This window comes from Azospirillum oleiclasticum (genome assembly GCF_013423485.1).
GTDB lineage: Bacteria > Pseudomonadota > Alphaproteobacteria > Azospirillales > Azospirillaceae > Azospirillum > Azospirillum oleiclasticum.
In genome coordinates, this window is the sequence record NZ_JABFFR010000025.1 from 57,672 (window position 1) to 113,649 (window position 55,978).

Annotated in this window: 52 protein-coding genes (2 of these 52 only partly in view); 22 read left to right on the top strand and 30 right to left on the bottom strand. The window is 70.6% G+C overall.

All coding sequences use genetic code 11. The annotated features are described in order from the left end of the window. Positions 1 to 95: the 3' end of a flagellar biosynthesis repressor FlbT gene (locus tag HL658_RS23105; protein ID WP_180284241.1), read on the top strand. The gene continues 319 nt to the left of window position 1, outside the view; 95 of the gene's 414 nt are visible here — the last part of the coding sequence; its start codon lies beyond the left edge, outside the window; its stop codon occupies positions 93 to 95. Then, positions 92 to 5,152, top strand: a complete 5,061-nt coding sequence (locus tag HL658_RS23110) for a tetratricopeptide repeat protein (protein ID WP_180284242.1) — start codon at positions 92 to 94, stop codon at positions 5,150 to 5,152. The genes HL658_RS23105 and HL658_RS23110 overlap by 4 nt, the downstream gene beginning before the upstream one ends. A gap of 9 nt (positions 5,153 to 5,161) precedes the next feature. On the opposite strand, the gene HL658_RS23115 is transcribed toward HL658_RS23110, so the two are convergent. Further along, positions 5,162 to 8,740, bottom strand: a complete 3,579-nt coding sequence (locus tag HL658_RS23115; RefSeq protein WP_180284243.1) for a tetratricopeptide repeat protein — start codon at positions 8,738 to 8,740, stop codon at positions 5,162 to 5,164. Positions 8,741 to 8,847: 107 nt separating this feature from the next. On the opposite strand from HL658_RS23115, the gene HL658_RS23120 reads away from it, so the two are divergent. Then, on the top strand, positions 8,848 to 10,083 hold the full coding sequence (locus HL658_RS23120; RefSeq protein ID WP_180284244.1) for a tetratricopeptide repeat protein: 1,236 nt from the start codon (positions 8,848 to 8,850) through the stop codon (positions 10,081 to 10,083). On the opposite strand, the gene HL658_RS23125 is transcribed toward HL658_RS23120, so the two are convergent. Beyond that, the gene (locus HL658_RS23125; RefSeq protein WP_246337809.1) at positions 10,073 to 11,233 is read right to left on the bottom strand and encodes an exo-alpha-sialidase; all 1,161 of its coding nucleotides are present in this window, start codon (positions 11,231 to 11,233) and stop codon (positions 10,073 to 10,075) included. The two genes, HL658_RS23120 and HL658_RS23125, sit on opposite strands and share 11 nt — an antisense overlap. Before the next feature lie 241 nt (positions 11,234 to 11,474). Here HL658_RS23125 and HL658_RS23130 point away from each other — a divergent pair, with 241 nt between their 5' ends. The 5 genes from HL658_RS23130 (at position 11,475) to HL658_RS23150 (ending at position 15,459) form a co-directional block, all read left to right on the top strand. Further along, positions 11,475 to 11,969 carry a FlaG family protein gene (locus HL658_RS23130; protein ID WP_180284245.1) on the top strand — a complete coding sequence of 165 codons (495 nt, stop codon included), beginning with the start codon at positions 11,475 to 11,477 and terminating at the stop codon, positions 11,967 to 11,969. A gap of 22 nt (positions 11,970 to 11,991) precedes the next feature. Continuing rightward, positions 11,992 to 12,189, top strand: a complete 198-nt coding sequence (locus HL658_RS23135) for a hypothetical protein (protein WP_180284246.1) — start codon at positions 11,992 to 11,994, stop codon at positions 12,187 to 12,189. Then, entirely contained in the window at positions 12,186 to 13,367 is a 1,182-nt protein-coding gene (locus tag HL658_RS23140; protein ID WP_180284247.1) for an FkbM family methyltransferase, read from the top strand. The genes HL658_RS23135 and HL658_RS23140 overlap by 4 nt, the downstream gene beginning before the upstream one ends. A gap of 110 nt (positions 13,368 to 13,477) precedes the next feature. Then, complete coding sequence (locus HL658_RS23145; RefSeq protein WP_180284248.1) at positions 13,478 to 14,299, top strand: PP2C family protein-serine/threonine phosphatase; 822 nt, start codon at positions 13,478 to 13,480, stop codon at positions 14,297 to 14,299. Between the two features lie 80 nt (positions 14,300 to 14,379). Next, the gene (locus tag HL658_RS23150) at positions 14,380 to 15,459 is read left to right on the top strand and encodes a ParA family protein (protein WP_180284249.1); all 1,080 of its coding nucleotides are present in this window, start codon (positions 14,380 to 14,382) and stop codon (positions 15,457 to 15,459) included. Positions 15,460 to 15,506: 47 nt separating this feature from the next. Here HL658_RS23150 and HL658_RS23155 read toward each other — a convergent pair whose 3' ends face one another. Next, on the bottom strand, positions 15,507 to 15,713 hold the full coding sequence (locus HL658_RS23155; protein WP_180284250.1) for a hypothetical protein: 207 nt from the start codon (positions 15,711 to 15,713) through the stop codon (positions 15,507 to 15,509). 33 nt (positions 15,714 to 15,746) lie between these two features. Next, positions 15,747 to 16,130: a hypothetical protein gene (locus HL658_RS23160; protein WP_180284251.1), complete on the bottom strand. Its 384-nt coding sequence runs from the start codon at positions 16,128 to 16,130 to the stop codon at positions 15,747 to 15,749. An 88-nt stretch (positions 16,131 to 16,218) separates the two neighbouring features. On the opposite strand from HL658_RS23160, the gene HL658_RS23165 reads away from it, so the two are divergent. Then, positions 16,219 to 16,521: a DUF6166 domain-containing protein gene (locus tag HL658_RS23165; RefSeq protein ID WP_180284252.1), complete on the top strand. Its 303-nt coding sequence runs from the start codon at positions 16,219 to 16,221 to the stop codon at positions 16,519 to 16,521. 125 nt (positions 16,522 to 16,646) lie between these two features. Further along, the gene (locus tag HL658_RS23170; RefSeq protein WP_180284253.1) at positions 16,647 to 17,444 is read left to right on the top strand and encodes a sterol desaturase family protein; all 798 of its coding nucleotides are present in this window, start codon (positions 16,647 to 16,649) and stop codon (positions 17,442 to 17,444) included. Positions 17,445 to 17,517: 73 nt separating this feature from the next. On the opposite strand, the gene HL658_RS23175 is transcribed toward HL658_RS23170, so the two are convergent. After that, positions 17,518 to 18,270 (bottom strand): alpha/beta fold hydrolase, encoded by a 753-nt coding sequence (locus HL658_RS23175; RefSeq protein ID WP_180284254.1) that lies wholly within the window; start codon positions 18,268 to 18,270, stop codon positions 17,518 to 17,520. Between the two features lie 175 nt (positions 18,271 to 18,445). Here HL658_RS23175 and HL658_RS23180 point away from each other — a divergent pair, with 175 nt between their 5' ends. The 8 genes from HL658_RS23180 to HL658_RS23215 all read left to right on the top strand — a co-directional run bounded on the left by HL658_RS23180 (position 18,446) and on the right by HL658_RS23215 (position 25,764). Then, on the top strand, positions 18,446 to 18,736 hold the full coding sequence (locus HL658_RS23180; protein WP_180284255.1) for a DUF6455 family protein: 291 nt from the start codon (positions 18,446 to 18,448) through the stop codon (positions 18,734 to 18,736). A 16-nt stretch (positions 18,737 to 18,752) separates the two neighbouring features. Then, positions 18,753 to 19,577 carry an isocitrate lyase/PEP mutase family protein gene (locus HL658_RS23185; protein ID WP_180284256.1) on the top strand — a complete coding sequence of 275 codons (825 nt, stop codon included), beginning with the start codon at positions 18,753 to 18,755 and terminating at the stop codon, positions 19,575 to 19,577. A gap of 114 nt (positions 19,578 to 19,691) precedes the next feature. Next, positions 19,692 to 20,939: an iron-containing alcohol dehydrogenase gene (locus HL658_RS23190; RefSeq protein ID WP_180284257.1), complete on the top strand. Its 1,248-nt coding sequence runs from the start codon at positions 19,692 to 19,694 to the stop codon at positions 20,937 to 20,939. Between the two features lie 77 nt (positions 20,940 to 21,016). Continuing rightward, a complete protein-coding gene (dctP, locus tag HL658_RS23195; protein WP_211109820.1) occupies positions 21,017 to 22,084 on the top strand; it encodes a TRAP transporter substrate-binding protein DctP in 1,068 nt (355 codons plus the stop codon). A gap of 96 nt (positions 22,085 to 22,180) precedes the next feature. Then, positions 22,181 to 22,738, top strand: coding sequence for a TRAP transporter small permease subunit (locus HL658_RS23200; RefSeq protein WP_180284258.1), 558 nt, complete (start codon positions 22,181 to 22,183; stop codon positions 22,736 to 22,738). Positions 22,739 to 22,741: 3 nt separating this feature from the next. Beyond that, the gene (locus HL658_RS23205; RefSeq protein WP_180284259.1) at positions 22,742 to 24,058 is read left to right on the top strand and encodes a TRAP transporter large permease; all 1,317 of its coding nucleotides are present in this window, start codon (positions 22,742 to 22,744) and stop codon (positions 24,056 to 24,058) included. Positions 24,059 to 24,083: 25 nt separating this feature from the next. Then, positions 24,084 to 24,998 carry a phytanoyl-CoA dioxygenase family protein gene (locus HL658_RS23210; protein ID WP_180284260.1) on the top strand — a complete coding sequence of 305 codons (915 nt, stop codon included), beginning with the start codon at positions 24,084 to 24,086 and terminating at the stop codon, positions 24,996 to 24,998. Positions 24,999 to 25,059: 61 nt separating this feature from the next. Then, entirely contained in the window at positions 25,060 to 25,764 is a 705-nt protein-coding gene (locus HL658_RS23215; protein WP_211109821.1) for a GntR family transcriptional regulator, read from the top strand. Positions 25,765 to 25,784: 20 nt separating this feature from the next. On the opposite strand, the gene HL658_RS23220 is transcribed toward HL658_RS23215, so the two are convergent. The 6 genes from HL658_RS23220 to HL658_RS23245 form a co-directional block, all read right to left on the bottom strand. Further along, entirely contained in the window at positions 25,785 to 27,164 is a 1,380-nt protein-coding gene (locus HL658_RS23220; RefSeq protein WP_180284261.1) for an alginate export family protein, read from the bottom strand. After that, entirely contained in the window at positions 27,161 to 28,777 is a 1,617-nt protein-coding gene (locus HL658_RS23225; RefSeq protein ID WP_180284262.1) for an MFS transporter, read from the bottom strand. Before HL658_RS23225 ends, HL658_RS23220 begins: the two co-directional genes overlap by 4 nt. Beyond that, positions 28,774 to 29,208, bottom strand: coding sequence for a DoxX family protein (locus HL658_RS23230; protein WP_180284263.1), 435 nt, complete (start codon positions 29,206 to 29,208; stop codon positions 28,774 to 28,776). Before HL658_RS23230 ends, HL658_RS23225 begins: the two co-directional genes overlap by 4 nt. A gap of 39 nt (positions 29,209 to 29,247) precedes the next feature. Beyond that, positions 29,248 to 31,203, bottom strand: a complete 1,956-nt coding sequence (locus HL658_RS23235; protein ID WP_180284264.1) for an amidohydrolase — start codon at positions 31,201 to 31,203, stop codon at positions 29,248 to 29,250. After that, positions 31,200 to 31,460, bottom strand: coding sequence for a DUF1427 family protein (locus HL658_RS23240; RefSeq protein ID WP_180284265.1), 261 nt, complete (start codon positions 31,458 to 31,460; stop codon positions 31,200 to 31,202). The genes HL658_RS23235 and HL658_RS23240 overlap by 4 nt, the downstream gene beginning before the upstream one ends. A 64-nt stretch (positions 31,461 to 31,524) precedes the next feature. Beyond that, positions 31,525 to 32,184 carry a hydrolase gene (locus HL658_RS23245; protein ID WP_180284266.1) on the bottom strand — a complete coding sequence of 220 codons (660 nt, stop codon included), beginning with the start codon at positions 32,182 to 32,184 and terminating at the stop codon, positions 31,525 to 31,527. Positions 32,185 to 32,358: 174 nt separating this feature from the next. Here HL658_RS23245 and HL658_RS23250 point away from each other — a divergent pair, with 174 nt between their 5' ends. Beyond that, entirely contained in the window at positions 32,359 to 33,915 is a 1,557-nt protein-coding gene (locus HL658_RS23250) for a sensor histidine kinase (protein WP_180284267.1), read from the top strand. A 122-nt stretch (positions 33,916 to 34,037) separates the two neighbouring features. Next, positions 34,038 to 34,679, top strand: coding sequence for a response regulator transcription factor (locus HL658_RS23255; RefSeq protein WP_180284268.1), 642 nt, complete (start codon positions 34,038 to 34,040; stop codon positions 34,677 to 34,679). A gap of 7 nt (positions 34,680 to 34,686) precedes the next feature. On the opposite strand, the gene HL658_RS23260 is transcribed toward HL658_RS23255, so the two are convergent. From HL658_RS23260 to HL658_RS23310, 11 genes are all read right to left on the bottom strand, one after another. Continuing rightward, entirely contained in the window at positions 34,687 to 35,703 is a 1,017-nt protein-coding gene (locus tag HL658_RS23260; RefSeq protein ID WP_180284269.1) for an MBL fold metallo-hydrolase, read from the bottom strand. Between the two features lie 38 nt (positions 35,704 to 35,741). Then, positions 35,742 to 36,824 carry a YeeE/YedE family protein gene (locus tag HL658_RS23265; RefSeq protein ID WP_180284270.1) on the bottom strand — a complete coding sequence of 361 codons (1,083 nt, stop codon included), beginning with the start codon at positions 36,822 to 36,824 and terminating at the stop codon, positions 35,742 to 35,744. Positions 36,825 to 36,876: 52 nt separating this feature from the next. Then, positions 36,877 to 37,296: a DsrE family protein gene (locus HL658_RS23270; RefSeq protein ID WP_180284271.1), complete on the bottom strand. Its 420-nt coding sequence runs from the start codon at positions 37,294 to 37,296 to the stop codon at positions 36,877 to 36,879. A gap of 51 nt (positions 37,297 to 37,347) precedes the next feature. Then, positions 37,348 to 39,069, bottom strand: coding sequence for a thiosulfohydrolase SoxB (soxB, locus tag HL658_RS23275; protein WP_180284272.1), 1,722 nt, complete (start codon positions 39,067 to 39,069; stop codon positions 37,348 to 37,350). 29 nt (positions 39,070 to 39,098) lie between these two features. Then, positions 39,099 to 39,743, bottom strand: coding sequence for a sulfur oxidation c-type cytochrome SoxX (gene soxX / locus HL658_RS23280; RefSeq protein WP_180284273.1), 645 nt, complete (start codon positions 39,741 to 39,743; stop codon positions 39,099 to 39,101). Between the two features lie 10 nt (positions 39,744 to 39,753). Then, entirely contained in the window at positions 39,754 to 40,566 is an 813-nt protein-coding gene (gene soxA / locus HL658_RS23285; protein ID WP_180284274.1) for a sulfur oxidation c-type cytochrome SoxA, read from the bottom strand. 69 nt (positions 40,567 to 40,635) lie between these two features. Next, positions 40,636 to 40,947 (bottom strand): thiosulfate oxidation carrier complex protein SoxZ, encoded by a 312-nt coding sequence (soxZ, locus tag HL658_RS23290; protein WP_180284275.1) that lies wholly within the window; start codon positions 40,945 to 40,947, stop codon positions 40,636 to 40,638. 42 nt (positions 40,948 to 40,989) lie between these two features. Continuing rightward, positions 40,990 to 41,466, bottom strand: coding sequence for a thiosulfate oxidation carrier protein SoxY (soxY, locus tag HL658_RS23295; RefSeq protein WP_180284276.1), 477 nt, complete (start codon positions 41,464 to 41,466; stop codon positions 40,990 to 40,992). A gap of 60 nt (positions 41,467 to 41,526) precedes the next feature. Continuing rightward, a complete protein-coding gene (locus HL658_RS23300; protein ID WP_180284277.1) occupies positions 41,527 to 42,564 on the bottom strand; it encodes a c-type cytochrome in 1,038 nt (345 codons plus the stop codon). Further along, positions 42,548 to 43,939: a sulfite dehydrogenase gene (gene soxC, locus HL658_RS23305; protein ID WP_343055295.1), complete on the bottom strand. Its 1,392-nt coding sequence runs from the start codon at positions 43,937 to 43,939 to the stop codon at positions 42,548 to 42,550. The genes HL658_RS23300 and soxC overlap by 17 nt, the downstream gene beginning before the upstream one ends. A 190-nt stretch (positions 43,940 to 44,129) precedes the next feature. Beyond that, positions 44,130 to 45,029, bottom strand: coding sequence for a LysR substrate-binding domain-containing protein (locus tag HL658_RS23310; RefSeq protein WP_180284278.1), 900 nt, complete (start codon positions 45,027 to 45,029; stop codon positions 44,130 to 44,132). A gap of 138 nt (positions 45,030 to 45,167) precedes the next feature. Here HL658_RS23310 and HL658_RS23315 point away from each other — a divergent pair, with 138 nt between their 5' ends. After that, the gene (locus HL658_RS23315; RefSeq protein WP_180284279.1) at positions 45,168 to 46,367 is read left to right on the top strand and encodes an MFS transporter; all 1,200 of its coding nucleotides are present in this window, start codon (positions 45,168 to 45,170) and stop codon (positions 46,365 to 46,367) included. Here the strand turns inward: HL658_RS23315 and HL658_RS23320 are convergent. Genes HL658_RS23320 through HL658_RS23330 form a run of 3 tightly spaced genes read right to left on the bottom strand, consistent with a single transcriptional unit; the run spans position 46,364 to position 50,643 of the window. Further along, positions 46,364 to 47,023, bottom strand: coding sequence for a response regulator (locus HL658_RS23320; RefSeq protein ID WP_180284280.1), 660 nt, complete (start codon positions 47,021 to 47,023; stop codon positions 46,364 to 46,366). The two genes, HL658_RS23315 and HL658_RS23320, sit on opposite strands and share 4 nt — an antisense overlap. Then, positions 47,020 to 48,783, bottom strand: a complete 1,764-nt coding sequence (locus HL658_RS23325) for a sensor histidine kinase (RefSeq protein WP_246337810.1) — start codon at positions 48,781 to 48,783, stop codon at positions 47,020 to 47,022. The genes HL658_RS23320 and HL658_RS23325 overlap by 4 nt, the downstream gene beginning before the upstream one ends. Positions 48,784 to 48,843: 60 nt before the next feature. Beyond that, the gene (locus HL658_RS23330) at positions 48,844 to 50,643 is read right to left on the bottom strand and encodes a thiamine pyrophosphate-requiring protein (RefSeq protein ID WP_180284281.1); all 1,800 of its coding nucleotides are present in this window, start codon (positions 50,641 to 50,643) and stop codon (positions 48,844 to 48,846) included. 194 nt (positions 50,644 to 50,837) lie between these two features. On the opposite strand from HL658_RS23330, the gene HL658_RS23335 reads away from it, so the two are divergent. Beyond that, positions 50,838 to 51,215, top strand: coding sequence for a sensory rhodopsin transducer (locus HL658_RS23335; protein WP_246337811.1), 378 nt, complete (start codon positions 50,838 to 50,840; stop codon positions 51,213 to 51,215). Positions 51,216 to 51,227: 12 nt separating this feature from the next. On the opposite strand, the gene HL658_RS23340 is transcribed toward HL658_RS23335, so the two are convergent. The 5 genes in view from HL658_RS23340 to HL658_RS23360 are tightly spaced (at most 24 nt apart) and all read right to left on the bottom strand, a layout consistent with a single transcriptional unit that may run on beyond the window. Beyond that, a complete protein-coding gene (locus HL658_RS23340) occupies positions 51,228 to 51,962 on the bottom strand; it encodes a maleate cis-trans isomerase family protein (protein ID WP_180284282.1) in 735 nt (244 codons plus the stop codon). Beyond that, positions 51,959 to 52,675 carry a GntR family transcriptional regulator gene (locus HL658_RS23345; protein WP_180284283.1) on the bottom strand — a complete coding sequence of 239 codons (717 nt, stop codon included), beginning with the start codon at positions 52,673 to 52,675 and terminating at the stop codon, positions 51,959 to 51,961. The genes HL658_RS23340 and HL658_RS23345 overlap by 4 nt, the downstream gene beginning before the upstream one ends. After that, positions 52,672 to 54,045 (bottom strand): amidase, encoded by a 1,374-nt coding sequence (locus HL658_RS23350; RefSeq protein WP_180284284.1) that lies wholly within the window; start codon positions 54,043 to 54,045, stop codon positions 52,672 to 52,674. The genes HL658_RS23345 and HL658_RS23350 overlap by 4 nt, the downstream gene beginning before the upstream one ends. After that, on the bottom strand, positions 54,042 to 55,229 hold the full coding sequence (locus HL658_RS23355; RefSeq protein WP_246337812.1) for an MFS transporter: 1,188 nt from the start codon (positions 55,227 to 55,229) through the stop codon (positions 54,042 to 54,044). The genes HL658_RS23350 and HL658_RS23355 overlap by 4 nt, the downstream gene beginning before the upstream one ends. 24 nt (positions 55,230 to 55,253) lie before the next feature. Continuing rightward, positions 55,254 to 55,978, bottom strand: the 3' portion of a protein-coding gene (locus tag HL658_RS23360) for an ABC transporter permease (protein WP_180284286.1). The gene runs 85 nt beyond the window's last position; 725 of the gene's 810 nt are visible here — the last part of the coding sequence; its start codon lies beyond the right edge, outside the window — the gene reads right to left on this strand; its stop codon occupies positions 55,254 to 55,256.

Sequence of the window (55,978 nt, forward strand, 5' to 3'; positions counted from 1 at the left end):
ACTACCGGGCGCTGAAGGTGTGTCGGAAGCTGTTCCGGGCCGGGGCCGCCGATTACCACCCCGGCGACCCGGCCGGCGCCGACGACACACCGTGACGGCAGCGCCGGCCGGCGACGCCGGCGCATCGCGGTCGGCCGGGGAAGGGTTGGTCGACGACGCCGTTCGCCTGCACCGCGATGGTCGGGTGGCGGACGCGCTCGACCATCTGGTGGCGCTGCTGCGGCGGCGGCCTGACCAGCTTGCGGCATGGCGCCTGCTCGCCCGAATCCTGTGCGCCATGCGCCATCACCAGGCGGAAGCGTGCCTTCACCGCACCCTCGCGCTTGCACCGGCGGACGCGGAGGCGCTGGGCGACCTCGGACTCGTTCATGACCGCCGTGACCAGCTCGACGCCGCCGCCGCCCTCTACTGCCGGACGCTGCGGCTGGATGCCGCGGATGCACAGGCCTGGAGCAATCTCGGCGGTCTCTGGCTGGCCTGGAAGCGGCCGGCGGAGGCGATCACCCACCAGCGCCGCGCCGTTGCGCTGGCACCCGCCCATCCCAACGCCCACGGCAATATCGGCAGCGCGTTCGCCGAGATCGACCGCATTCCGGAAGCCATCGCCGCCCATCGCCGGGCGCTCCACGCCGCGCCCGGTATGGCGGTCTTGCGGGCGTCGCTGTCCAACGAGCTGCTGATCCTGGGTGATGTCGGTTCGGCGACCGTGCAGGCCCGACGGGCGTTGGCGACGGACCCGGCCTGTGCCGAAGCGCTGGTCAGCCTTGCGCACGCGCTCCAACGTTCCGGTCACCCTGCGGCGGCGGAGGCCGGCCACCGCCGGGCGCTCACTCTCTCTCCCGGCTTGGCCGAGGCGCACCTCAATCTTGGCCGACTCCTGCTGATGCGGGGGTGCCTCGCCGCCGGGTGGGAGGAGAACGGGTGGCGCTTTGCCGCCAAGGGGTATGTGCGGCGCGCGCTCCCCGCGCCGGCCTGGGAGGGCGGAGACCCTGCGGGGCGGGCGCTGCTGGTGTGGCGCGAGCAGGGCATCGGAGACGAGCTCCTGTACGCCTCCTGCCTTCCGGATCTTTTGGGCCGTGCCGGGCGGGTCATCCTGGAATGCGACCGCCGGTTGGTGCCGCTCTTCGCCCGCTCCTTCCCGAACGCCGAGGTGCGCGCCGAATCGGTGGACGAGGGTGGACGGGAAACCATGCGCCCCGGCACGGTCGACGCGCACGCCGCGTTGGGAGACCTGCCGTGCCGCTTCCGCCCGTCCCTGTCCCGTTTTCCGCCCCGGTCACGCTGGCTGCGGCCCGATCCGGAGACGGTGGCTGTGTGGGAGGCACGGCTGCGGGCGCTCGGGCCGGGGCTGCGCGTTGGACTGTGCTGGCGCAGCCAGCTCATGACCACGGAGCGGCGGGACGCGTACACGACCATGGCCGACTGGGAACCGCTGTTCGCGCTACCGGGCATACACCTTGTCGTCCTGCAATACGACGACTGCGCCGCGGAAGTCGCGGAAGCGGGTCGCCGTTTCGGCGTGACCCTGCACCGCTGGCCCGACCTGGATCTTCACGACGATTTCGAGGGCACCGCGGCGCTGATGTCCGGGCTCGATCTCGTCATCACGCCGGCGACGTCGATCGGAGAGCTGGCCGGTGCGCTCGGCGTGCCGGTCTGGCGGCTGGGCGCGATGGACTGGACGTGGCTCGGCACCGGCGTACGCCCGTGGTACCCGACCATGCGGCTCTTCGCGCCTCGGGCTGGGGAGGCGCTGGCCGATCTGCCACGCCGAATCGCCATGGAGCTGCGCCACCTGCTGGCGGAGGCCCGCCATGGCGCCGCACCAGCCCCCAACGCGTCGCAGACCGTGGAGCTGGCGGTTGCCAGGTACCGCGCCGGCGACCGGGAGGAGGCGGAGCGTCTCTGCCGCACCGCGTTGGACCTCGATCCCGCCGATGCGCGCGGCCTGCATCTGCTCGGCATCCTGCTCCGCCGCCGGGGCGAGGAGGGGGAGGCCGCCCGCCAATTGGCCCGTGCGGTGGCCGCCGACCCCGCCAACTCTGCGGCCTGGGCGGCGCTCGGCGCGGCGCGAACGGCGTTGAGCCGGCCGGCAGCGGATACGATCGCACGAGCTCTTCGCCTTGATCCCGCGTCCGCCGCGCTTCACGCGCAGCGGGCGGCGCTGCTGGCCGCCCGCGGCCGCGTGGCGGAGTCCGTGCCGCACCGCCGCGCGGCCGTACTTCTCGATCCGGCGGCGGCGGACGCGCTCGGCAATTTGGGCAACGCGCTTCTGGAACTCGAGCGCTTTGCTGAGGCCGCCGCCACCATCCGCCGGGCCCTCGCGTGCGACGATCGGCTCGCGGCCCTGTGGACAGCGCTCGGCAATGCGGAGGAGGGCGCCGGGCGCCTCGCGGAAGCGGAGGATTGCCACCGCCGGGCGCTGGCGCTCGACCGGCGGCTCGTCCAGGCATGGTCGAACCTCGCCCAGACCCTCGACCGTCTTGGGCATCCGCAAGAGGCGGCGCAGGCGTACGACGAGGCTGTCGCCATCGATCCGCGCTTCGCGCAGGCCCGTTACAACCTCTCCCTGCTCCTGCTGCGCCATGGCGACCTGCGGCGTGGTTGGACGGAGCATGACTGGCGCTTCGGCACGCCCCAGTTCCAGGGGCAGGCACGCCGCCCGGCCGCCCGGCCCTGGCGCGGCGAGAACATCGCGGGCGCCCGCCTGCTGGTCTGGCGCGAGCAGGGGGTGGGCGACGAGATCCTGCTGGCTTCCTGCTACCCCGACCTGATCGGCCGCGCGCGGCAGGTGATCATCGAGTGCGATCGGCGGCTCACCTCCCTGTTCCAGCGCTCCTTTCCCGCCGCTACCGTACGCGCGGAAACCGCCGACCCGCGCGACGCCGACCTGCATGTCCCCGCCGGCTCGCTGCCGCGTTACCTGCGCGCCGACCTCGCGCGCTTTCCCGACCGCTCGTCCTGGCTGGTGCCGCACCCCCTGCGCGTCCAGGCCTGGCGGGAGCGCTTGGCGGCAATGGGCGCCGGGCTGCGGGTGGGCATCGCGTGGCGCAGCCAGGTGATGACGGCGCGGCGGCGCGACTCCTACGTTCCGCTCGACCACTGGGGCCCCGTCTTCGCGGTGCCGGGCATCGTCGTCGTGAACTTGCAATACGGCCCCGTCGACGATGAACTGCGCGATGCGGAGGCGCGCTTCGGGGTCGCCGTCCATCGATGGCCGGATCTCGACCTGAAGAACGATTTCGAGGGTGTGGCCGCGCTTATCGCCAACCTCGACCTGGTCATTTCCCCGGCCTTGTCGGTTTCCGAACTGGCGGGTGCGCTGGGGGTGCCGGTATGGCGCGTCGGCGGCCGGGACTGGACGTGGCTCGGCACCACGGTGCGGCCCTGGTTTCCCGGCATGCGGCAGTTCGCGCCAGGGTCAGGGGAATCGCTCGCCGACCTTCCCCGCCGCATCGCGGACGAGCTTCGGCGGCTCCGACCGCCGGCCGTGTCGGAAACACCGGCCACGCTGCTGGAGGAGGCCGTGCGACACCACCGCAGCGGGCGAGCGACGGAGGCCGCGAGCTTCTATGCACGGGTTCTGGAGCAGGACCCCGGCAATCCGGTGGCCCTGCACCTGTCCGGGCTGCTCGCCCATGAAAACGGCGACGACGCGGCGGCGCTCCCCCGCGTCACGGATGCGTTGCGGCGCAGCCCCGGCTACGCTGCGGCGCAGGTCACCCATGGCAGTGTGCTCGCGGCACTCGACCGCCCCGGTGACGCGGCGGCCTCCTTCCGGCGCGCGCTTGCCTTGCAGCCGGCGAACGCTGCGGCGCTCACCAATCTCGGCAACGCGCTGGATGCCCTCGGCCGCAGCGCCGACGCGGAACGGGCGCACCGCCGGTCGCTGCTGATCGACGTCGCCGCCGCCGCCGTCCACGACAACCTCGGTGTGGTCCTGCTCCGCCTCGGCCGCGCTGCGGAGGCGGAGGCCAGCCACCGGCAGGCTCTGGTCATCGCGCCATGGCTCGCCACGGCCCGCCTCAACCTTGGCATGGCGCTGCGCCGCCAGGGACGGCGCGAGGAGGCGCGGGCCGCACTGCGCACGACCCTGGCGCTCGCGCCGGCGATGGCGGACGCCACCGCCAATTTCGGCCTGGTCCTGCGGGAGACCGGCGACATCGGGGGTGCCGCGCGCTGGACGGCGCGCGCGCTGGCGCTGGATTCCGGGCTCGCCGCGGCTCGCTTCAACGGCGGTGTCCTCGACCTTGCGGCCGGGCGGTTGCGTTCGGGTTGGGATGGCTACGATCATCGCTTCCGCGCCCGCGCCCTGAGCGGTGCCGCGCGGCGGATCGACCGCCCGGCGTGGACCGGGGACGATCCGGCCGGACGCCGGATCCTGGTGTGGGGGGAGCAGGGGGTCGGGGACGAGATCCTGTTCTCCTCCTGCCTGCCGGACTTGATCGCACGGGCCGGCCGGGTCATCCTGGACTTCGACCCACGGTTGGCGCCGCTCCTCCGCCGTTCCTTCCCCACCGCCATCGTCGGCGTGGGGCAGGACTGCGACGCCCACATCGCCGCGGGTTCCCTGCCGGGCCGGTTCCGGCCCTTTCTGGCGGCCTTTCCGCGGGAAGGGGGCTGGCTGGTCCCCGATCCCGTTGCCGTACGTCTCTGGCGGGAGAGACTCGATGCGCTCGGCGCCGGACTCAAGGTCGGCATCTGCTGGCGCAGCGGTCTGCTGACCGGAGACCGCCTGCACGAATACACCAGCTTGCGCGACTGGGCGCCCGTCTTCGCCGTACCCGGTCTGGTGCTGGTGAACGCGCAGTACGACGACGCACGCGCCGAGATCGCCGAGGTGGAACGGGCATATGGCGCGTCCATTCATCAATGGCCCGGCCTGGACCAGAGGAACGATCTGGACGGTACGGCGGCGTTTCTGCGTGCGTTGGATCTGGTGATCGCGCCGGCGGTGTCGGTTGGGGAACTGGCGGCGGCCGTCGGCACACCCACCTGGCGTTTCGGCGTAACCGGCGACTGGACGGCGCTGGGCACGGCCGTGCGACCATGGTACCCCGCGATGCGACTCTTCCACCCCGGTCCGGGCGAGACGCTGGCCGCCGTACTCGCGCGCATCGCGGTCACGCTGCGGAGCCTCGCGAGGGGCTGACGGGCCAGCCTACCCGGCCGCGCGATCAAGCTGATGCCGCAGTTCCCTGGCGGTCCTGCCGACGACATCCATCATCGTCTCACCGGGTGACGGCGCCCACAGCCGCATGGACGGGTACCATGGCCGGACCCTCGCTCCCAGCCAAGTCCAGTCCGAACCGCCAAGGCGCCAGACCGGCACGCCAAGCGCGCCGGCCAGTTCTCCGGCGGCGGTCGCCGGCACGATCGCGAGGTCGAGGGCGGCGGTCAGCGCCGCCACCGATTCGAAATCATCCTTCAGGTCGAGGTCCGGCCAGCGATGGATGCGGGCTCCCAGCGCCCGTTCGGCCGCCGCCATATCCGCTTCCGAGGCGCCGTATTGCAGGTTGACCGCCACCACACCGGGCGTACGCCCGACGGGTGCGAAGGCTTCCAAGGTCGTGTACGCGGCCGCACGGTGTGCGTCCACCACCTGGCTCTTCCAGGCGATGCCGACCTTCAGCCCCGGCCCGAGTGCCGCCACCCGCTCCCGCCACAAGACGGCCAGCGACGGCTCTGGTGTCAAAAAGCCCGAACGGTGCGGGAATCCGCTCAGCCGTGGCCGGACCAGCGGCGGCAGCGAGCCGGCGGCGATCTGAAGCGCACAGTCCGCGCACTCCGGCGCCTCGGCCCGCACCTCGGCCCGCACCTCGGCCCAGGGGAAGGCGCGTGCGAAGAGCGGCACCAGACGCCGGTCGCACTCTACGACCACCGTGCCGTCCAGGGACCGCAGATCGCCGATGCAGGAGGCGAACAGGATCTCGTCGCCCACCCCCTGCTCGTTCCAGACCAGCAGCCGCCGTCCCGCCAGCGGCTCGCCGCGCCAGACCGGGATCGGCAGCGTACGCCCGCGTTGCAGCTGCGGGGCGGAGAAGCGGCGCTCGTAGCCGGCCCAACCCTCCACCATGTCGCCGTCCGCCAGCCGCAGCAGGCCCAGGTTCCAGGCAGCCAGAGCGAAGGCCGGATCGAGGCGGAGCGCCCGACGCAGCCAGCGTTTGGCGTCGTCGAACCGCCCGAGCGCGCGCGCCATGGTGCCCAGATTGTTCACGCCGTCGGGCAGGTCGGGCAGCAGCACCGCGGAGCGGCGGTAGGCGGTCTCGGCCTCCGCGAAGCGGCCCGACATCTCGATGGCCGCACCAAGGTTGGTGCGGAACCGGCCGTTGGCCGGCTGGAGACGTACGGCACGGCGGTGCCACCGCTCCGCCATGTCGAAACGGCGTGCCTTCTGTTCCGTCAGGCCGAGGTGACTGAGCGCTTCGGGGAAGTCCGGCCGCAACGTGATCGCCGCCGCGAACTGTCGCCCGGCCTCCGCGTGCCGGCCAAGCGCATCGAGCACCAGCCCCAGATTGTTGCGCGCCTGCGGGAAATCGGGGTCCTGCGCCAGCGACCGCCGGATCAGCCCCAGCGCGTCGCTGTGTTGCCCGGTCTGGTGCGCCGTCAAGCCCAGCAGATGCAGGGCATCGGGATGGTCGGGAACGGCGTCGAGCGCGGCGCGGTAGGCGGTCTCGGCCTCCGCGATCCGGCCGGCGCGGTGGGCCTGGACGCCGCGGTTGATCCAGGCATCGGCGGCCTTGGGATCGGTCACCTTGGGATCGGTCACCTTGGGATCGGCGGGACGTGGTGCCGGCGGGCGGGCCGCTGCCGGAAGCGCCGGGGTGATGCGGCGCAACGCCACCGCGATCCGGCCGAGCACGCCATCCAGATCCTCCCCGGCAGCGGCATGGAACAGACGCATCGACGGGTACCAGGGCCGGCAGCCGGTGCCGAGCACCGACCAGTCGCCGGTGCCGCCGAACCGCCACACCGGCACACCAAGCGCCCCGGCCAGCTCGCCGACCGAGGTTGCGACGGTCACCACGAGGTCCAGATTGCCGACGAGGGCGGCCACATTCTCGAAATCGTCCTTGAGGTCGAGGTCGCCCCAGCGATGCAGCGCGACACCCGTCCGCTCCTCCACCGCGCGGATCTCGGCCTCGACATCACCGTACTGCAGGGTGACGAACCGGATGCCGGGAACCGACAGGACCGGCAGCCATTGGTCGAGCGTGGTGTAGGATGCCCGGCGCTCCTCGGTGATCAGCTGGCTCCGCCAGCAGATGCCCACCGTCAGGCCGGGGCCGAGCGCCGCCACCCGTGCCTTCCACACCGCCAGACGCTCCGGATCGGGCACCAGCCAGGGCGCTGCCGGCGGGAAGGACGCCAGGGCCGGGCGCACCATGCCGGGCAGGGAGCCGGCGGGAACATGCAGGGCCGCATCCGGTGGCTCCACGGTCTCGCGGCCCGTCTCGTCCAGCGTTTCCGCCCGAACCGTGGCGGCAGGGAAGGAGCGGGCGAACAGTGACACCAGCCGGCGGTCCGTCTCGATCGTCACCGGCCCGTCGGCGACCCTCAGCAGTTCGCCGTAGCTGGAGGCGAACATCATCTCGTCGCCCACGCCTTGCTCCCGCCACACCAGCAGGCGCCGCCCGGCCAGCGGCTCCCCCTGCCAGCGCGGCAGGGGCGGCTGCCGGTCGGGGATGGCCTCGCCCGCCGCGAAGCGTCTCTCGTACCCGTACCAGCCCCGCGCCAGATCGCCGTGCAACAGCGACAGCAGCGCCAGATTGTGGCTGGCGGTGGCGAGGTCGGGCTTGCGCTCCAGCACCTGCTCGTAACAGGCCATGGCTTCATCGAACCGGCCCTGGCGGTGCAGCGCGTTGCCGAGATTGTACAGCGCCTCCACGAAATCGGGGCGCAGGCGCAGCGCCTCGCGGTGGCAGAGCTCCGCCTGGGCGGGAAGCCCCAGCCGCTTGAGGACGCTGCCCAGATTGTTCAGCGCCCCGACATGGCCGGGCGATCGCCGCACCGCCTCCCGGTAGGCGATCTCCGCCTCCTCGAAGGCGCCGCGTTGCTGAAGGACGGCCCCCAGATTGTAGAACGCGTTGGCGTCGTCGGGGCGCAGGCGGATGACGGTGCGGTGCTCGGCGACCGCGTCGTCGAGCCGCCCCAGGGCGGCCAGCGCGTCGCCGAGGTTGTTGTGGGCCTCCGCCAGGTCGGGCAGCAGCGCGGTCGCGTGCCGGTAGGCGGCGACGGCCGCCTCCGTCCGTCCCAGGGCGCGCAGGGCGTTGCCGTGATTGTACCACGCCTTGCCGTAATCCGGGCGCAGCGCCAGCGCGCCGGCCAGCGCGGCGGCGGCCCGCCCCGACGATCCCATGGCCTGTAGGGCGTTGCCCAGGTTGAAGCGGGCCTGCGCGAAATCCGGTTGGAGGCGGAGCGCCTGCGCGTGGGCGTTGGCGGCGTCCTTGTGATTGCCGCCCGCGGCCAGCGCGCTGCCGAGATTGTCGTGGTAGGCCGCCGCCCGCCCATTGCGCGCGATCGCCTTGCGGATCAGGTCGACGGCGACGGCCGGCTTTCCGGACTGGATGGCCAGCACGCCCAGCAGGTGCAGGGCGTCGGGATGGTTGGGCTGTGTCCTCAGCACGGCGCGGTAGCCGGCCTCGGCCTCCGCCAGACGGCCGGTCTGATGGTGGGCCACCGCGGTGGTGAGGGCCTGTCCACCCCCGGGCGGAGCCGGTCCGCGTCTGGTCTTCTGCATCGTCACTGCTCCGCCATGCTCGGCCGTTGCGCCCGCCGAGTTGGGAGTGTCATGATCTTACCCACGCCGTAAAGATCCAATAACCTCCCCCACGGAATCCAGCCGACATGTCGCTTCCCCGCATTCGCATTGCGCCAAGCGCGGGCCACCCCGACCACATCTACGACCGCGCGAACCGGGCGGCCGCCGACGGCGACCTGGAACGGGCGGAGGCGCTGTACCGCCAACTCCTCGGCATCCGGCCCGGCCATGCGGAGGGGCACAACAATCTGGGCAACGTGCTGCTGGCGCAGGGCCGGTGCGACGACGCGCTGGCGGCGTTCGAGATGGCGCTCGGCATCGGCCTCGACCATCCGAGCGTCCATTACAACCGCGCGAGCGCCCTGAAGGAGGCCGGGCGGTACGACGAGGCGGTGCGGGCGTTCCACCGCTGTCTGGTCCGGGCGCCGGATTATGTCATGGCCTACAACAACCTCGCCAACCTCCATAGCGGCTTCGGGCGTTGGGATTCGGCCGTGGCGGGCTACCGTCGGTCGATCACCCTGGCGCCCGGGTGGACCCGGGCGCAGGACAACCTGCGCGCCACCCTGCAGGCGATGCGCGCGGTGGGCGAGGGTGAGGCGGCGCTGCGCCACGCGCTGCTCTGGCGCCGCGACCACCCCGACCAGCCGCTCGCCCGTCACACCGCCGCCGCGCTTGCGGGGGAGGCGGGCGATCCACGCGCCTCCGACACCTACGTCAAGCAGCTCTTCGACGCCTTCGCCGGGGAGTTCGACACGAAGCTGGCCGCCATCGGCTACCGCGCCCCCGCACTTCTGGCGGAGGCGGTGGCGGCTGTCGTGGCGCCGTCGGCGGGTCTGGACGTGCTGGACGCCGGCTGCGGCACCGGCCTGTGCGGCCCGCACCTGCGCCCCTACGCCCGCAGCCTCACCGGTGTCGACCTGTCCGCCGGCATGCTGGACAAGGCCGCGGCCCGCGGACTCTACGACCGGCTGGAGGAGGCGGAGCTGGAGGCGTTCGCCAGGGCCCATCCCGGCGGCTTCGACCTGATCGTCTCCGCCGACGTGCTCTGCTATTTCGGTGCGCTCGACGCGATCCTGCCGGCCTTCGCCGCCGCCCTGCGTCCCGGCGGGCGGCTCGCCTTCACGGTGGAGCGGCTGGCCGGCGGTTCCGCCGGTGGCTGGGCGCTGATGCCGCACGGCCGCTACGCGCACGAGGAACCCTACGTGCGCGCCACCCTGGAGGCGTCCGGCTTCACCGCGGTCACCGTCGGCCATGGCGCGCTCCGCCGGGAATGCGGGGAGGATGTGACGGGGCTGGTGGTCATGGCGGTCAGGGCGTGAGGGCCAGCAGACTGGCCTCCACATGCCGGATGCCGCGCCCGTCGGCGATGTAATAGACGACGAGGATGCGGCCGTCCGGGGTGACCGACGCCCAGGGATAGCCGACGTCGGGCGAGGGCGCGTCGTCGCGGATGATGAACTCCTCCGTCTCGTCGATGGACTGGCGCTCGGGGTTCCACAGCCGCGCGCGCACGCCGTAGGGGGCGTGGCGGTAGCCGTAGACGAGGAGAACACGGCCATCGGGCAGCGCGCAGGCGTCGGTGGGATGACCGACCACGCCGTGCACGGTCCAACGCTCCCAGCTCCGCCCGCCGTCGTGGGAGATGGAGGTCGCCAGCCGGTCCTCCAGTCCGAACGTGCGGTGGAAGGCGACGAGTCGGCCGTCCGCCAGGCACTGGAGCGCGGGCTCGCAGAAGCCCGCGGCGCCGTCCTTGTCCTCCGCGATGACGCCGCGGTACGTCCAGCTGTCTCCGCCGTCGGTCGAGGCGTGGTGCAGCGCCACGTGACGCCCGCCCTCCGGTCGCACCGCGTAACTGGCGAGGTGGATGGTGCCGTCGGACGCTTCCACCATCCGCCCGCGCACCGGCCCGCCCAGATAGGGGCGGAGCTCGGGCACGAGGTCGGGCAGGTCCGGCACCACCGGAAGGAAGCGGTGCGGTGACCAGCTCCGCCCGCCGTCCGCCGACACGCGGGTGTAGCCGCCCCAGAAGATGAACTGGCAGCCGGTCCGCTCCGGGCTGCCGGCCAGACCGACCCCCATGGCCCGCAGCGTGCCGACATGGGCGGCCGACACCGGGTACCAGCAGAAACCTGCGACGATCAGCCGCCCGTCGCGCAGCACCAGCAGGCTGGCGTCCTGGTCGGCGGCCTCCGGATCCGGGGGCAGCATCGACGGCTCGCCCAGCGGCTCCATATCGTCGGAAAGGCGCTGCAGGGCGAGGTGGGACCGGACGTCGAGATGATCGACGCTGCCGAAATCCTCGTGTCCGGCTGGCGGGCGATGGCCGTGCAGCCAGCGATGATCCCGCGCCCGGCGGAACGCCACGACGACCGAGCCATCCGCCAGCGTCGCCACCGAAGGAAAGGCCGCGTAGAAACGCGGGTCGCGATAGATGATCCGGTCCCAGAGCTTATGCAGCATAGTGGTCATTCACGATCATTTCCGTGGTCGGCAGGGCTTTTATATGTGGAAGGACTGACTGGAAAACGGGCAGTGACCGATTCCGGTCCGGACCTTGTAATCCCTGCAATCAATGGGGGTACAGCTATTGGCGTGTCGCTGAGGCATTCTTCCTCCGAAAGTGGGTGCTTAAGAAGTGAAGAATCTCTTTACGATGCTGTGATTTTGATGTATCTTCTAAGGTGATTGGAACCAGCAGACGTGTCCTGTCATGAACGTGGCATCCGCCATCTCGGCGGCGCCGTCGGCGCCTGCCTTCATGACGGCCCGCAACGGTCAAACCGTTGACGAGGGGGCCGGCTCTGGGACTCCGTCCGCGGCGGAGCAGGACCGCTCGGTCTTCCAACGTTTTCCGGTCATCGCCTTCTCCTACGAAGCCGACGCGTCGCGGCTCGTCATGCTGTACCGTGATCCGGAGACCGGCAAGACGATCGAGCAGATCCCCTCCGAGGCCGCGCTGAAGCAGTACAAGGAGCAACAGGCGTCGGACCGACGCAAGGAACTCTCCGAACTGCGACTGCTCGTGGGTGGTTCCGGTGCGGACAGTGGCGACCAGTTCGCACCGAAAGTGGCGAAAGCGGCTGGCGGGTCCACCGTCACGGGTGCGACTGGTGGGAACGACGGGTTCCCGGTGTCTCCGGTGGTTGCCGCCGGTCGGACGGGGGCTGGCGGAACGTCCCAATCCGGTGTAAACCTTCTGGTGTAACCGAAGGTAAGGAAGTCCTCCGATGATCGACAGCGTGACGTCGTCGATGGCCGGCGCGGCTCTCGGCATCCGCCAGGGTCAGACGCAGGCAGACTTCGGGATCAAGGCGCTCAACCAGACGGCCCGGCAGGAGCAGCAGACGGTCACGACCCTGCTGCAGGGTGCGGGCGGTGGCAACACGACCGAAACCCGCGGCCAGAATCTCAACATCGTCGTTTGACCGAATTGTCCACCGCGGTCGCACCCGATCCGGAGCGTGAACTGCACCGGCGCGCCGACGCGTATCGGCGCACCGGTGATTTCGGCTGCATCGAGGAGTCCGAGTCGCGCGGTGTCGACCCGCAAGGGCGGCCGCTGGTGCTGCTGGGCTTCCGGTCGCTGATCGCCGACCGTTTCGTCCGCCACGCGCTCCAGCGGCTCACCGTGGTCGGGCTCATCGACAACGGGGCGGCCGGGCGGGTGGTCGATGGTCACCGCGTCGGCGGCGACGCGGATCTGCCGGATCTCGCCCGCCGGCACCCCGGCCTCCTGGCCGTCGTCTGCGCCTTCGGCGACGTCGGGTTCCGGCATTTCCGCGGGCTGGCGACCGGTCTCGGGCTGCCGGTGTTGTCGCTGCCCCAGGCGATGCTGCGCGCCGGCCTGCTCGCGCCCGACGAACCGTCCGACTGGCTGCGGCAGGGGCATCCCGACACCATCCTGCGTGTGTTGGACACCACGGCGGGTGGTCGCCTGCCGTTCGACGACGGCAGTCGGGCGGTGCTTGCGTCGGTGCTGCTCTTCCGCATGGGCTGGGACCCGCGCTGGGTCGAGGCGGTGCGAACCCCGGCCGACCGCGCCTTCCACACCGGCGGCCCGTGCGCGGTGGGGGAGGGTGCCGTGGTGGTCGATGCCGGGGCCTTCGACGGCGACACGGCGCGTGTCTTCGCCGCCGCTTCCGGCAACCGCCACGCGGCCATCCACGCCTTCGAGCCGGACCCCGGCAACCACGTCCGGCTGTCCGCGGCGATCGCCGGGATTCCGCGCGCGCAGGCGCACCGGTTCGGCCTTTGGTCAGAGAGCGGGCGCCTGCGTTTCGACGCGTCCGGCGGCCACGGCAGCCGCATCGACGCCGACGGCGGCGGCGAGGTGGAGGTGGTGGCGCTCGACGAATGGCCGGAGCTGCGGCCGACGCTGATCAAGATGGACATCGAGGGGGCGGAGCTGCCGGCGCTCCGCGGGGCCGCCCGCACCATCGCCGAGGGACGGCCGGCGCTCGCGATCGCCGTCTACCACCGCATCGAGGATCTGGCGGAGATCCCGGCCTTCCTGCACGGACTGCGCCCGGACGCGCCGATGACGCTGGCCCACCACAGCGGTTATCTCTTCGACAGCATGCTGTACGTCCAGCGGGCGGCCTGAATCCGGCGGCCCAGGTGCCCCGAAACATGGCTGTATCTTTCCCCGTGCTTTTGCCATTATTCCGAGCCCGAGGCCCCGCCGGGGGCCGTGCCGCCCGTGGATCCGCCGCCATGCCGCCATCACCCGCTTCCGACATGATCGCCGCCGGCCGGACCGACGTGGGGCGGGTGCGGTCGCGCAACGAGGACAATTTCGCGCTGGTGCCGCAGGCCGGCCTGGTGGTCGTCTGCGACGGCATGGGCGGCCACGCCGGTGGCGACATCGCCAGCCGGACCGCCGCCACCACCATCGCCGACAGCATCGCCAACGCCGATCCGCAGGCACTGGCCGGTGCCATCGACTCGGTGAGCGACGACACCGAGCGGACCCTGTCGGGTCCGACGGCCGTGGATCCGGGGCTCCAGCTTGCCATCGCCGCGGTGCGCGTGGCGGTGCGCGACGCCAACCGGCGCATCGTCGGCCTGAACCAGGAGCGTGGATTCGCCGAGGGGCGCGGCATGGGAACGACCGTGGTCGGCTGCCTGCGCGTGGCCGGCACCGACAAGCTGGTGGTGTTCCACGCCGGCGACAGCCGCCTGTACCGGCTGCGCGGCGGCGGCCTGCGCCAGCTCACCCGCGACCACAGCCTGTACCAGATCTGGCTGGACAACGGCGGGCAGGGGCAGGCGCCGCAGAAGAACATCATCGTCCGCGCGCTCGGCACCACCGAGCTCATGGAGCCGGAGATCACCGTCCACGCGCTGGAGCCGGGCGACACCTACATGCTGTGTTCGGACGGGCTGACCGGCATGGTCACCGATCCGACCATCGCGGAGGTGCTGGGCCAGCCCGGCGCCGATGCCGACAGCCTGTGCGGGCGGCTGATCCAACTCGCCAACGAGCAGGGGGGTGTGGACAACACCACGGTGGTGGTCGCGCGTTTCGGCGCATGAGGACGACGGGCACGGTCCGGGGAGACACCGGCCGGATCCGGTGTTAATAGTGCCGTGCAACGACGAGGCAGAACGCGGGCATGACCAGCCACGACGACGTTTTCGACACGCCCGAAGCGCGGCAGCCGACGATCCTGTCCGTGTACAACCAGAAGGGCGGCGTCGGAAAGACCACGACCTCGGTCAACCTCGCCCTGGCGCTCGCCGCCATGGGCAAGAGCGTCGTGCTGATCGATTTCGATCCGCAGAGCAGCGCCACCAGCAACTTCCTGCTGAAGGAGCGCGCCAAGGTCGGCATCCACGACCTGCTCAACAAGGACACCTTCGTCGAGGACGCCATCACCCCGACCAACTTCGCCGGGCTGTCGATGATCGTCGGTGCGCGCAAGCTCTATTCCATGGAGCATGCGCTGGATTCGCGTGGCGGGTCGCAGAGGGGACTGCGCAAGGCTCTGCATTTCTCGACAAACCCGCCGGATTACGTGGTCATCGACTGCCCGCCGGCCCTGGGCCATCTGGCGGCGGGCGCTCTCGCGGCGTCCGACCGGCTGGTGCTGCCGGTCTTCCCCGGCCGCTACGCGCTGGACGGGCTGCGGCGGACCCTGTCGGTGGTCGATCACATCCAGAAGGGGCTGAACCCGAACCTGAGCGTGGCCGGCGTGCTGATGCTGTCGGTTTCCAACGACGAGGTCGGTCGCGATTCGCTGACCCAGCTCCGCGCCGAATACGCGGAGCTGATGTTCAAGACGGTCGTGCCCTACGACGTCGATGTGGTGAAGGCGACCTACCGGCGCATGCCGGCCGCGATCTTCAGCCCCACCGGCCGCACCGCGTCGCGTTTCCTGGCGCTGGCGCACGAGATCATCCATGGCCGCGGCACCGCTGCGACGGAGGAGCAGCTCAAGCCCGCGCTCGACCGCATCCAGGCCTGGCACGACGAGACCGATTCCTCCTACACCGCGCGGCGCGCCGCATCACCGGGGGAGGAGGGTGACGACGGCACCCCTACGGGCGGCGCTCAGGCGGCCACAGCCGGCACCCGGCCGCGATTCGGCCTTGCCATCGCCGCAGCCATCGTCGGGCTGGTGGTTGGCTTCGCCCTGGGGGCGACCGTCGGCGCGCCGCTGGTGGGGCCGATGCTGGCGGGCCTGGGCGGCTGATCGCGCCGGGCGGCTGACCGGGCGATCCCGGTCAGCGCAGCGCGATTTCAGGTGCGGATAGGCCCACGTCCGCCGGCGTCGGCGGGCAGCTTCTTGGCCTCCGGGAACAGCCACATCGCACCGATCATGAAGACCGCCAGAAGCGGGACCACCCACACCGGTGTGCCGCCGCCCAGGGTGTCGCGGTAGAGCGTGAAGCCGACCGCCACGGCGGCGACAAAAATCGAAATCACGGCCTTGATCAGTGGGGGCATTGCGCGTCTCCTCGGATTGAATCGTCGAATGGTCTAGGTGACCGGGGCTGACAGCGCCGAAACGAGCAGGGCCGCCAGCCCGGTGTTGGCGAGGGCGGAGAGCACCACGCCCGGCACGCTGTCGCGGATCCGGGGCGGCACCGCCTGGAAAAGCTGCGGGCCGGCCAGCACCGCCAGCCCGGCGGTGATGATGATGGCGGGCCAGGCCACGCGCTGCGCCGCCACCCACACCGCCGTCACCAGCAGCAGGACCACACTGGTCGCCAGCACCGCCACCAGAAGCCCGCCCGCCGGGCCGGCCAGGGGATCGGGCCGGTGTTCCGCCGGGAAGAAGCCGGCAAGCTGCACGCCCGCCGCCATTGCCATCAGGAAAGCGGCGGCGACCGGCAGCAGGGCCGTGAGTTCGTTCCAGTCCAAAAGGTCCTCCCCGCGCGTGCGGCGTTCCATTGAGACCCAAAATGACATATGATAGATATATCAGACAAGAGCGAAACCGGGAGGATCCATGAAACAGTACCGCGGCGACCGCACCATCGACGGCGTCCTCGTCACCGTCGACGGTGTGCCGCTCGACCCCCGCTTCGACGTGAAGCGGCTGTGCGGCGAGGGCTTCGAATGGAGCTACGAGGGGGCGGCACCCGCCCAGCTCGCTCTGGCTCTGCTGGCCGACCATTACGGCGACGGGCAGCGCGCGCTGCGGGACCACGACGCCTTCATGCGTGCCATCGTCGCCAACTTCCAGAACGAGTGGGAGATGACGAGCGCCGACATCGACTCGGCCCTGGCCAACATCGGCGCGCACGCCTGACCGCGGAACTGTCCGTAAGGCGGATGGTCGCGATCAGGCATTGACGCCGGCGGCCAACTGATGTACGGATGATATATCAGACACGGACAACGCCGCCCCGCAGGGGTGCGGGAGGAGACGACCCGATGGAACTCGTCCAATCGCCGATGACCGATCGGCAGCGCACTTACCGTCATCAGTATCGCGAGCGGATCGCCGGCTGGTACAACGGCTGGCTCCACGTCGCGGTGATCTACACGATCGGCCTGACCGCCATGTACGTCTACGTCTCGAACATCCGGGATGTCGTGTGGTGGGAATGGGCGACGATCCCGGTGGTCTTCCTGATCTGCAACTTCTTCGAATGGTTCCTGCACGCGCAGATCATGCACCGGCCGCAGGCCAACAAGGGCATGCGCGCGGTCTACACGCGCCACACCCTGATGCACCACCAGTTCTTCACGGAGAAGGAGATGCGCTTCGCCGACCAGTTCGACTGGCGCGTCACCTTCTTCCCGCCCTACGCCCTGGTCGTCTTCATCCTGATGTCGATCCCCGGCGCGCTGGCTCTGGGCTGGCTCATTTCGCCGAATGTCGGCTGGCTGCTGATGAGCACGACGACCGGCATGTACCTGATCTACGAGTTCATGCATTTCTGCTGCCATGTCGAGGACAACTGGTTCGTGCGGAACTGCCCCTTCGTCAACACGATCCGGCGGCACCACACGGCCCACCATGACCAGTCGATCATGATGGAAAGGAACATGAACCTGACCTTCCCGATCGCCGACTGGTTCTTCGGCACCTCGGACCTGAACCGCGGTCTGCTGGGTCATCTGTTCAACGGCTACGACACCCGCTACGTCCGCACCGACATGCGCCGCACCTCGCGCACCCCGGTCGGGCGGAAGGACGGCAACAGTCGCGTCGCCTCGGCCGCCTGACCCGCCCATCGCCGCACATTTCCTTGCCTGCCTTGCCGCCGGCCCCCACGGGGACCGGCGGATTTTTTGTGCCCTACGCACGGCCGCGCAGGGTGCCCAGCGCCACGGCGACACCGGCCGGGTCATGCGCCATCGGGTTGTGGCCGCAGCCCGGCCATACCGCCAGCTCCGCGCCGGCGATCCCGTCGGCGATGACGCGGCCGTGCGACAGCGGGCACTGGTCGTCGTCGGTGCCGTGCAGCACCAGCGTCGGCACATCGACCCGAGCCAGCGTCGCCCGGTGATCGGCCGCGCGGGCGGCCAGCCAGGATCCGGCGACGGCGAAGGGAGTGGCGGTCTCCGTCAGGTTCAGCGCCTTCGCCCGTGCGGCGGCCTCCGTGGCGATCGCGTCGGGCGTCTCGCCGCGGAACCAGTGGCAGTCGCCGCCGGGGTGGGCGGACCCGCCGACCAGACCCAGCCCGGCCAGCCGGTCGGTGCCGTACCGCGCCACATACTCCAGCGCCACCAGCACGCCCATGCTCCAGCCGACGAGAACGAACGGGCCGTCGATGGTCGCGGCGAAGGCATCGACGTCGGCGGCGAAGCCGGCGGGCGTGTAATCCTCCAGCCGGTCGGGCGTGTGCGATCCGCCGCGCCCGCGCAGGTTCGGCGCGAACACCTGACCATCCTCCGCCAACGGCTCCATCACCGCCCGCCACGCGGAGGCCGAACCCTGGATCCCGTGCAGCAGCACCAGCGCCGGCCGATCGGGCGCCGGCGTGCCGCCGGCCAGGAAGGTGATCGGTCCGGCACCCGTTTCCACGGTGCCCTGGCGGATGTCGGCCATGCTGTCCTCCCACTGACATATTTTTAGCATGTCACCCAGGCTACCAGGGGTGACCGCTGCGGACAACCTCCCGTGCCGCCGGTCGCCACCGCATCAACGCTCTCGATTGATCCGGATCAAGGCGGCGCTCGCGCGTCAGAGATACGAGTGATATGTTACGTTACGGAGAGAGACCATGGACCCTGTGTTCGCCCTCATCGCGTCGTCCGCCCTGCTCGCGGCCGGTCTGGCGCTGGCCGTCACCCGCCGTCCGCAGCCCCTTCCCCTGGCGACCATCGTCGCCCGGCGGCGACCGGGTCCGCGGTCGCTGGAGGACACGGGCATCCTGGCCGAGATGGCGGACGCCGTCGGGCGTTGCCGGGCCTGCCCGCGGACGGACGCCTGCCACCGCTGGCTGGCGGCCGGGTCGGATGAGGCGTGCCCGGGCTTCTGTCCCAACCGGTCCGTGGTCGAACGCATTGAATGAATGGGAGGATGACGGCATGACGGCGCTGGCGGACAAGGCACAGGCGTTTCGGGACCTGCATCACAGCGGCCGGATTCTGATCCTGCCCAACGCGTGGGATGCCGGCAGCGCCGTCGTCTTCGCGGCGGAGGGCTATCCCGCCGTTGCCACCACCAGCGCCGGCATCGCCTTTGCCGCCGGGCTGCCGGACGGGGAGCGGATCGACCGGGACATGATGCTGCACGCCGTGTCCCTGATCGCGGGGCGGCTGAGCGTGCCGGTCAGCGCCGATCTGGAGGCGGGGTTCGGCGACACGCCGGACGCCGTGGCGCAGACCATCGCCGCCGTCCTCGCCGCGGGTGCGGTGGGCGTCAACATCGAGGACGGGCTGGCCGAGGGCTTGCGCCCCATGGCCGAGCAGGTGGAGCGGCTGAAGGCCGTGCGCGCCGCCGCGGACGCCGCCGCGATACCGCTCTTCATCAACGCCCGCACCGATGTGTACTGGCAGCAGGTCGGTACGCCCGAGGAGCGCCTGGGTCTGACCATGGAGCGGCTGCGCGCCTACCGGGAGGCCGGGGCCGATGGCCTGTTCGTCCCCGGTCGCCTGTCGGCCGACGAGATCGCCGCCATTGTCGGGGGCGCGGGGTTGCCGGTGAACCTGCTGGGCGGTCCCGGCATGCCGACCATTCCGGAGATGGCGGCGCTGGGCGTGGCGCGCGTCACCGTCGGGTCCGGCCCGTCGCGCGCCATCCTCGGGCTGACCCGCGCCATCGCCCGGGAGCTGCGGGATTCGGGCACCTACGCGGCCATCGCCGGCAACGCCATTCCGTACCCGGAGGTCCAGCGGCTTCTGTCGGAATGACGGAGTGCTGAGGTCTCGATTATTGGCGGTTCGAACAGCTAGCCGTTGACGCAAAGCCTGCCACGTGATTAGCATACGTCTACCGTATGGCTGATATATCAGGCTGAGGACGACGTGCTCAACGACCGGCTGTTCTACTGCGCCCCCTCCCGCATCCTGGCCGGAAACGGTGTCCGCCGGGATCTCGGGCCGCTGCTCGCCCGCTTGGGCTACCGGCACGGGTTGATCGTCACCGACCGCTTCTTCACCGAGCGCAGCCCGATCGTGACGGAGATCCAGGCGATCCTCGGCGAACAGGGGATCGGCACCACGGTCTCGGCGGAGGGGGAGCCGGACCCGAGCGTCGACCTCTGCGTCCGTGTGCAGGAGCAGGTCACGGCCGGGGGCGACCTGGAACGCATCGACCACGTCATCGCCATCGGCGGCGGCAGCAACATCGACCTTGCCAAGGTGCTGACGCTGACGCTGAAATTCGGCGGCGCGCCGGAGGACTTCATCGGCGAAGGCAAGATCCCCGGCAAGCCGCTGCCGCTCATCGCCATCCCCACGACCTCCGGCACCGGGTCGGAAATCACCGCCGGCGCCATCCTGATCAAGCGCGACAGCGATACCAAGGTGGCGGTGCTGGCCAACGACCTGCGCCCGGTGGTGGCCGTGGTCGATCCGGAACTCACCCTGTCCTGTCCGCCGCGGGTGACCGGCGATGCCGGGCTCGACGCGCTGACCCATGCCGTCGAATCCTACCTGACCATGGATTCCGAGCATTTCGACCGCCAGGGGGAGGCGGATCCCGCCTATTCCGGCCGCAATCACATGACGATGCTGTTCGCGGCCGAGAGCATCCGGCTGTGCTTCCGGCATCTCGGCACCGCCTATCGGGACGGAGCCGACCGCGAGGCCCGCACGGGCATGGCGTACGCCAGCCTGTACGCGTCGCTGTCCTACGCGAGCGCCGGGTTGAACGCCGTTCACGGGCTGGCCTACGCGCTGGCGGGCCTGACCCACGCCACCCACGGCAGCACCAACGCGGTCTTCCTGCCCTATGTGATGGAGGAGCTGCTTCCGATCCGGCAGCGGGAACTCGCGGAGATCGCCCGGATGGCCGGCGAGAGTGGCGACGACGAGGCGGCGCTGGCCCGCCGTGCGGTCGTGCGCACCCGCGAGCTGGTCGCCGAGGTCGGCATCCCCACCACGCTGGCCGCCTTCGGCGTCAAGGCGGACGACCTGCCGGCGCTGGTGCGCAACGGTCTCAACGTGACCCGCCTGACCAAGGCCTTCCCCATCCAGCCGGCGGGGGAGGCGTACGCGCGGATCGTGGACGACGCCTTCACCGGCCGGCTGTCCGGCGGGACGGCCGCCTGAACCGCAGCAAGGGCGTTCGGGACCACCGGCGCTCCGGTACCCAAGAAAACGACACAACACTCCAAGGGAGGGAAGACGTGAACACGCTCAAGGCTCTGGCGATGGCGGCCACGGTTGCCGGTTTCATGACGGTGCCCTTCGCGGCGAACGCCGCCGACACCTACAGGTTCAAGATGGCGACCGGCTGGGCCGGCGGCCCGCTGATGGACATCGGCGCCAAGGCCTTCGCCGAGCGCATCGACCAGCTCTCCGACGGCCGCATCAAGGTCCAGGTGTTCCCCGGCGGCGCGCTGGGCAACGCCTTGAAAGTGTCGGAGACGGTGAAGAACGGCGTCGCCGAGCTGGGCCACACCTGGATGGGCTACGACTGGGGCAAGGACCCGTCGGTGGTGCTGTTCGGCGGCTACGCCGGCAGCTTCGATTCCGAGCGCATGCTGCACTGGCTGTACGAGGCCGGCGGTGCCGAGATGCAGCGCCAGTACCGCGACGAGGTGTTCGGCGTCGTCTCCATTCCGCTGTTCATCCGCACGGCCGAGGTGTTCCTGCATTCCCGCAAGCCGGTGCGCACGCTGGAGGACATCAAGGGCCTGAAGCTGCGCACGGCCGGCGCCTGGCTCGACATGGCGAAGGACCTGGGGGCGGCGCCGGTCACCACCGCCGGTGGCGACGTGTTCCCGATGCTGGAGCGCGGCGTCATCGACGCCACCGAGTGGGGCACCCTGTGGGAGGACATCTCCCCCGGTTTCCACAAGGTCGCCAAGTACCTGATCATCCCCGGCGTCCATCAGCCGACCGCCCCGTTCGAACTGGTCATCAACAAGGACGTGTGGGCCAAGCTGTCCGACAAGGACAAGAAGCTGATGGAGACCGCCGCCCGCCTGACCACGCTGGACAGCTGGCTGCGCATCGGTGAGGAGGACGCCAAGGCGCTCGACTTCTACCGCAAAGCGGGCAACGAGATCATCGAGCTGGATCCGGAGGTCCAGTACAAGACCCGCGACATCGCCGACAAGTGGGCGGACGAGGTCGCCAAGTCGAACAAGTGGTTCGAGAAGGTGCTGGTCGATCAACGTGCGTTCGAGAAGCGCTGGGCCAACGCCAACCAGTACCGCAACGTCAAGGTTCGGCCGACCGCCGTGCAGTAACCGTTCGTCCCACCGACGCCGCCGGCGTCCCGCCCGCCCGCCCGCGCGCCGGGCCGGGCGGTGGCCGGCCCATCGAAAGGCCGCACAGGAGCGCCCATGCACGCCTTCATCCGCGCCATCGACCGACTGACCGGCTCCGTCGGTCTCGTCGGCGGCTGGCTGATCGCCCCGCTGGTCATCGGCACCTGCTACGAGGTGTTCGCCCGCTACGTCCTCGGGTCGCCGACCATATGGGCCTACGAGCTGGGCTATATGCTGACCGGCGCCAACTTCCTGCTCGGCATGGCCTTCGCGTTGCGGCAGGACGCGCACATTCGGGTGGATGTGCTGTATCTGCGCTTCTCGCCGCGAACCAAGGCGCTGGTCAACAGCCTGGCCTATCTGTTCATCGTCATTCCCGTCTGCGCGTGGCTGTCCGTGGCGCTCTATGGGCATGCGATGCAGTCGATCCTGTCGCTTGAGACGTCGGGGCAGTCGGCCTGGAATCCGGTGGTCTGGCCGTTCCGCATCTCCTTCTTCGTCGCTTTCACCGTGCTGACGCTGCAGGCGCTGGCGGAACTGGGCAAATGCGTGCTGCTGCTGCGCGGCACCGCCGGGGCCACGGAGTCCGGGATCGTGCTGCCGCACGTCGCCGGCCAGCCGGGGAGCCATTGATCCATGACCATGCTCGCCCTCTACATGTTCCCGGTGCTGTTCGGCCTGTTGCTGGTCGGGGTGCCGGTGGTCTTTTCCATGCTGGCGACCGCCACCGCCTTTGGCTGGCTGGTGTTCGATCATGCGCTCGTCTTCCAGTTCATCGAGAAGATCGAGGATGTCGCCAGCAACTTCGTGCTGGCCGCGGTCACCCTCTTCGTCTTCATGGGCTGCATGCTGGAACGCGCCGGCATCGCCGAGCAGCTCTTCGCCGCCGTGCACATCTGGACGCGCCGCCTGCCCGGCGGGCTGGCCCTCGGCACGGTGATCATGTGCATCATCTTCGCCGCCTCGACCGGCGTGATCGGCGCCACCGAGACGGTGGTCGGTCTGCTCGCCATCCCGGTGATGCTGAAGCACCGCTACGACAAGGGCCTGATCTGCGGCACCATCTGCGCCGGCGGCAGCCTGGGCACCATCATCCCGCCGTCCGTGGTGGTGGTGATCATGGGGCCGCTGGCCGACGTGTCGGTCGGCGATCTGCTGGTCGGCATGGTGTTCCCCGGCCTGATCATGAGCGGCTTCTATCTCCTCTACATCTTCGGGCTCTGCGTGCTGCGGCCTGAGGCCGGCCCGGTGGCCGAGGATGACGACGGCATGACCCTGGCGGAGAAGCTGCGCATCACCATGGTCGCGCTGGTGCCGCCCATGTGCATGATCTTCGCGGTTCTCGGCTCCATCATGCTGGGCCTCGCGGCACCGACGGAGGCCGCGGCCATCGGGGCCGCCGGCTCGGTGCTGCTGGCGGCCTTCTACGGGCGGCTGACCATGGCGGTGCTTCAGGGTGCCGTGATGAAGACGCTGCAGGTGACCGCCATGATCATGGCGATCCTGCTGGCCGGCAGCATGATGACCGGTGTCTTCATCGGGGCGGGCGGCGTCCAGCTCGCGCAGGATCTGGTCGAGATGGCGAATCTCGGTCCCTGGGGGCTGCTGGCGCTGGTGCTGGGGCTGGCCTTCCTCGCGGGCTTCGTGCTCGACTGGATCTCGATCGTGCTGATCATGATCCCGCTGTTCACGCCGCTGATCGTCGCCGCCGGCTTCAACCCCGTCTGGTTCTGCATCCTGTTCCTGGTGATGATCCAGACCAGCTACCTGACGCCGCCGATGGCGCCCGCGATCTTCTACCTGCGCGGCATCGCCCCCCCGGAGATCACCACGATGCACATGTATCGTGGTGTCATCCCCTTCATCCTCCTCCAGTTCGCCACGCTCGGGATCATCCTGTTGTTCCCGGAGACCGTGCTGTGGCTTCCGAGCAAGCTGCTCGGCTTCAACTGAACAAAAATCAGAGGGAGTGAGACCCATGACCCCCGAGGACGTCCTGTCCCAGCCGGCGCGCATCCTGTCCCAGAAGCAGCGCGAATCCTATTTCGAGAACGGGTACCTGCTGCTCGAATCCATCGTGCCGAAGGACATCGTGGAGAAGCTCCGCGCGGTCACCAATTCGATGGTGGACCAGAGCCGCACCGTAAGGCGCTCCGACGCGGTGTGGGACATCGAGCCCGGCCACACCCCCGACAACCCGCGGCTGCGCCGCCTGTCCAGCCCGGTCGATGCCCATCCCTACTACTGGGAATACTGCTCGCAGTCGCTGCTCGGCGACATCGTCGCCGACCTCGTCGGCCCCGACGTGAAGTTCCACCACAGCAAGCTGAACTTCAAATGGTCGAAGGGCGGCACAGAGGTGAAGTGGCACCAGGACATCCAGTTCTGGCCGCACACCAATTACTCCCCGTTGACGGTCGGAACCTACATCTACGACTGCGACCTCGACCAGGGGCCGCTGGGAGTAATTCCCGGCAGCCACAAGGACGAGTTGTTCTACCAGTACGACAAGGACGGCAACTGGACCGGCTGCCTCGCCGACGAGGATCTGGCGCGTGTGGACTTGAACAAGGCCGTCTATCTGCCGGGCCCGGCCGGTTCGCTGACCATCCACAACTGCCGCACCATCCACGGTTCCAAGCCGAACACCTCGGCCAACGGCCGGCCGCTGCTGCTGTACGCCTTCAGCTCGGCCGACGCCATGCCCTACACCGGCAACCCGATCCGCAGCCCGCACGACCAGTCGATCATCCGCGGAAAGCGGGCGCTGACCGCACACCACGATCCGCGGCCCTGCTGGCTGCCGCCGGACTGGGGTGATGGCTACGAGTCCATCTTCACCTACCAGCAGGGGAACCGTCCGAACGCCCGTTCGGCCATGGCGACCATGTAACGCGTCCATGCCGCTTGCGCCGCTCCCCCCTCGGCGTTAACTCTGCACACCGGAACAACCGATGGCGATGTTGCCGATGGCAAGGAAGGCCCCCGAGGGCGAAGCGGCGGCGGGTGACGAGGACGTCCAGTCCAGCCTGACCGAGAAGGCGTACCGGACGCTCGAAGAGCTGATCGTGACGCTGGAGCTGCCTCCGGGAAGCGTCGTGTCGGAAGCGGCGCTGAGCCAGCAGCTCGGTATCGGCCGCACCCCGATCCGCGAGGCGCTCCAGCGCCTCGCCCGGGAGCATCTGGTGACCATCCTGCCCCGGCGCGGCATCATCGTGTCGGAGGTCAACATCAAGACCCAGCTCCGCCTGCTGGAAGTGCGGCGGGAGCTGGAACGGCTGATGTGCCGCGCCGCCGCCCGGCGCGCCAGCGCGGAGGAGCGGGCGGAGTTCCGCCGCATCGCCGACGGCATGCAGGAGGCGGCGGCCGGCAACGACGACATCGCCTTCATGCGTCTCGACCGCGCCTTCAACCTGCTGACGGCGCAGGCCGCGCGCAACGATTTCGCCACCGGCGCCATCGCGCTGATGCAGTCGCTGTCGCGGCGCTTCTGGTACATCCATTACAAGCAGGTGGCCGACATGCCGCTGGCCGCCCGCCTGCACGGCGCCGTGGCCCTCGCCATCGCCGAGGGCGACCCGGCCCGCGCCGCCGCGGCCTCCGACGCCCTGATGGACTACATCGAGGACTTCACCCGCGCCACCATCGCGGCGGATTGACTCCCGGCACGCCCGGCCGTTCAGAACTTCAGCACCGCCTCCAGCCCGACGAAATGGATGGTGCGGGCGGGGCCTGTGTCCTCGATGAAGGCGCCGGGGCGGAAGACGGAGTAGGAGGCCATCGCCTCGAAGGTCCGGCCGTTGCTGTAGGACAGCACGATCTCCCCCTGCGTGCCGAGGTAGCGGGCGTCGGAGCCGGTGCCCGGGCGCAGCAGGTTGCCGGTGACGTCGTACACCCCGTCCCGCCCGCTCTCCCGCCAATAGGCGACCGCCGCCAGCCCCAGCCCGAAGCCGCCGGACAGGTCGAGGTCGAGCGTCGGGTGCAGGTTGATCAAATTGTAGGGGCCGATGGGCGTCAGCTCCCCGAAATACTTTCCCTTGGGGAAGAGCGGGTCGAAGGTGCCGAGATCCGGGTCGGACGGGTCGTGATCGCCGCTGGCGATGTTGGCCTTGAGGCCCAGCCGGGGGCCGAGCCAGGCATCGGCCCAGCGGTAGCCGGTCTCCGTCGCCAGCGACCAGGCGCGGATGTCGCCACCGCCGAAGCGCCCCACCTGCCCCATCGCCTCCCAGTTCCAGTCCCAGGGACCGGACCGGCCGAACAGGCGGGTGCCCAGCGTGTGGCGGCGCTCGTCCGCCGTTCCCTGGTCGAAGCTCGTCCCATGGGTGCGCAGGCCGATCCAGTAGGCGTCGATGCCCGAGCGTGCGTCCAGCGCATAGGTGCCGTAGACGGCGGCCAGCCGCCGGTCGGGGGCGTGCTGGTCGTCGAAGGGCTCGGGGCTGTTGCGCACCGGGCGTCCGTAGACCGCCTCGGCCCGCCAGGGGCCGGCGGATATGGCGGCGGACGCCATGTCGAAGGACCGCGGCACGTTGGGGCCGTAGCGGTAGCCGATCAGCCGCTCCGACCCGAAGGCCAGCATCCGGCGACCGATCCGAATCGTGGCGTCCGTCTCGCCCAACGGCAGGCGCAGCTCCCCGAACCCCTGGAGCAGGTCGAGGCGGTCGGCGTCGGGCGGTGCCAGGGGCCCGTCCTTGCCGAGCGCGTCGGCCGCCACAAGCTGCCCGAACAACCGGAGCTGAGGCCCAAGCGTCAGGTCGGCGTAGGGTAGGGCGCGCCAGAGGAGGTAGCGGTCGTTGGCCGGCTGGTCCTGGCCCCAGCCGCTGTTGCGAACGCTCTCGTAGCGGAGGCGGAGCTCGGCGCCGGTGTCGAGCCACACGCCGTCCGCGGACGCCAGCGGGATGGCCTTGAACGGCTCCCAGAAGGCGCCCGTGCGCGCGGCCGGCGAGCGCAGGGCCGAGTAGTCCTCTTCGTAGCGGCTGTTGGTCAGCGACGGCGGGTCGGCCGCGGCGCCCCCGGTCCAGAGCAGCACCGACAGGCCGGCCGCGACCAGCCGCCGGGTCATGGCCCCGGCCGGTGCGTGTGGTGGGCCGCCAGGAAATGCTGCACCGCCGGTGGCTGCTCCCCGCGGTGGAAGGCGCGGGCCTCCCCCTGCACGTCGGCGTCGGCGTGGGAGACGCGGCGGTGCTGGCGCAGATGCTCGGCCCAGCTTTCCACGAAGAACCATTCCAGATAGCGCTCCGCGTCCGCGGCATCCTCGGACACGCCCCAGGCGTAGGCGCCGTCGCGCCGCCGGCCTTCCGACAGGCGGGCGAGGGCGGCCAGGAACGCCGCGCGGTCGTCGCGCGCCACGCGGTATTCCACCGTGATCAGCACCGGGCCGCGGTCGCCCTCCACCGGCTCCACGGTGAGCGGCTCCGGCCAGTGGTTGGAGGGGGTCAGGTCCGCCTCCCCCTCCGGCAGCGGCAACCGGTGCAGCAGCAGCCCGACCACCAGCAGCGCCGCCGCCCCGGTCCACAGCGCGACCGGCACCCCGACCATCTCCGCCAGGGCACCCCAGGACAGGCTGCCCGCCGTCATGGCGCCGTTGAACACCGTCAGGTAGATCGCCAGCCCTCGCCCGCGCACCCAGTTGGGCAGGATCGCCTGCGTCACCGCGTTCAGCGTCGTCAGCACCCCGATCCAGGCGGCGCCCAGCACCAGCAGCAAGGGCACCGCCGCCCAGCGCGGCGGTCCCAGCGCCAGCGCCACCATCACCGCGGCGGTGACGGCGGAGCCGGCCAGCAGCACGCCGTCGCCGCCCAGCCGCTCGCGCAGCCGCGGCAACACGACCGCCCCGCCGATGGCCCCGGCGCCGACCGCGCCCAGCAGCAGCCCGTAGAAGCCCGGTCCGCCGCCCAGGATCGGCCCGGCGATGATCGGCAGCAGGGCCCACACCGCGCTGGCGCAGGCGAAGAACAGCCCGGCGCGCAGCAGCACCCGGTGCAGCGGCCGGCTGGCGCGCGCGAAGCGCAACCCGGCGCGCAAAGCCCCGCCGAACCGCTCCGACAGCGCGTCGTCCGGGTCCGGCGCGCGGCGCCACCAGACGAGAGCCGCGACCACCGCGACATAGGTCAGCACATCCGCGGCGTAGGTGGCAGCGGCCCCCAGCCCGGCGAGGATCAGGCCGCCCGCCGCCGGGCCGATGGCGCGCGCGATGTTGAAGCCCAAGCTGTTGAGCGCCACGGCCCCCTTCAGCTCCGCCCGCGGTACCAGCTCCGGCACGATGGACTGCCAGACCGGCGCCATCAGCGCCGCACCCACGCCACCCAGGAAGGTCAGGCCGATCAACGTCGTCACCGTGGCGCCACCGGTTGCCGCCAGCAGCATCAGCGTGGCGCTGACGCAGCCCAACGCGATCTGGATGGCGATCAGCATGCGCCGGCGGTCCATGATGTCGGACAGCACGCCCGCGGGGATCGCCAGAAGGAAGATGGGCAGCGTCCCCGCCGCCTGCACCAGCGCCACCGCACCCGGCGAGCCGGACAGGTCGAGCACCAGCCAGGCGCTGGCGACGTCGCGCATGAAGGTGCCGACATTGCCCAGCACGGTGGCCACCCACAGCACCGCGAACAGCCGGTGGCGCAGCGGCGCGAAGGCGCCGGGCGGTGGCGCGGGGCGGACGGTCCCGGTGGTCATGGGTGGCGCGTCCCGCGGTGGGTCAGCACGGCCGCAGCGGCGAAGCCACCGACGATGGCGACATGCTCCAGGAAGGTCGCCGCCTGCCGGACGCGGTCGATGCCGTCGTAGGCCCAGAAGGCGTGCGCGATCAGCGTCGCCACCACGGTGAATCCGCCCAGCAGCCCGGCCCCCAGCCAGCACCAGCGCCGCGTCAGGAACAGCGCCGAGCCGCCGAGCTGGGTCAGGATCACCGCCGCCGCCACAAGGGCCGGCGGGCTCAAGCCCAGCCCCGCCGCCTCCGCCGTCGCGCCCCCGAAATCGAGCAGCTTGAACACGCCGCTCACCAGGAAAGGGGAGGCGAGGGCGAGGCGGGCCGCGATGGCCGTGGCGGGGGAGGCCAGCAGCGCGGCGATGGGGGTGGGGGCTGTCGGGTGGGTGGTGAGGGTCATGAGCGTGTTTTCCAGTTGGGTGGGGGCCCCGTTCAGGCGCTACACCGCCCAGCAGCCGCAGCCGAGCGCACCCCAGAAACTCCGCTCGTCGGCGGCCGGTGCCACGGTGGCGAAGGCCGCCGCGTGGTCGTGGCCGTGCACGGTGCAGGCGTTGTGGCAGTCGCAGGCGTGCGCGAGGGCCGAGGGGAGATTGGTGCGCTTGTCCGCCCGCTGCTGGTAGCCGCCGAACGTCGCCACCGGCGACCAGTCGGGCATCGGCTTCGGCAGCGCCGGTGCTTGGCCGGCGTAATCGCCGTCGCCGTGCACCACCCGGCCGCCGAGCAGGGTCAGGGCCGAGCGGATGTGGGCGATGCGGTCCTCCGGCACCGACAGGTAGTCGTCGGTCAGCAGCACCGCGTCGGCGAGCTGGCCGGGTTTGATCTGGCCCTTCTTGCCCTCCTCGTTGGAGAACCAGCTGTTGGCGACGGTCCACAGCCGCAGCGCCTCCTCGCGGTCCAGCCGGTTGGCCGGCGGGTAGAGGCCGAGGCCGCCGACCGTACGGCCGGTCACCAGCCAGGACAGCGAGACCCAGGGGTTGTAGCTCGCCACCCGTGTGGCGTCGGTGCCGGCCCCGACGGGTATGCCGGCCGCCAGCATGGCGTTGATCGGAGGCGTTGCCTCCGCCGCCCTGGCGCCGTAGCGCTCCACGAAATACTCGCCCTGGAAGGCCATGCGGTGCTGCACGGCGATGCCGCCGCCGAGTGCGGCGATGCGGTCGATGTTGCGCCGGCTGATCGTTTCCGCGTGGTCGAAGAACCAGTGCAGGCCGGTCAGTGGGATGTCGCGGTTGACCTTCTCGAACACGTCGAGCGCGCGGCCGATGGTCTCGTCGTAGGTGGCGTGCAGCCGCCAGGGCCAGCGCTTCTCGGCCAGCAGGCGGATCACCGGCTCCAGATCGGATTCCATGTTCGGCGGCATGTCCGGCCGCTCGACCCGGAAATCCTCGAAGTCGGCGGCGGAATAGACCAGCATCTCGCCGGCCCCGTTGTGCCGGTAGAGGTCGTCGCCCTGGCCCGGTGTCACCGTCTGCCCCCAGGTGGCGAAGTCCTTCAACTCCTCCTTCGGCTTCTGGGTGAACAGGTTGTAGGCGATGCGCAGGGTCATCTCGCCGTCGGCATGCAGCTTCTCGATGATCGCGTAGTCGTCGGGGTAGTTCTGGTAACCGCCGCCGGCGTCGATCACGCTGGTGACGCCCAGCCCGTTCAGCTCGCGCATGAAGTGGCGGGTGGAGTTGAGCTGGTATTCCGGCGGCAGCTTCGGTCCCTTGGCCAGCGTCGCGTAGAGGATGGTGGCGTTGGGCTGCGCCAGCAGCAGGCCGGTGGGGGTGCCGTCCGGCCCCCGCACGATCTCGCCGCCCGGTGGGTTCGGCGTGTCCTTGCCATAGCCCACCACCCGCAGCGCCGCGGCGTTCAGCAGCGCGCGGTCGTAGAGGTGCAGGATGAAGACCGGCGTGTCGGGAGCCGCGGCGTTGATCTCGTCCAGCGTCGGCAGGCGCTTCTCGGCGAACTGGTGCTCGGTGAAGCCGCCGACCACGCGCACCCACTGCGGCGCCGGGGTGCGCGCGACCTGGGCGCGCAGCATCGCCATGGCGTCGGCCAGCGTCGGCACGCCGTCCCAGCGCAGCTCCATGTTGTAGTTCAGCCCGCCGCGGATGACGTGGATGTGGCTGTCGATCAGGCCGGGGATCAGCCGCCGCCCGCCCGCGTCGATCACCGTGGCGTCAGGGGCGGCGGCACGCGCCTCCGCCTCCGTGCCCACGGCCAGGAAGCGACCGTCGCGGATGGCGACGGCGTTCGCCACCGGGTTGCCGCGGTCCAGCGTCGTGACCTTGGCGTTGACGAGGATCAGGTCGGTGGCGGGCATGGAAGCACTCCCGGTGCGGGCGAACAGGGGTTTGGCGAGCAGGGCGGAGGCGGCGGCACCGGCGAGCGTGCCGCGTCGGGTGAGGCCGCTCATACCGGCTTCTCCGGCTGCGGTGGCTCGGCCTCGGCCTGCGGGCCCAGCACATGGCGGGCGCAGTCGGACTTGATGAAGGCGAGCACCGGCTCTCCGGCGGTCAGCCGCTTCACCACCGGCACGATCTGCTCGCCCACCAGCATGCCGAGCAGCCCGACCAGCGCGATGGTCGGCGGGGCCGGCGAGCGCACCCCCAGCAGCCCGTAGAGGACGCCGACGAGGACGCCGACACCGACGGAGAGCAGATAGGGCATCATGTTCGGGACCTCATCGTGTCGCCCCTCTCCCGCCGGGGGCGGGAGAGGGTATGAAAGGAGAGTCTCAGTGGCCGCCTTCCGACGCGCCGAACATGGATTTGGCGTAGATGATGCCGAGGCCGTAGGCGCCGCCGAACTTCTTGGCGATGCCGGTGGTCAGGTCGTAGGTGCCGGTGCGCGCCCAATCCCGCTGCAACTCCAGCATGTACTGGAGCGAGGTCATCGGCCGCACGCCCGCCTGCACCATGCGGTCCATGGCGCGCTCGTGCGCCTCCGCCGACACGTCGCCGCAGGCGTCGGCGATCACATACACCTCGAAGCCCTGGTCGAGCGCCGACAGGGTCGGGCCGACGATGCAGACGGAGGTCCACAGGCCCGCGAACACCAGCCGGGTCTTGCCGATGGCGTTGACGCGGCGGATGACGTTCTCGTCCTCCCAGGTGTTCATCGAGGTGCGGTCGGACACCTCGGCACCGGGGAAGGCGCTGCTGATCTCCTCGAAGATCGGGCCGGAGAAGCTCTTCTCCGCGACCGTGGTGAGGATGGTGGACACGCCGAAGCCGGCCGCCGCGTGCGCCACCAGGGCGGCGTTGTTGCGCAGCGTGACCGCGTCGATGGAATGGGTCGCGAAGGCCATCTGCGACTGGTGATCGATCATGATCAGCGTGTGGTCCTTCGGCGACACCAGAAGCTTGCCCGGGGTGGCGGTGGCGGTGATGCTCATCTCTCGATCCTCTTCCTGAATCCTTCGGACGGTGGACCCGTCTTTGGTGGACAAGGATGGGGGTTTACGGGCCGCGGCTACATCACACCTGGGTTTTCCGGCCTCATACCTTGAGATGATTGACGGTCCGGCCCGGCCGGCTCATCACGGTGCGCTTCGATTGAACCCACGACGATGCCCGACGCCGACCGGCACCCCCTGCTCTCGACCCTGCCGCCGAACCACGCGCAGACCCGCCGCGCGCTGTGGATGCTGCTGGCGCTCGCGGTCGCCATGGCGGCGACGGTCCCGGCCGCCACGCTGCCGGTTCCGGGCTCCGGCCCCTTCGTGCCGGCCTACGCCACCGCACTTCTGGTCAGCGACCTGCTCACCGCCGTGCTGCTCTACGCACTGACGGCGGTGCAGCGGTCGCGGGCGGTGCTGGCACTTGCCGCGGGCTACCTGTTCTGCGGGCTGACCGTGCTGCCCTGGGCGCTGACCTTTCCCGGCGCCTTTTCCGCGACGGGGCTGCTGGACGTCGGGCTTCAGGGAACCGCCACCATCGCGGCGACGCGGCGGCTGGGCTTTCCGGTCTTCGCACTCGCCTACGCGCTGCTGGACGACGACGGGCCGGGGATCGCCGACATCGGCCGCGCCATCCTGGGGAGCGTGCTGGCGACCATTGCCGTGGTCGCCGGCACGACGGCGTTCGCGGTTTGGGACGACGACTGGCTGCCGCGTTTCATGATCGACCGGCAGCACACGACACCGCTCTGGGATCTGGTACCCGGCCTGGCGGCGCTGCTCAGCGTGGTGGGGGCGCTGCTGGTGTGGCGGCGGCGCCGCTCGGTGCTGGGGCTCTGGGTGGTGATCGCGCTGGCCGCGTGGTTCGTGGAGTCCGTGCTGCTCGGCTTCGTCAGCGCCGGCCGGCTCAGTGTCGGCTGGTGGGCGGGGCGGCTCTACGGCCTGCTGTCGGCCAGCGTGGTGCTGGCGGCGCTGCTGTCGGAGACGATGGCGCTCTACGGCCGTCTGGTCCGCTCCATCGCCGCGGAGCGGCGCAGCCGGGAGGCGCGGCTGACGACCATGGAGGCGCTGTCCGCCTCCATCGCGCACGAGGTCAACCAGCCGCTGGCGAGCATGGTCGCCAGCGCCTCGGCCGGGCTGCGCTGGCTGGACCGGAGCAGGCCGGATTTGGAGGAGACGCGCACGGCGCTGCGCCGGATCGTGGACGACGGCCATCGCGCCGGGCGCGTGGTGACCGGCGTTCGCACCGCCTTCCGCAAGGGCTCCCGCGACCGCGAGACGGTCGACCTGAACGCGCTCGTGCACGAGGCGCTGGGTCAGTGTTCGGCGGAGCTGCGTGTGAACCGGATCGAGGTGCGGACCGAGCTGGACCCGGCCCTGGCGCCCGTCACCGGCAACCCGGCGCAGCTCCAGCAGGTGCTGTGCAACCTCATCGCCAACGCGGTGGATGCCATGGATGCGGTGACCCATGGGCCGCGGATCCTCCGCCTGCGGACGGAGGCACCGGAGGGCGGCGGCGCTGTCGTGGTGGTGGAGGACACCGGGGTGGGGCTGGACCCCGTGCACCAGGACCGCCTGTTCGAGCCATTCTTCACCACCAAGCCGCACGGCATGGGTCTGGGCCTGCTGATCTGCCGCTCGATCGTGGAAGCCCATGGCGGCCGTCTGTCCATGGCTGGGCGGCTGCCGCAGGGCGCCGTCTGCCGCATCCTGCTGCCGCCCGGTTGAAAGAAAGCATCGCTGCGCCGGATCGATTTCGGCCGATGCCGCTATCCGAAAAAACCGATCGTCCTACCGGCGCGCTCGGTTTATGGTGCCCGAAACAGGGGACACGCCGAACGGGGCGGGGGATGATGGAGACTGGATTCGTCCACATCGTCGATGACGACGAGTCGATGCGGCTGGCGCTGGACAGCCTGTTCCGCTCGGTTGGCCTCGCCACCCGGCTCTATGGTTCGGCGCGCGCCTTCCTCGACGCGCCGCGGCCGGACGAAGCAGGCTGCCTCGTGCTCGACGTGCGGCTGCCCGGCATCAGCGGGCTGGAGTTCCAGGCACATCTCCTCGCCATGGACATCCGCATCCCGGTGGTGCTGATGACCGGCTATGGCGACATCCCCATGTCGGTGCGGGCCATGAAGGCCGGTGCCATCGATTTCCTCAGCAAGCCCTTCCGCGATCAGGACATGCTGGACGCGGTCTCCGCCGGGATCGAGAAGGACCGCGCCCGCCGCGCCGTGGACCAGTCGGCCGCCGGGCTGCGCGCGCTGTACGCCACCCTGACCCCGCGCGAGCGGCAGGTGATGGCGCAGGTCACCGCCGGCCGCATGAACAAGCAGATCGCCGGCGACCTCCAGCTCAGCGAGATCACGGTGAAGATCCACCGCGCCGCCGTCATGCGCAAGATGGGCGCCCGCTCGCTGGCCGACCTCGTGCGCATGGCGGAGAGCCTGAGGGTGCGCCCGGACGGGGAGCCGGCGCTGCTGGCCGGCTGACCGCCGGTCAGAAATTCGCCTGCTCCGCCTCCAGATAGGCGAGGCTGACGTATTTGCCGATGTTGCTGTCCCAGCCGCGGGTCTCCGCCGCCCGCGACGCGACGCGCGGGTCCTTCAGCGCCAGGGCCTTGGCCTCCTCCAGCGGGTTGCCGGCCTCGACGGCGGTCACGCAGGACTGGTAGATGCCCTCGAACAGCTCCCGCTGCCACGCCATGACGCCCGGTCCCGGCACCCCGTGGCCGGGCAGCCAGATTTTGGTTTGGCTGTTGGCGATCAGCTTGTCCATGGTCTCGAAGCTGCCGAGGTAGGACCCGTCCTCGATGTTGGCGATGCGGCGGTCCATCAGCACGTCGCCGACACACATCACCCCGTCCTCCACCACCTCCACCGACAGGTCGCAGGGGGTGTGCGCCTTGCCGTAATGGTGGATGCGCAGGGTGACGTCGCCCAGCGACAGGGTGTCGCCGTGGACGAGGCTGCGGTTGGGCGCCACGATGCGGGTGCCGGCCGTCGCCTGCCGCGTCCAGGTCAGCATGGACGACAGCCAATAGGCTCCCTCCGCCCCCTCCATGGCGACGCGGCAGTCGGGGTGGGCGTACATCGGCAGTTCGGCACCGTACGCCTCGGCGAAAGCGTGGTTCCCCAGCCAGTGGTCGCCGTGATAGTGGGTGTTGATGACCCCCACCACCGGCTTGTCCGTCATGGTGCGCAGCTGGCGGATCGCCATCTCGCCGATCTGCACCGAGCCGCCGGAGTCCACCACCACCACGCCCTTGGCACCGAACACGAAGGTGATGTTGGCCATCATCCCCTGATTCTCCGGCGTCGGGAAACCATCGGGGGATTCGATGTAGGCGACGTGGGGGGTGAGCGACCGGATCGGCAAATCCGGCATCGGCGGCCCCTTGGCGAAGGCGGCGATCTCGGCGGCCAGCGCGCCCACACGACGCCAACCGAACAGGGCCGCCCCGGCGGCGACGGCCGCGGTGCTGGCAAGGAAGGAACGCCGGCGGGTGGACGGCATGAACGGATCTCCGGAATGAGCGGGACGGCGCTGCGGGCTCAGCGCGCCAGTGCGGGTTCGGGGCTGCCCAGCCGGGTCGGGCGGTCGATGAGCAGGTCGGTCAGCACGGCGCCGATCCACATCGACCACAGCACCAGCCAGGCGGTGAGCACGAAGATGGACGCGCCGGACACGCCGGCCCCGACGGCGCAGCCACCGGCCAGCACGCTGCCGAAACCCATCATGAAGCCGCCGGCGATGTAGCGGCGCATGCTGGAGCCGTCGTTGAACCCCTCCAGCTTCAGGTCCCGGCCGAGCAGCCCGGCGACGAAAGAGCCCAGGGCAACGCCGGGAATCAGCCCGGTGTCGAAGGTCCAGCGGGTCGAGCCCGGCGGAGACAGCACCAGCATCAGGAAGTCCGACGAGGGCGCGGTGAAGCTCAGGGAATGGACGGTCACCGGGTCGAAGGCCGACGCCGCCATGCGGTGGGTGAACCACCAGGCCGCCGCGACGGTCAGCCCGACGCCCGCGGCCCCCAGCCCGGCCCAGCCCGACACCCGGTTGCGCCGCGCCAGCACCAGCCCGGCGGCCAGCCACCCCAGCGCGAACAGGATCGCCCCGCCATGCCCGGCCCCGGCCAGCGCCAGCAGGTCGCGCTCGGCGCTGGAGATGGTCCACAGGTCGTTCACCGCCGCCCGCAAGGGCGACAGCACCCCGCGCAACGACGCCTGGGCGACCACCGCGAAGACGAGGCCGGACAGCAGCGCCCGCAGGTTGCCGGTGGCCGACAGCACCAGCATGCGCGACGCGCAGGCGCGGGTCAGCGTCATGCCGCAGCCGAACATCAGCCCGCCGATGACGGCACCCGACAGGCTGCCGGGGTTGTTGAGCTGACGCACGTTGCCGGTGTCGAACAGCCCGAGCAGGATGATGCCCTGGGTGGCGATGAGCGCGGTGGAGAAGGCCAGAAGCCACACCGCCAGCCGGTCGCCCAGCCGGCCATGCGCCACCTCCAGCGTCGAGGCACGCAGGCAGAAGCGGGAGCGCTGGGCGACGATGCCGAAGACGACGCCGATCAGCAGCCCGCCGAGAGCGCCGAAATACTCCTCGCCCAGCCATTCCATGGCGTCGTCGAACGACATCGGCACCCCCTTCGGCCCGCCCCTTCCGCCCACTGCGCGCGCGGCGGCTCTTTTACGGTTTGATGTAGGCGTAGTGTTCCCGGTTCTGGAGCTGGGCGATCCGCGCCACGCCGGACGGCGTGAACTCCGCGTCCATGTTGAACTGGTCGCGCGTCATGTTGCGGCGCTTCATGGTCAGCTCGCAGACCTCGAAGGTCACGCCGCGGCCCTTGAGGTCGGAGACCAGCGCGCCGTAATCGATGCCGTTCTTCGCGTCCTTGGCCCCATCGAGCAGGAAATCGACGCCGTCGGCGTGGGTGACGACCTTGATCACGGTGCCGGGGGCGATGTCCAGATGGTTGCGGATGTTGCGCAGCCCCTTGGTCGCCTGAAGCGCGGCATCATCGATGTGGTAGACCACCTTGTCCTGTGCGAAGGCCGGCAGGCTGAACAGCAACAGGACGGGAAGGAGCAGCAGGCGGGCGAGTTTCATGGGGTGACCCTTTCTCCTTGCGGGAGCGTGGGTGCCGGCGGAGCCGGCGGTTCAGGCGGTCAGGCCGGGGTTGCCGTCGACGCCCTTCAGCGTCGGCAGGTTGAGCCGGGGTGCCGCCACAGTCTTGCGGGCGCGCAGGTTGCGGGCGACCAGCTCCCACACCGGCTCGCCGCCGGCCGTGCGGGCCTCCTCCGACACCGGGGCCCAGCCGGCGACCTTGTAGGTCTTGCCGGCTTCCACCGGCTGGCCGCGCACCGTCATGTCCTGGATGCGCCGTCCCATCGGGGCGGTCGGGTCGCAGCTGTAGGACAGGCCGCCCACCCGCACCATGTCGCCACCCTGCTGGTAGTAGGGATCGGTGTTGAACAGGTTGTCGCAGACATCCTCCAGCACCGTCTTGATCTGCTCCCCGCTCATGGCGTTGAGCGTCACGTAGGGGTAGGTGATGGCGGTCTGGTCCAGCAGGTTCTCCATGGTGATGGGCTGGCCCGGCAGCACCGTGGTGCCCCAGCGGAAGCCGGGGGAGAAGGCGATTTCCGCGTCCTTCTCCATCATCAGGGCGTCGAGGATGAGCTGGTCGAAGCTGCCGTTGAAGTTGCCGCGGCGGTAGAGCAGCCCCTCGCTCACCGCCAGCACCTCGTCGAGCTTGGCGGCGAAGGGGGCGCGGACCTTCTCGATGAACGCGTGCATCTCCGGGTCGGCCGCCAGCAGGTTGGCGAAGACCGGCATCAGCTTGTAGCGGAAGCCGGTGACGCGGCGGTCCTTCACCTCCAGATCCAGCACGCCCAGGAACTTGCCGTTGGAGCCGGCGTTGGTGACCAGCGTCTTGCCGCCGGGGTTGGCGACCATGGTGGGGGCCGGCATGCCGTCGTGGGTGTGGCCGCCCAGGATGGCGTCGATGCCGCTGACCCGCGATGCCATCTTCAGGTCGACGTCCATGCCGTTGTGCGACAGCACGACGACCACGGCGGCACCGGCGGCGCGCGCGGCGTCCACCGTCGCCTGCATGTTCTCCTCCTGGATGCCGAAGGTCCAGTCGGCGACCATGTAGCGGGGGTTGGCGATCGGCGTGTAGGGGAAGGCCTGCCCGATCACCGCCACCGGAACGCCGTTCACCTCGCGCATGACGAAGGGCTTGAACACGTCGTCGCCGAAATCGGCGGTCTTGATGTTCTGGGCCACCACGTCGATCGTGCCGGCGAAGTCCTTCTCGGCGACCTCCTTCACCCGGTCCTGCCCGTAGGTGCATTCCCAGTGCAGGGTCATGATGTCGATGCCGAGCAACTTGGCGGCATCCACCATGTCCTGCCCGCCGGTCCACAGCGCGGTGCCGGAGCCCTGCCAGGTGTCGCCGCCGTCCAGCAGCAGGGCGCCTGGCCGGTTGGCCCGCACCCGCTTCACCAGCGTGGCGAGATGGGCGAAGCCGCCCACCTTGCCGTAGACCCCGGCCTTCTCCTCGAAATCCAGGCAGGTGAAGGCGTGCGCCTCCGCCGTGCCGGGCTTCACCGCGAAATGCTCCAGGAACCGCGCGCCCACCAGATGCGGCGCCTGCCCGACCATCGACCCCACCCCCAGGTTGACGCTGGGTTCCCGGAAATGGATCGGGCGGAGCTGCGCGTGGCAATCGGTGATGTGCAGCAGCGACACGTTGCCGAAGGCCGGCGCGTCGTAGAAATCGGCGGCGGCGGCCTGGGCGCGGGCGAAGCCGGCCGGCAGCAGCATGCCGCCCGCGGCGGCGGTGGCGAGGACGTGCAGGAAATCGCGGCGGTTCATGGAGCGGTTCCGCTTCTTGCGTGTCGGGTTTACTTGTTCACGGGGGACTGCGGATCGAGCAGCAGCGCCATCAGGTGTTTGATCTGGGTCTCGTCGATGATCCCCATATGCCCGCCACGCGGCATGTTGGAGCAGGCGTTGACGGATTTGGAGTTGTAGATGCGGACCCAGGTCGCTTTCAGCGTCGCCTCGTCGCGGTCGCGGAGCTTGCCGTAATTGTGAAGGCTGGGGCCGATGGTGCCGTGGGAGATTTCCTCGGCGGTGATCTGGTGGCAGTTGTAGCAGTTGCCGCCGTTCACCTGCTCCGCCTTGTCGGTCCAGGTCAGGCCGCGCCCGCTCTGGGCGATCTTCTCACCCTCCTTCCAGTCGCCCAACCACTTGCCGTCGCTGGGCCACTTGACCGTGGCGAGGTTCGCGGCCTCGATCGCCTCGCGCTTTTTCGCGGCGGCGGGATCGGTGGCGTTGTCGGGGGTGGAGCAGAAGGCCTGCGTCTCGTCCTGCGTCAGCCGCGCGGTCTTGGCGATGCCGTTGTCCTTGAAGCTGGACTTGAGCATGGCCTGGAAGGTCGCGTCGTCCGCCCCCGGCCCCCATTTGGACTGGGCGGCGGCGGGACCGGCGTGGAGCGCCAGCAGACCGGCGGCGAGTGCGGCGGCGATGAGCGTCGACTTTGTCATGGCCGTTCCCTCAGCGCTTGATGCCGGGGGTCGCCATGGACTCCCCGTTGGAGTTGGCCGCCATGTACATGGACAGGGCGATGGTCACGTCGGAGGCGTAGACCGGCTCGGGGAAACGCTGCTGGCGGAAGCAGTCGTTGATGCGGGTCTGCATGGACCACATCTGGCCGTTGCTGACGCGGTAGGCCGGCCAGCTCGTCCAGCCCGACGCGGCACCCTTGGTGCTGGGGATGTAGGGCAGCTCCTGCATGCGGATGCGCGTGCCTTCCTGCCCGTGGCAGGTGGCGCAGGCGAAGTCGTGCGGCCCGGCCTGGTAGAAGAACATCCGCTGGCCCAGGTCGTACATCGCCTTTTCCTTGGGGTGCCCCGGCTTGACCGAAACGGGGATGCCCTTGGACTGCCCGGAGATGTAGGTGGCGAGCGCCACCAGCCGCTCCTTTTCAGGCTTGCTGAAGGATGCGGCGATGATGGGCTTGGGGTCGATGCCCTGCGCCGTCTCCATGCAGGTGAGCAGGCGCGATTCCAGATCCTGCACCCGGTCGGTGTCGGCGAACCAGCGCGGAAGCTGGGCGTAGGCCCCCTTCACCACACCCACCCCGAGCCCGAGGTCACAGGACGCCGACAGCGCCGCGTTCTTCGGGCCGGCCGGCGTGGTCCACAGCTCCTCGCCGGTCAGCTCGAACAGTTCGGCGGGGTTGCCGTCCTGCAGGGCCTCGCGATAGGCGTCGATGCCCTGCAGGGCGGCGTCCTTCTCGGCCCCGATGGCGTTTGCGGCGGTCGCCGCGACGCAGACGGCCGCGAGCACGGTGCTCAGGCGGTGCATGGTTCCTCCACTGGTCGTCTTGTTCTTCGTTGATGGACCTGGCGTTCGTCGTCCGGGGCCGGTCGCCGCTCAGCTCACGGTGGCGGTGTCCGTCCGGGTGTCGCCCTTGTTGTCCACCCAGGTGACGGTGACCTTGTCGCCGGCCTGCCCGCCCTTCACCTTGAAGGCGAGGTAGGGGTTCTTCGACACCGACGGCCCCCACTGCGCCTGGAGCACGGTCTTGTCGCCCAGCTTGGCCGTCACCTCGTTGATGAACCAGGCCGGGACCACGGCGCCGCTGGCGTCCTTGCGCTGGCCGGTCTCCATCTCGTGGCTCATCAGGACCTTGATCTCCGTGACGCCATCCTTGCTGGTGGCGCGGATCTTCATCGGGCTGCCCATATCTGCTCTCCTCTTCGTTCCGATGTCCCGACGATGCGCGGCTCAGCCGCCGCAGCCGCCCAGCGTGACCTTGATTTCCTTGGAGGCCATGTAGAATTTGCCGTCCGCCTTCACCACGACGATGACGTTGGAGGTCTGCCCCATCTTGATGCGCGCGGTGACTTCCGGCAGCGTCTCGGGGCCGAGGTCGAAGGAGGCCGCCAGCATGCTCGGGTTCTTCTCGACCAGGATCGCGATCTTCTCGGTCTTGGGCAGCTTGCTGACCGCCTGGACCGGCACGACGGCGCCGTTTTCGGCGATGTCGGAGGCGACGATCTGCACATCGCCGCTGTTGGCCGGCGCTTCGGCGCCCATCGCCTTCATCGCGTCGTCCAGGGTCTTCGCGTCGAAGGCCTGCTTGTTCCACTCGGCCAGGGCCTGACGGGGCAGCACGATGCCCGCCGCCGCCAGCGCGCCCAGGACCGCGAGCCCGCCGCCGGCGCGGAGCACCTGCCGGCGCTGTGTCTGATGCTGGTTCATGGACGTCATTCCTCTCTCTCGTTGTTGTCCGGTGCCATGGGGGTCACGAGCCGGACACGCTCACTTCTCCGGCGCACCCGCCAGGATCCAATCGACCAGCACCCTGGCGTCCCCGTCGGCCAGTTCCGTCTGGGCCGGCATGGGGATGTCGCCCCACACGCCCTCGCTGCCGTCCTTCAGCTTGCCGACCAGCGCCGTGGCGCTGTCCTTGCCGGCGTAGCGGGCGGCCACCTCGCGGTAGCTCGGCCCCACCAGCTTGGCGTTCAGCGCGTGGCAGGCCAGGCAGCCCGACTTCTCGGCCAGCGCCAGGGCGGGCGAACCCGCTTCCGCCTCCGCCTCGTCGGGGCCGGTCTTCATGCCGCGCACCGGGCCGACGGCGCGGTTCTGGCCGGCGAGGTTGCCGTGCGCGTTCCAGGCGTAGTCGGGCAGGATCGACACCTGCTCCGCCTTGGGCTTGCAGTTGGACATGCAGGGCGTGTTGCCGGTGTCGGGCTTGTTCGCCTCGGTCCCGAAGCCGGGGCCGGGCCACAGCGCGTGCGCCGTGGTCATGCCGTTGCGGTTCGGCATCATCGCCTGCACTTCGGCGATGTTGGCGTCCGACAAGGTGAAGTCCGACGGCACGATCTCCGCGAGGTTCAGCAGATAGGCCAGCACCGCGTAGACGTCGTCGTCGCTGAGCGTCTTCGGCGCGTTCCACGGCATGGCGCGGCGGATGTAGTCGTAGAGGGTCGATACGGTCGCCACCTTCATGAAGGTGGTGCGCTGCGGGAAGTCGGTACGGCGGAGGTTGGCGGTGTGGCCGGTCTTCATGTCCTCGGCCGTGGTGCCGCCGACCAGCGGCGTGAAGACCGAGTTGCTCTCGGCGAAGGTGCCGTGGCAGCTCTCGCACTTGGATTCCCACACGGTCTGGCCGCGATCGACGCTGCCGGAACCCTTGGGAAGCCCGGCAAAGTCGGGACCGACGTCGATGTCCCAGGCCTTGACCTCGGCCGGGGTGGCCGGGCGGCCGACGCCGGGGAAGCTCTCCGCCGCGACGGCAGCGACGGTGCCGAGGCAGAGCAGGCCGGCGAGTGCGGCAGCCTTAGAGAATCTGGACATTGCTGATCTCTCCGCTGTCGGCCACCTTCCAGGACTGGATCGCGTTGTTGTGGTAGATCGAGCGGGTGCCGCGCACGGCGCGGAGCTGCCCGTAGGAGGGCTGCACGAAGCCGGTCTCGTCCATGGCACGGGATTGCAGGACCGCGGGCCGGCCGTCCCAGTTCCAGGGCACGTTGAAGCGGGTCAGGCACTTGGACAGGATGGGCGTCTGCAGCGTCGCCTCCACCCAGTTGACGCCGCCGTCGAAGGACACGTCCACGCGGCTGATCTTGCCGCGGCCGGACCAGGCGAGGCCGCTGACGTTGAAGTAGCCTTTGTCGAGCAGCATCTGGCCGCCGGACGGGCTGGTGATGACCGACTTGCACTCCTGGATCGAGGTGTATTGCCGGTGCTGGCCGTCCGGCATCAGGTCGATGTAGTGCACCGCTTCGTCCTTGGTGGCGTAGGGCTTGTCGCCCACCTCCACCCGGCGCAGCCACTTCACCCAGGACACCCCCTGGACGCCCGGCACCACGAGGCGCAGCGGGTAGCCGTTCTCCGGCCGCAGCATCTCCCCGTTCTGGCCGTAGGCGACCATCACCTCGCCGGACAGCACCAGCTCGATGGGGATGGTGCGGGTCATGGCGGAGCCGTCGCCGCCTTCGGCCAGCACGTATTTCGCGGCCTTCAGGTCGGCGCCGCAGTCCTCCAGCAGGGTGCGCAGCGGCACGCCGGTGAACTCGCTGCACGACAGCATGCCGTGCGAATACTGCACCGTGGGCACCGCCACGTTGCCCCACTCCATGCCGGTGTTGGCGCCACACTCGATGAAGTGCATGCGCGACACCGGGGGCAGCCGCATGATGTCGTCGAGTGTGTAGACCTTGGGCGTCTTCACGAACTCCGGCCGGGCGCCGTTCACCATGAAGCGGTGCTTGGCGGGGTCGATGTCGTACCAGCCCTGGTGATGCCGCTCGAAATGCAGGCCTGACGGCGTGATGATGCCGAACATGCCCTGGAGCGGGGCAAAGGAGACGCTGGCCGCGGCGACCTGGGTCAGGCCGGGGCTCTGCCGGCGGGCCAGCGCGCGTTCGTATTTGGACGGCACGCCGTAGGGGTTGGCCGCCACCGGCTGGCCCAGCGAGGTGGCCCAGGGCTGCGGCTTCAGGATGGCGTCGTCACCCTCGGCCGCGGCGGCCGGACGGCCCAGTGCCGCGGCCCCCGCCACACCCGCGGCGGCGGCGAGGAAGGTCGAGCGCAGGAAATCACGGCGCCCCTTGCCGACAAGCGCGATCTGTTCGGCGGTCAGGAAATTTTCCGGCGCCCGGCGCAGGCGGCCGTTCGATGCGCCCGCGTCCATGGCGGGCGCTGGGGGGCGGGGGAGACCCTCGCTCACGTGTTTCCTCCACAAAGGGGGCGGACGGCGCTTTCCGGTCGGGAACATCCGTCCGGTGCCGCCGGCTTTTGCCGCCAATTTTTGTGTGGAAACTATAGGCGCAGCCGATGATTGGTGCTATCCGGGTCGAGTCCTCAGGAAACCCAGGGGAAACCCTTGGTCGCCCCAGGGCGGACCCGAAGGGTCGGGTTCATCCGGCCGGCGCGCGTGCTTCGCCGGCGAGCCAGTCGACAAAGCCGCCCAACAGGTTTCCGGCATCCGCCTGCCGCGGGATGATCGCGACGTAGCCGGTGCGCGGAACCCGGATGTCGGGCAGGGGCGTCATCAGCCGTCCCGCGGCGATGTCGATCCTCAGCATCGGCAGCGGGCCGACCCCGATGCCGAGCCCATCCTCCACCGCCTGCCGTGTGACGTAGAAGTGGTCGAAGATTTGCCGGGGCAGGCCGGCCAGATGCTGGAGCCCCGCGGCGTCCAGCCAGTCCGCCCAATCGCCGGCGCGGGTTTCGCTGGCCAGCAGCGTGTGCCCCTCGATGTCGGCGGGCTCCCGGATCGGCCGGCGCGCGAACAGTGCGGGGCTCATGATCAGCGTGTCGACCTCCTCCAGCACCGGGACGACGTGGTGTTGGGGCCACGCACGCTCCCGCGCGACGCCGCGCCGGATCGCCACATCGACGCCGCCGCGCAGATCCTCCTGCACGGTGGACACTGTCGTCACCGCGACCTCGACGTGTGGATGAACGGCGTGGTAGCGGCCGAGCCGCGGGATCAGCCAGCGCATCGCGAAGCTGGTCGGCGCGCTCACCCGCAGGATGCGGCGGGCGCCGGGCCGGCCGCAGGCCTCCGCCGCGACCGCCAGACGGTCGAAGGACAGCCCGACCTCCGCCGCAAAGATCCGCGCCATCGGCGTCGCGACCATGCGACGGCCGTCCCGGGTGAAGAGCCTCTGTCCCAGCCAGCCTTCCAGCGTCGCGATGTGCCGGCTCACCGCACCATGGGTGATGCCGAGTTGCGCCGCCGCGTCAGCGTAGCTGCCGGTGCGGGCGGCGACCTCGAAGACGCGCAGTGCGTTCAGCGGCGGAAGGCGGCGCATGCGGCAAACCCGTGAGCAAAAGGCACGATATGCGTGAGTCAAGGCATACTGGTCGATGAAATATCACACGTATAACATGCGATGGCAAAGAGGCTCAGCCGAGCGCTCCCTATCCCGTTGCCGACAGCCCCACCAACGATGAATCCCACAAATCGATGGACGCCGCAGAGGCGCAGCCTGACGGCCGCGTGCCTCGCGCATGCGCTGCATGACGGCTACACCGACGCGCTCTACGCCTTCCTTCCCGTGTGGCAGGCGCAGTTCGGTCTGTCCTACGCGGCGCTCGCCGTGATGCGCGCCCTCTATTCCGGGACGATGGGGGGCCTGCAAATCCCGGCCGACCGGGTGTTGCGCGGGCTGTCGCCGCGGGCGGCGCTGGTGCTGTCCACCGTCGTCGCGGCAGCCGGCCTGCTCATCATGGCGCTGCCCTTCGGCCTTGCGGGGCTGTGCGTCGGTCTCGTGGTGGCCGGCATCGGGTCGAGCATCCAGCACCCGCGCGGCTCCATGTTGGTCACCGACAGCTTCGGGACGGCGTCGCGCGGGCCGCTCGGCGTCTACAATTTCTCGGGCGATCTGGGAAAGGCCGCGTTGCCGGCGCTGGTCGCGGTGCTGCTGCCGGTCCTGGCCTGGCAGCCGGTGGCGGGGCTGCTGGCGGTGCTCGGAATCGCCGTGGCGCTGGCCCTGCTGCCGCTGGCGCCGGTGGCTGCCGTTGCCCCGATCGCCACCGGCGAAGCCGCCGGGCGGGGGCGTGGCCGTGGGGGCTTCGGCATCCTCACGACGATCGGTGCGCTCGATACCGCGACCCGCATGGGATACCTGCTGTTCCTGCCCTTCCTGATCCATGGGCAGGGAGGCGGCCTGCCGACGGTCGGGCTGGCGCTGGCCCTGCTCTTCATCGGCGGCGCCTTCGGGAAGGCGACCTGCGGCTGGCTGGGGGAGCGGCTGGGCGTCATCCCTTGCGTGATGGCGACCGAGGCCGCGACCGCCGTGCTGATCGTCGCGACGCTGGTCACGCCCCTGGTGCCGACGCTCATCCTGCTGCCGCTGCTCGGAATCGTGCTGAACGGCACCTCGTCGGTGCTGTACGGCACGGTGCCGGAACTGTCCGACGGCGACACCGGCCGGGCCTTCGCGGTCTTCTACACGAGCGTGATCGGCTCCGGCGGGATCGCGCCGATCCTCTACGGCGCGGTTGCCGACCACAGCAGCCAGACGGTCGGCGTGCTCGCCTCCGCGGCGACGGCGGCCGTCATCGTGCCGCTGGTGCTGACGCTGGCGCCCTTCCTGCGCAACACGGCCGGCGAGGCCGGCGGGCGGGCCGTCGAATCCCGGCCCTAATCCGACGACGCACCCCTGGCCGGCGGCGCCACCGTCTCGTCGAGGTCGGAGGCGAGCACCACCCGCGCCAGCTCGACCACGGTGCGTGCCCGCATCTTCTCCATCGCCATCTGCCGGTGCCCCTCCACCGTTTTGACGGAGATGGCGAGGGCGGTGGCGATCTCCTTGTTCTGGCGGCCCTTGAGCACCAGGGCCAGCACCTCCCGCTCGCGGCGGCTGAGCTGGGCGAGGCGCGCCTGCACGGCGTCGCGGTCGGCGCGGCTGGCGATCAGCGCGTGGCTCTTGCGGATGGCGGCATTGACCGTGTCGAGGAGGAGCTGGTCCTTGTAGGGCTTCTCGATGAAGTCCTCCGCCCCCGCCTTCATCGCCGCCACGGCCAGCGGCACGTCGCCGTGCCCGGTCACCATGACGACCGGCAGCGTGCAGCCGAGACGCTTCAGCTCGGCCAGCACCTCGATGCCGCTCATCCCCGGCATGCGGATGTCCAGCAGGATGCAGCCGGGCACCGCCGGCGCCCCTTGCGCCTTAAGCTCCAACAACTCCCGGCCCGACGCGAAGGTCCGACAGTCGATCCCGACCGAGGCCAGCAGGTAGCGGACGGAGTTGCGGATGCCCTCGTCGTCATCGACCAGCAGCACCAGCGGTTGATCGGTCACGACGCATCCTCCACGGCCGGCAGGGTGAACAGCACGGTCAGCCCGCGCTCCGGGTTTGGCTCGGCCCGGATGCCGCCGCCGTGCCGCTCCACGATGGTTCGGCAGATGGACAGTCCGAGCCCCAGCCCGTCGGGCTTGGTGGTGTAGAAGGGATCGAAGAGCTTTGCCAGCGTTTCGGGCGCCGCACCGGTTCCACTGTCGCTCACCGACACCTCGACTATGGGGCCGGCCGTCGCGGTCCGCACGACGATCCCGGCGCCGTCGCCCCTATCCTGCGTGGCGTCCACGGCGTTCTGCAACAGGTTCAGGAGCACCTGCTGCAATTCCACCCGGTCGCCGGCCACGGGGGGCAGCCCCTCGGCAAGTTCGGCCCGGAGCGGGACGCTGCGCCGGTCCGAGGGGGCGGCGAACAGCGACAGCGCCTCGCCGACCACGCCGTTGACGTCGATGGTCTCGTGCTGCGCGTCCTTGCGGCGGACGAAGGCGCGGGTGCGGCGGATGATGGCGGCGGCCAGCTCCGCCTGCTCGACCACCGATTTCGCACCGGCCCGCAGCAGCCCCGGATCGGGCGAGCGGGAGTCCAGGATGCGGATCATCCCGTGCCCGAAGTTGGTGATGGCGGTCAGCGGCTGGTTCAACTCGTGCGCGATGTTGCTCGCCATCTCCCCCACGATGCCGAGGCGGGAGAGCTGGTCGCGCTCCTCGCGCAGGCGGAGCGCCGTGGCCTCCGCCCGCTCGCGCTCGGCGATCTCGCGTTGCAACTCGACGGTGCGGCGGTGTACCAGGATCTCCACCCGCCCGGCGTGGACGATCCACCACAGCAGGGTGACCGCGGCCACGACCAGCCACTGCCAATACTCCTCCACCAGCTCCACAACGCTGGGCGGGGTCTTGGGGTAGGGGCCGATGTGCAGGTGGCGGAACAGGTCGTGCACCGTGGTGTAGTCCAACGACGCCGTCCAGCCGCGCCCGTCCTCCGCCGGCATGGTCAGCAGCGCCGCCGACACCCGCCGCGCCAGCTCCCGCGGGGTGTGGGGCAGTCGGGCGAAGGGCCAGTCCGGGTAGAGGCGGGAAGAGACGCGGCAGGGCAGCCCGCCGGCGGCCCGCTCGCCCAACACGGCGAACTCGTCCGGCCGGATGCGCCCGGCGGCGGCCAGCTCCTCCAGCAGGCAGGCGCGGACGATGCCGGCGTCGGCCCGGCCGTCGCGCACCGCCTCCACCACGCCCTCCATGGGAAAGCCGACGGCGGTGAGGGCGCGCAGGTCGCGGAAGGGGCGGACGCCGGCCTCCTCCAGCTCCCGCCACGCGATCTGGAAGCCGCCGAAGGCGTCGGTCGACACCACCGCGACGGACTGGCCGCGCAGATCCTTCAGCACCACGAGATCCTCGCGGTCGGCGCGGCGGAAGATGGTGGAGCCCACCGCTCCCATGGCCGAGCCGACCGTCTCCGATTCCAGCGTCGCGATGCGGGTGACGGCGAAGCGGGCTTCCAGCGTGACGTAGTTGCCGGGGTTGGTGATGACGAAATCCACCCGGTGGTCCGCCACCGCCAGCACCATGCCCGGCAGGTCGAGCGGCACCATGGTGAAGCGGTGGTCCGGGATGACGCGGTTGAGGTGGTCGAGCGTGGCGTCCCAATCCCGCGCCGCCCGTTCCGACCCCTGATAGGCGAGGACGCCCACCCGCACGTCCATCCGCACGTCGGCGCCGTCGGCCAGGGCCGCCGCCCCCGACACCAGCACACCGACCAGAGCACACATCCACCGCAGCATGGCCCGAGCTATAGCACGCCCGCGCCATGGCCGCGACCGGGTGCCCGGTCACGCCTTCCTGCCGCCACCCGGCAGCACGCCGGCGACCACGTCCTTGGCGGTGCCCTTCAGCATCTCCCACATTTCCGGGTCGCCCTTGGCGAGCGTCGCCATCATGGCGGCGGCGTTCTTCAGGGTGATGTGTGGCGGCAGGGGCGGCACGTTGGGGTCGGTCACGGCCTCGACCAGGACCGGGCCGCGGGTCGCCAGCGCCTCGTCCCACACGCGGCCGAGGTCGTCGGGGTTGTCGACGCGGAGGCCCTTGAAGCCCAGCAGCTCCGCGTAGCGGGCGTAGGGCACGTCGGGGAGCTGCTGCGACGCCTCGAACTTCGGGTCGCCGGCCTGGGCGCGCATCTCCCAGGTCACCTGGTTGAGGTCGCGGTTGTTCAGCACCAGCACGACGAAGCGCGGGTCGGCCCACTGCTTCCAGTATTTGGCGACCGTGATCAGCCCGTTCATGCCGTTCATCTGCATGGCGCCATCGCCGACGATCGCCAGCACCGGGCGGTCGGGATAGGCGAACTTGGCGGCGACGCCATAGGGAACGCCGGGCCCCATGGTCGCAAGCCCGCCGCACAGCGCCGCCTTCATGCCGCGGCGGATCTTCAGGTCGCGGGCGTACCAGTTGGTTCCCGACCCGGTGTCGCAGGCGATGATCACGTCGTCGGGCAGGCGCGGCGACAGCTCCCAGAAGACGCGCTGCGGGTTGAGCGGCGTGGCGCTCTGCATCGCGCGGGCCTCCAGCGTCTTCCACCAGTCGGCCACGCCCTTTTCGATGGTCTCGCGCCAGGACCGGTCCTGCTTGCGGATCAGGTGCGGGATCAGGGCGCGCAGGGTGCCGGCGCTGTCGCCGACCAGATTGACCTCCATGGGGTAGCGGATGCTCAGCACCTTCGGGTCGATGTCGATCTGCACGCCGCGGGCCTGCCCTTCCTTCGGCAGGAACTCCGAATAGGGGAAGGTCGAGCCCACCATCAGCAGCGTGTCGCAGTTCGCCATCATCTCCCAGCTCGGTTTGGTGCCGAGCAGGCCGATGGAGCCGGTGACGAAGGGCAGGTCGTCGGGCAGGGCGGGCTTGCCCAGCAACGCCTTCGCCACGCCGCAGCCGAGGATGTCCGCCACCTCGATCACCTCGTCGGCGGCCTGCATCGCGCCGGCCCCGATCAGCATCGCCACCCTGGAGCCGGCGTTGAGCACGTCGGCCGCGCGCCTCAGATCCTCGTCGGTCGGGCGGACCACCGGGGCGGTGTAGCCGACGCCGGAATGGATGGTGCCGTGGGCGCGCGGCGGCGTCTCCACCGCGTCCATCTCCTGCAGATCGTTGGGGATGATGATGCAGGTGACCGTGCGCTCCGCCTTGGCGATGCGCACCGCGCGGTCGATCAGGTGGCGCACCTGGGCGGGCGTCGTCGCCATCTGCACGAAGGCGTCGGCCACGTCCTTGAACAGGGAGAGGAGGTCCACCTCCTGCTGGTAATGGCCGCCCAGCGCCGTCAGCGCCTGCTGACCGACGATGGCGAGCACCGGCTGGTGGTCGAGCTTGGCGTCGTAGAGCCCGTTCAGCAGATGGATGGCGCCGGGGCCGGAGGTCGCCATGCAAACACCCAGCTCGCCGGTGTATTTGGCGTGCGCGGTCGCCATGAAGGCGGCCATCTCCTCGTGCCGGACCTGCACGAACTCGAAGCGGTCGCCGGCCCGCGCCAGCCCGCCCATCAGCCCGTTGATGCCGTCGCCGGAGTAGCCGAAGACGCGCCGCACGCCCCATTCGGAAAGCCGCTGCCAGAAGAAATCGCTGACGTTCGCTGCCATGGTGGCCCTCTCCGGATCGCTGCGGGGATTGTCGATTCTTGTCCCCTTCAACGGCACCGGATCGGTTCGGTTCGGCCTGCGCGGGATGAAATCTCTGCAAGGTTGCGGGGCGGGAAGGGCGGAACCGGGGCGGCGACGGCCGGTTGAACGGCAGACCCCGCGCCGCGCGGCGCCTTGCGACGGAGGAGATGGACTTGGGCGAGAACGCGATCGGCCGCCAGCGCTGGGCCATCCCCGACGGCTACATCCCGGCCTGGAGCCACGGGCCGGACCCGGAGATGACCAGTCACGAGGGCCTGAGCATCCTCAACACCGGCGACCGGGAGGTCGAGGTGCGCATCACCCTCTACTTCACCGACCGCGAGCCCGCCGGCCCCTACCGCGTGCGCGTCGGCGCCCGACGGACCAACCATGTCCGCATGAACCTGCTGACCGATCCGGAGCCGGTGCCGCTCGGCACCCCCTACGCCAGCGTGGTGGAAGCCGACGCCCCGGTGGTCGTGCAGATCACCCGCCTCGACAGCCGCCAGGCCGAGAACGCCCTGCTCAGCACCATCGCCTTTCCGGTGTGAGCATCACCCACTCTACCCATGCAACTCGCGGAACAGGCTGCCCCAGCCCTGGAGGCGGCGGGTGTCCACGCCGGTCATGCGCAGCGCCTTCCACAGCACGGTGGCGATGGTGTCGTAGATCGGGATGCCCAGCCGCTGCTCCATCGCCTCGGTCACCGGGGCGCCGCGCATGTTGGTGCAGATGATGGCGATGGCGTCGGGCTTCGCCTCCTCCGCCACCTCGGCGCACATGCGGGCCACGGTATCCTCGGTGACTTCGGAGAAGGAGAAGTTGCCGCAGTCGTTCAGGTGCCGCTCGGCCACCACGTCGAATCCGGCGGCGCGGTAGTTGGCGACCATCGCCGCCTGCACGTCGTGCAGGTAGGGGCTGACCAGCGCCACCCGCTTGCGGCCGGTGATCTCCAGGATCTCGTTCAGCGCCAGCATGGAGGTGCAGGCGGGAATGCCCACCGCGGCCTCGATCTCCGCGCACAGCCGCTCGTCGGCGTCGAAGCCCAGCCAGCCGGCCGAGGTGCCGTTCCAGCCGATCACCCGCACGCGGGCGTCGGCCAGCAGTCGGGAGGCGGCCACCAGGGGCGCGTTGTCGAACTGTCCAAGCGCCTGCGGGCGCAGCGAGATTTCGGTGACGGGGAAGCGGGCGAAATGCGCCGTCACCTCCGGCAGCCCGGCCAGCATGGCGGCGGTCACCGGCTCCAGCACGGTGTTCGACGACGGCGTCAGCATGCCGAGGAGAACGCGGTCCTTCATGGGTCTACAGGTCCTTCGGTCGGAACAGGCGGCGGGCCGCCGGCCATCACCTCGCCGGTGCGGGTGATGTGGTGGGACAGGAGCGTGCCGGCCGCGTCCGCATCGCGGCGGACCAGCGCGTCGAGGATGGAACGGTGTTCAACCACCGACTCCGCCAGCCGGCCCTCGAAGGCGAGCGCCAGGAAGCGGGCACGCTCCAGCGGGCCGAACAGCCGGTCGTGCGCGTCCACAAGGGCGCGGTTCTTGGCCCCGGCGACGATGCTGCGGTGGATGATCTGGTTGATGTCGAAATAGGCGGTCAGGTCACCGGCCGCGTGCGCCGCCTCCAGCCGGTCCTGGAGCGCGTGCAGGCGCTTGAGATCGGTGGCGGTCATGCGCGCGCAGGCGAGCCGGGCGGCGAAGCCCTCGATGCCCGCCTCCACCTCGAACAGCGGCGGCAGCGCGGCGCCGTCCAGCGGGGTGACGATGGCGCTGCGGTTGCGGCGGAGCATCACCAGCCCTTCCGACGCCAGCAGCTTCAATGCCTCGCGCAGCGGCGTGCGCGAGATGCCGAGATCCTCGCACAGATCCGGCTCGACGATGCGCGACCCGGGGGCCAGCGCGCCGCGCACGATCATCCGGCGCAGCCGATCGACCGCGCGGTCGGCCAGCGACGGTTCCTGACGCGGCCGGCGGGCGCGGCGCGGGGCCGGCGAGTCGGTCTCGACGCTCATGACGGGCTCCCACCCGCCAGGATGCGCTCGGCCGCCGCCGCCGCGGCGAGCAGCCGGCGGTCGTGCCCGCGCGCGGCGGCGATCTGCAACCCCACCGGCAGCCCGTCCCGGCCGGTCCCGCAGGGAATGCTGATGGCCGGCACGCGGGCATGGTTGAACAGCGGGGTGAAGGCGGCGTGCGCCCGCGGCGGCACCGGCACGCCGCCGATGGTCTCCGGCCCCAGCCGGTCGAAGGACCAGGCGACGCAGGGCGTGGTCGGCCCGATCAGCAGATCCACGTCCAGGAGGAAGGCGGCCAGCGCGCGGGCCACCTCGCCGCTCAGGCGCAGCGCCCCGGCCACCGCCGCCCCGTCGAGCGTCAGCCCGCGTTCGATCTGCGCACCGACATCCGGATCGAAGCGGGTGGGATCGGCGCGGAAGGTGGCGCCGTGGATGGCGGCGAGGCCGGCGTGCTGGAGCGGCATCAGCGCCGTCTCGTCGGCCCCGGCCGGCCACACGGGATCACGCCGCACCACCCGCCAGCCGGCCGCCGCCAGCCGCTCCACCGCCCGGTCGACGGCAGCAGCAACATCGTCATCGACCGGGGTGTCGAGGCCGAAGCGCGGGCTGTAGGCGACGGTCGGGGTGGTCACGTCGGCACCGGCCGGCAGCACCGCCGCGCTGTCGGGGTCGCGCGGGTCGGGGCCGGCCAGCGCCTCGAAGAGAAGGGCCGCGTCGGCGACGCTGCGGGCGATGGGCGCCATCACCGCCAGCCCGGTGAAGGGTTCGGCGAAGCCGGGGCCGTAGGGGATCGCCCCGAAGGACGGCTTGAACCCCACCACCCCCACGTGCGCCGGCGGCCGGCGGCTCGACCCGCCGGCGTCGGTGCCAAGCGCCAGCGGCACCAGCCCCGCGGCCACCGCCACCGCCGGCCCGCCCGACGAGCCGCCGGGGGTCAGCCGCGGGTCCATCGGATGCTTCGTCGGCCCGAACAGCCGGTTGGTGGTGACGCCCTTGCAGGCGAACTCCGAGCTGTTCGCCATGCCGACCACCACCGCACCCGCGGCGCGCAGCCGCTCCACCGCGATGGCGTGGGCCGGCGCCACGAAGTCGGCGAACAGGGCCGAGCCCTGCGTCACCCGGCAGCCCTTCACCCAGATGGTGTCCTTCACGGCGACCGGCACGCCGGCCAGCGGCAGGGCTTCCCCGGCTTTGACGCGGGCATCGACCGCCTCGGCCTCGGCCAGCGCCCGCTCGGTGTGGACGGCCACGAAGGCGTTGAGCTTCGGGTTGCCGGCGGCGATCCGCTCCAGGCAGGCGTGGACCGAGGTGCTGGCGCTGATGCGGCCGGTCCGCACGGCCTCGGCGATGGAAACGGCGGTGTCGGTCATCGGGGGTTCCGCAGGAGGGAGAGGCCGGAGATCGCGGTCAGCAGGGCGAGCACCAGATAGGCGGCGGCCAGCCCGCCGCCGAGCAGCACGGCCAGCGTGACCAGCCCCGGCGCCAGGACCAGCCCGAGGAAGCTCGGCACCAGGATGGCGCCGGTCGCCTCCGCCACCCGGGCGGCGGGGGCGAGGCGGGCGACCTCCGCCAGGAACACGCCGTTCCAGCCGCTGGCCGTCAGCCCGAACAGGAACATCAGGACGCCCAGCGCCGGCACCGGCAGCGCCTCGCCGGCCAGCGCCAGGGCGGTGGAGGCGGCGGCCATCCCGAAGCCGAGCCCCGCGACGATCCGCCCCGGTACGAACAGCCGGAGGCCCGCCAGCCCCCAGCCCAGCCGCCCGAGCAGCCCGCCGGCCTGCGCCGCCGCCATCACCAGCCCGGCAATGACATAGGGGATGTCCAGCGTCTCCACCGCGAAGGTGACGAAGTAGGTGTTCAGCACCATCTGCATCGCCGAATAGGGGCCGGCGGCGAGCGCCAGCCGCAGCATCTGCGGGTCGCGCCGCACGATGCCCAGCGCCTCCACCAGCCGCACCCGCCGGCCCCCGGCGTCGTGGGTCAGGTGGTCGTAGCGCCCGGCCATCGCCGAGAAGAGCACGGCCGCCGCCACCGCGATCCCGGCGATCACGAGATAGCCAAGCCGCGGGTCGATCGTGGTCGCCAGCAGCGGCAGGGCGAGCGAGCCGACCAGCGCGCCGAGCTGGTTGCCGGTCTGGCGGATCGAGAACACCAGCGGCCGCTGCGCGGGCGTGGCGAGCCGCCCCAGGAGGGCCGAGCTGGCCGGCGTCTCCGGCCCGAAGGCGAAGGCCAGCAGGACGCCCGCCAGCAGGAAGGGCACCGCCCCATACTCCGCCGCCAGCGCCGCCAGCCCCATGCTGCCGGCCACCGCCAGCATCGCCAGCCGGGCGACGCCGAAGGATCCGAACCGCCCCACCAGCGTGCCGCCCCAGACCACCGTCGCCATGCCGACCGCGAACACCGCCGCCGGGAACAGCCCCAGCATCGCCGCGTCGATCCCCAGCGCCGGGGCCAGCACGCCCGGCGCGAACAGCGCGATGGACACCACCGCCTGAAGACCCGCCATCGCCGCCAGCGCCGGGGCCAGCGGCGGCGTGGCCGGGGGCATGCTCATTCCATGAGGCATCGTCGGTGCCGGTCAGGTCAGCCGCTTGGACAGGCCGGCCACCCGCTCGACCACCAGCATCAACGCCACGGTCAGCACGATCAGCACACCCGACAGCGCGGCGATGGTCACGTCCAGCTTGCCCTCCAGATCCTGCCACATGCGGATCGGCAGCATGTCGGTGGCGGCGTCGCGCAGGAACAGGGACACCGGCACATTGTCGAAGGACGCCATGAAGGCGATGAAGCCCCCCGCCACGATGCCCGGCCGGATCAGCGGCAGCGTCACCCGGCGGAAGGTGTAGAGGCGCGACGCGCCGAGGCTCGCCGACGCCTCCAGCAGGGTCGGGTTGAGCTGGGCGAGTGCGGCCACCGTGTTGCGCACCACGAAGGGCACGCAGACCACCGTGTGCCCGATGATCAGGGTGGTGCGCGACACCGGGAAGCCCAGCAGGCTGAAGAACATCAGCGCCGACAGGCCGAAGGCCAGCGCCGGCAGCACCAGCGGCGACAGGAACAGGCTGTCCAGCACCCGCGCGCTGAGCTTCGGGGAGCGGGCGATTCCCAGCGCCGCCGCCACCCCCAGCACCACCGACAGCCCGGTCGACCACAGCGCCACCGACACGCTGTTCATGGCCGCGAAATGGAGCTGCCAGGCGTCGAGCAGCTCGGCGTACCAGCGCAGCGAATAGCCCGGCGGCGGGAAGCGCAACGAGAAGCCGCTGGTGAAGGACACCACCAGCACCACCACCGTGGGTG

Excerpts from the sequence above, each read along its gene's own strand:
- HL658_RS23115 (WP_180284243.1), bottom strand. The coding sequence starts at position 8,740 with ATGCAGAAGACCAGACGCGGACCGGCTCCGCCCGGGGGTGGACAGGCC.
- HL658_RS23120 (WP_180284244.1), top strand. The coding sequence starts at position 8,848 with ATGTCGCTTCCCCGCATTCGCATTGCGCCAAGCGCGGGCCACCCCGAC.
- HL658_RS23125 (WP_246337809.1), bottom strand. The coding sequence starts at position 11,233 with ATGACCACTATGCTGCATAAGCTCTGGGACCGGATCATCTATCGCGAC.
- HL658_RS23130 (WP_180284245.1), top strand. The coding sequence starts at position 11,475 with ATGAACGTGGCATCCGCCATCTCGGCGGCGCCGTCGGCGCCTGCCTTC.
- HL658_RS23135 (WP_180284246.1), top strand. The coding sequence starts at position 11,992 with ATGATCGACAGCGTGACGTCGTCGATGGCCGGCGCGGCTCTCGGCATC.
- HL658_RS23145 (WP_180284248.1), top strand. The coding sequence starts at position 13,478 with ATGCCGCCATCACCCGCTTCCGACATGATCGCCGCCGGCCGGACCGAC.
- HL658_RS23150 (WP_180284249.1), top strand. The coding sequence starts at position 14,380 with ATGACCAGCCACGACGACGTTTTCGACACGCCCGAAGCGCGGCAGCCG.
- HL658_RS23155 (WP_180284250.1), bottom strand. The coding sequence starts at position 15,713 with ATGCCCCCACTGATCAAGGCCGTGATTTCGATTTTTGTCGCCGCCGTG.
- HL658_RS23165 (WP_180284252.1), top strand. The coding sequence starts at position 16,219 with ATGAAACAGTACCGCGGCGACCGCACCATCGACGGCGTCCTCGTCACC.
- HL658_RS23170 (WP_180284253.1), top strand. The coding sequence starts at position 16,647 with ATGGAACTCGTCCAATCGCCGATGACCGATCGGCAGCGCACTTACCGT.
- HL658_RS23175 (WP_180284254.1), bottom strand. The coding sequence starts at position 18,270 with ATGGCCGACATCCGCCAGGGCACCGTGGAAACGGGTGCCGGACCGATC.
- HL658_RS23180 (WP_180284255.1), top strand. The coding sequence starts at position 18,446 with ATGGACCCTGTGTTCGCCCTCATCGCGTCGTCCGCCCTGCTCGCGGCC.
- HL658_RS23185 (WP_180284256.1), top strand. The coding sequence starts at position 18,753 with ATGACGGCGCTGGCGGACAAGGCACAGGCGTTTCGGGACCTGCATCAC.
- HL658_RS23200 (WP_180284258.1), top strand. The coding sequence starts at position 22,181 with ATGCACGCCTTCATCCGCGCCATCGACCGACTGACCGGCTCCGTCGGT.
- HL658_RS23205 (WP_180284259.1), top strand. The coding sequence starts at position 22,742 with ATGACCATGCTCGCCCTCTACATGTTCCCGGTGCTGTTCGGCCTGTTG.
- HL658_RS23210 (WP_180284260.1), top strand. The coding sequence starts at position 24,084 with ATGACCCCCGAGGACGTCCTGTCCCAGCCGGCGCGCATCCTGTCCCAG.
- HL658_RS23215 (WP_211109821.1), top strand. The coding sequence starts at position 25,060 with ATGGCGATGTTGCCGATGGCAAGGAAGGCCCCCGAGGGCGAAGCGGCG.
- HL658_RS23220 (WP_180284261.1), bottom strand. The coding sequence starts at position 27,164 with ATGACCCGGCGGCTGGTCGCGGCCGGCCTGTCGGTGCTGCTCTGGACC.
- HL658_RS23225 (WP_180284262.1), bottom strand. The coding sequence starts at position 28,777 with ATGACCACCGGGACCGTCCGCCCCGCGCCACCGCCCGGCGCCTTCGCG.
- HL658_RS23230 (WP_180284263.1), bottom strand. The coding sequence starts at position 29,208 with ATGACCCTCACCACCCACCCGACAGCCCCCACCCCCATCGCCGCGCTG.
- HL658_RS23235 (WP_180284264.1), bottom strand. The coding sequence starts at position 31,203 with ATGAGCGGCCTCACCCGACGCGGCACGCTCGCCGGTGCCGCCGCCTCC.
- HL658_RS23240 (WP_180284265.1), bottom strand. The coding sequence starts at position 31,460 with ATGATGCCCTATCTGCTCTCCGTCGGTGTCGGCGTCCTCGTCGGCGTC.
- HL658_RS23245 (WP_180284266.1), bottom strand. The coding sequence starts at position 32,184 with ATGAGCATCACCGCCACCGCCACCCCGGGCAAGCTTCTGGTGTCGCCG.
- HL658_RS23250 (WP_180284267.1), top strand. The coding sequence starts at position 32,359 with ATGCCCGACGCCGACCGGCACCCCCTGCTCTCGACCCTGCCGCCGAAC.
- HL658_RS23255 (WP_180284268.1), top strand. The coding sequence starts at position 34,038 with ATGATGGAGACTGGATTCGTCCACATCGTCGATGACGACGAGTCGATG.
- HL658_RS23260 (WP_180284269.1), bottom strand. The coding sequence starts at position 35,703 with ATGCCGTCCACCCGCCGGCGTTCCTTCCTTGCCAGCACCGCGGCCGTC.
- HL658_RS23265 (WP_180284270.1), bottom strand. The coding sequence starts at position 36,824 with ATGTCGTTCGACGACGCCATGGAATGGCTGGGCGAGGAGTATTTCGGC.
- HL658_RS23270 (WP_180284271.1), bottom strand. The coding sequence starts at position 37,296 with ATGAAACTCGCCCGCCTGCTGCTCCTTCCCGTCCTGTTGCTGTTCAGC.
- soxB (WP_180284272.1), bottom strand. The coding sequence starts at position 39,069 with ATGAACCGCCGCGATTTCCTGCACGTCCTCGCCACCGCCGCCGCGGGC.
- soxX (WP_180284273.1), bottom strand. The coding sequence starts at position 39,743 with ATGACAAAGTCGACGCTCATCGCCGCCGCACTCGCCGCCGGTCTGCTG.
- soxA (WP_180284274.1), bottom strand. The coding sequence starts at position 40,566 with ATGCACCGCCTGAGCACCGTGCTCGCGGCCGTCTGCGTCGCGGCGACC.
- soxZ (WP_180284275.1), bottom strand. The coding sequence starts at position 40,947 with ATGGGCAGCCCGATGAAGATCCGCGCCACCAGCAAGGATGGCGTCACG.
- soxY (WP_180284276.1), bottom strand. The coding sequence starts at position 41,466 with ATGAACCAGCATCAGACACAGCGCCGGCAGGTGCTCCGCGCCGGCGGC.
- HL658_RS23300 (WP_180284277.1), bottom strand. The coding sequence starts at position 42,564 with ATGTCCAGATTCTCTAAGGCTGCCGCACTCGCCGGCCTGCTCTGCCTC.
- HL658_RS23310 (WP_180284278.1), bottom strand. The coding sequence starts at position 45,029 with ATGCGCCGCCTTCCGCCGCTGAACGCACTGCGCGTCTTCGAGGTCGCC.
- HL658_RS23315 (WP_180284279.1), top strand. The coding sequence starts at position 45,168 with ATGAATCCCACAAATCGATGGACGCCGCAGAGGCGCAGCCTGACGGCC.
- HL658_RS23325 (WP_246337810.1), bottom strand. The coding sequence starts at position 48,783 with ATGTGTGCTCTGGTCGGTGTGCTGGTGTCGGGGGCGGCGGCCCTGGCC.
- HL658_RS23330 (WP_180284281.1), bottom strand. The coding sequence starts at position 50,643 with ATGGCAGCGAACGTCAGCGATTTCTTCTGGCAGCGGCTTTCCGAATGG.
- HL658_RS23340 (WP_180284282.1), bottom strand. The coding sequence starts at position 51,962 with ATGAAGGACCGCGTTCTCCTCGGCATGCTGACGCCGTCGTCGAACACC.
- HL658_RS23345 (WP_180284283.1), bottom strand. The coding sequence starts at position 52,675 with ATGAGCGTCGAGACCGACTCGCCGGCCCCGCGCCGCGCCCGCCGGCCG.
- HL658_RS23350 (WP_180284284.1), bottom strand. The coding sequence starts at position 54,045 with ATGACCGACACCGCCGTTTCCATCGCCGAGGCCGTGCGGACCGGCCGC.
- HL658_RS23355 (WP_246337812.1), bottom strand. The coding sequence starts at position 55,229 with ATGAGCATGCCCCCGGCCACGCCGCCGCTGGCCCCGGCGCTGGCGGCG.